Here is a 40591-nt window from a genome sequence, read left to right as displayed (position 1 = left end):
CCTCGGCAGACAGGTTCTGCGCCTCGTCAATGATCAGCACGTTGTTCTGCCCGGCGGCATGGGCCTGCAGCAGGAAGGTGTTGAGCGGATCGAGGTAATCCTTGACCGTGAGCGGCAGCAGCTCTTTTTGCGGCACCGTGACGTGGAACTCGTCGCAGATCGACTGCAGCAGCTCGGTTACCGTGAGCTTGGGATTGAAGATGTAGGCGACATTGCAGTGGGCAGGGATCTGCTCCAGAAAGCAGCGGCACACCGTGGTCTTGCCGGTGCCGATCTCGCCGGTCAGCAGCACAAAGCCACCTCCGCCGCCCAGTCCGTACAGCAGGTGCGCCAGCGCTTCGCGATGCCGGTCGCTCATAAACAGCAGGCGCGGGTCCGGAGCGAGCGAAAACGGCGCCTGTGTCAGGCCGAAAAATGGCATGCACATGGGGGACAAGGGTACCGCACCGCGGTCCAGGTACTCCGTCAGACGAGGTCCGACAACTTCAATGCATCAGGCTTGAGCGACACCACGTCGCTGATATTGATCGGCTGGTTGTGTTTAATGGATTGCACACCGGCAATGCCGATGGCGATGGAAGCCGCCCCCTGTTCATGGCCGGCCGTGCGGCCCCAAACGTCTGGCGCCTGTGCAGACCCATAAAAATGGGCGTTCAGAATTTCGTCTGCACCACCATGGGCCGCCCGAATCTCAGGCATGGGAACCACATAGCTGCTTTTAAAATGGGGGAACACGCGGATCCATTCGCCTTCGGCTTCCGCCCCCGGCTTTTCCTCAATCTTCCAGTTTTTGGGGCTAACGGCCCGGTTCATGTGGGTGCCAATGAACTCATGGTATTCAATGCGGCCACGGTCACCATTGAAGGTCACACGCATGCCCTCACGCGGGCTGTAACAAACCAGCGAATAGGTCAGAATCTGGCCCGTGCGGTACCGAACGTTGAGAGACATCTGGTCCGGGATGGAAATCCCTTCGCGGAAGACGTTTTGATCGCGCAGGTAACCCGAGTCGGCCTCGCCCGCCAGATAGAGTTTGCGAAACGATTCACTTTCCGTGAGATCGAGACAAAACGGGTCGTCTTTGGCTTCCGGCACACCGGTGTAGCGTGCGTAACGCGTCAGTTTTTCGTCGCCGCGGGCAATCGCGTTCTGCTTGCCATAAAAAACCAGATCGCCGTAAGCGAATACCTGTTGCGGGATGGCATCCAGCCACCAGTTCACCAGATCAAAGTGGTGCGTGCTTTTGTGAACCAGCAAGGAGCCGGAGTTTTCGACGTGCGCGTGCCAGCGCCGAAAGTAGTCCGCGCCGTGGTTGGTATCGAGCAGGTACTCCAGATTGACAGAGTGGATTTTTCCAATGGTGCCGCTGGCAATGAGCTCCTTGACCTTGGTGCGGAACGGTGCCCAGCGGTAGTTGAAAGCGACGCGCACCTGGCGTCCGGTCGCTTGGACGGCATCCAGAATCGCACGACATTTCTCCGCGTCCGTGGTCATCGGCTTTTCAGTGATGACATCACAGCCCGCATGCAGGGCGCGCACGATGAAATCGTGGTGCGTGGAGTCTTTCGTACAGACAAAAACTTCGTCGGGTTTTTGCTCACGCAGCATATCTTCAAATCGGTCGGCGGTGTAGGCGGGAACGGCGTGGTAACCCAGGTCCCCCTCCAGCAACTCGTTGTAATACGCCATGCGAGCGGCGCTCAGGTCGCAGAGGCCAACCAGCTCATTCTGGTCGGCATAAGTGGTCACCAGAGGCTCAATGAAACTCAGTGCACGTCCGCCGGTACCGACGAACGCATGACGCTTTTTACTCATAAGGATGGGAGCGTGTTCTGAAACAACGCTGTTTCAATGGGTTGATAAACCCTTCCGGCACTGCAAAACAAGGCGAATCGGAGGGACTTTTTGCGCGTTCAAATCATATCTTATTTCACCAAATAGTGAATAATAGACTCTAGATAGCTCCAACAACGACATTACTTTCAATCCCATGACCACTTCTACAACCACAATTATCGAACCCCGCTCACGTGATGCCGACCGCTCCCAGCTGGCAATCCTGGCCGCCGCCCGGGACGAGTTCGCCCGCTATGGCCTGGCAGGCGCACGAGTAGATCGGATTGCAGAAAATGCCAAGCTCAACAAGCGCTTGATCTACTACTACTTCACCAGCAAGGACGACCTGTTTCTGGCCGTTCTGGAAGGCGCCTATGCAGACATCCGCGAGGCTGAAAAACAGCTGCATCTGACCGATCTGGAGCCAGCCCAGGCGATCCGCCGCCTGACCGAGTTCACCTGGGATTACTACATCGCACACCCTGAATTCATCACCCTGCTCAACAGCGAAAACCTGCACCAGGCCAAGCACCTGACCAAGTCAGAACGCATTCGGGAAATGAACTCACCCTTGATTCAGACGCTCGGCAACATCCTGGAGCGAGGCCGCTCCGAGGGCATCTTCAGGGGCGGTATTGACCCGGTCCAGCTCTATATCTCCATCGCCAGTCTGGCCTACTTTTTTCTCTCGAACAACTACACCCTGTCGGCAGTCTTCGACCGCAACCTCATGACCGCCAAGGCGCACAGCGAGCGGCTCTCGCATACCTGCGACGTCATCCTAGGGTATGTACTGAGAGGTTGAGACCCAACACCTATTTACAAAACAAAAAATGCATTTCTATAATTCACCCATCAGTTAATTAGCGGCGCATCCAAATGTTTTAAAAGGAAATAGCGACCATGAAACTCTTCACTCGTCGTCAATTCGTTACCACGGCCGGTGCAGCCACAGCGACGCTCAGCCTTAGCCCTGCCCTGAGCCTGGCACAGGCTGCAGCGCGTCTGCGCTGCTTCTGGTGGGGCAACCCTGACCGCGATCGACGCACCAAGGCAATGCTGGACGCTTACTCAAAGAAGTCCGGCACGCAGATTGCGGCCGAGTCTTTGGGCTGGGGTGACTACTGGACCAAGCTTGGTACCCAGACTGCCGGCGGCAATGCGCCCGACCTGATCCAGATGGACTACCGCTATTTGTTTGAATATGCCCGCCGCGAAACGCTGCTGCCGCTCGACAAGCTGCTGCCACTGCCGGATTTCAGTCCTCAGGAACGAGACGGTGGCAAGGTGGATGGCAAGCTGTATGGCGTCAGCCTGGGTTCCAATTCCAAAGCCATGGTGTATGACACCGGCATGCTGGAGAAGGTTGGCGTCAAGACGATGGACATGAACTGGACCTGGGACGACTTTGCAAAAATTGCAGGCGATATTTCGAAGATCAATCCCGGCAAGTACTGGGGCGCCAGCGACAACAGCCGCTGGGAGCAAGGCTTTGAACAGTGGCTCAACCAGCGCGGCAAGATGCTCTACACGGCGGATGGCAAGGCGGCCTTTACGCGTGACGACGTGGCGGCCTGGTTTGACTTGTGGGACAAGCTGCGCAAGGCGGGCGCGGTTCCCCCGGCCGAAGTGGGTGCCACCAACAACGGCAAAGTGGAAGAATACGAAATCACGCGCGGGCTGGCCGCCATGAGCTTTGTCAACTCCAACCAGATCGTGGCCTTCCAGGGCCTCAACAAAAACAAACTGGCGATCAGCGTGTTCCCGCGCACAAAAACCGGTACGTCAGGGCATTACATCAAGCCCTCGCAAATGATGAGCATCTCGTCCCGCTGCAAAGCACCGGAAGAAGCGGCCAGGATCATCCAGTTCATGGTCAACGACCCCGAGGGCGTCAGGATCCTGGGTATTGAGCGGGGTGTGCCCTGTTCGGTGGCGGCCCGCGCGGTGCTGACACCAGAACTCGATGCCCTGGGCAAGATGCAGGTGGATTTCATTGCGGCGCTGAGCAAGGTGGCGGTGGCCTTGCCACCGCCCCCGCCCAAAGGTGCCGGTGAGGTCGAAAACCTGTTGCGACGCGTTGCCGATTCGGTCGCTTTTGGCCGCGTCAGCATCAAGGATGCCGCACAACAATTCCACACTGAAGTGCAAGGCATCCTGGCCAGGGCCTGATCAGGCTGATCCCGTGGCAAGGGGTTCGGCGCACGCGCTGCTTACCCCTTGCCTATTCATCCTTGGCGCTACACGCGCCACATTTATTGATCCAGTATCAGGAAGGCGGCCGCGTGTCTGTCGTTGATGATAAGAATTCCCGACAACGGCGAGGCAGGTCCAGTGCAGCCTTTCGCCGTGACCTCGTGGGCTATGCGTTCCTGATGCCCTGGCTCATCGGATTCCTGTGTTTTTCGCTGGGCCCGGTTCTGGTCTCCCTGTATTTGTCCTTCACGAAGTTTGACCTGTTGCGCCCTGCGGTCTGGGTTGGCGCGGACAACTACGTCCGCATGCTCACGGTCGACCAGCGCTTTTACCAGTCCCTCAAGGTGACGTTCAGCTACATGCTGATGGAAGTGCCGCTCAAACTGGCGTTTGCCCTGGCGGTGGCCATGGTGCTGGACAAGGCAATTCGCGGCGGTGCGTTTTACCGGGCACTTTTTTACATCCCGTCATTGCTCGGTGGTTCAGTCGCCATTGCCGTGCTTTGGCGCCAGTTGTTCGAAGGAAACGGCACCTTCAATCAGGTCCTGCTGTGGGCCTTCAACTACAAGGGTCCAAGCTGGATTTCGAACCCGGACACCGCTATCTATACCCTTGTTTTGCTGGCCATCTGGCAATTTGGATCGCCCATGATCATTTTCCTGGCGGGTCTACGGCAAGTGCCGCAGGACTTGTATGAAGCAGCGTCGATGGATGGCGCCGGCGCGTTTCGCAAGTTCCACAAGATCACCCTGCCCATGCTGGCCCCTGTGATTTTCTTCAACATGGTGCTGCAGATCATTGAGGGATTCAAGGCCTTCACGCCGGCTTACGTGGTGTCAGGCGGCACCGGCGGCCCCATTGATTCCACGCTGTTCTACACGCTGTACCTTTACCAGGAAGCCTTCTCCTACTTCCGCATGGGTTACGCCTCGGCACTGGCCTGGGTACTGCTGATCATCATTGGCTTGTTCACCGGCATCAGTTTCCTCACCTCCAAATACTGGGTCTACTATGAAGACGAACCCCGCTAAGGTCACGGGCGCGGCCATCAGCCGCGGCCCCGGTCTTGTCCAGCTGCTCGCCGGCAGCGGGACCCGCCACGGCCTGTTAATCGCAGCCGCCTTTCTGATGCTCTACCCCTTGTTGTGGATGGCGGCCTCGTCGTTCAAGCCCGAGTCCATCATCTTCACGGATTTGTCCATCTGGCCACCGGCATTTGATTTTGGCAACTACGTCAAAGGCTGGACGGCGCTGCAGGAAAGTTTTACCGTTTTCTTCAAGAATTCGGTCATCGTTGCCGTGCTGGTGGTTATCGGCAACACCATTTCCTGCTCCATCACCGCCTACGCTTTTGCCCGGCTGGAGTTCCGCGGTCGGCGCATCTGGTTCGTGGTAATGCTGGGCACACTCATGCTGCCTTACCACGTGACGCTGATTCCCCAGTACGTGCTGTTTCTGAAGCTGGGCTGGATTGACACTTTTCTGCCTTTGATCGTGCCCAAGTTTTTGGCGGCAGATGCATTTTTCATCTTTCTGATGGTGCAGTTCTTCAGAGGCTTGCCGCGTGAGCTCGACGAAGCTGCGGTGCTGGATGGCTGTGGCCCCTGGCGCATTTACTGGAAGATCATCCTGCCGCTGTCGCTGCCGGTGCTGGCCACCACCGCGATTTTTTCATTCCTGTGGACGTGGAATGATTTCCTGGGCCCACTGGTTTACCTCAATGAGGCGGCAAACTACACCGTGCCACTGGCTCTGCGTTCCTTTGTGGACTCCACCGGCCAATCGGCGTGGGGGCAACTGTTCGCCATGTCCGTCCTGGCCATTCTTCCGATTTTCCTGTTTTTTCTTTTCTTTCAGCGTCTGATTATTGAAGGCGTTGCCCACTCTGGAATGAAACGATGACGCTCACACGCCAACCCAAGATCCGCTTTGCGGCCATTGGCCTGAACCATAGCCACATCTATGGCCAAACCCGCGCCATGCTGGATGCCGGCGCCGAACTGGTGTCTGTTTATGCGCAAGAGGACGACCTTGTCGCGGACTACATCAAGGCCTTTCCGCAAGCGCGCCGCGTGCTGGACAAACGCGCCATTCTGGAGGACACCACCCTCCAGCTCGTCGTCAGTGCCACCATCCCCGACGTGCGGGCCGCTACCGCCATGGAAGTCATGCGCCACGGCAAAGACGTCATGGTCGACAAGCCTGGTGTGATTACGCTGGAAGAACTGGCCGCGGTACGCCAGGTCCAGGCAGAAACCGGGCGGATTTTTTCGGTCTGCTTCTCGGAACGCTTCGAGAACCGGGCCACCGAAAAAGCCAGTCAGCTGGTGGCTGCGGGCGCCATCGGCAGAGTCGTGCAGACCATTGGCCTGGGGCCGCACGCCCTGCGCAACAACCCCCGCCCGGACTGGTTTTTCCAGCGCAAGCGATATGGCGGCATTCTGTGCGATATCGCCGCCCATCAGTGCGACCAGTTTCTGCATTTCACGGACTCGACCCGTGCCGAAGTAGTCGCATCCCACGTCGGCAACTTCGGCAATCCCGAAACGCCGGAACTGGAAGACTTCGGCGAAGTGCTGCTGCGGGGCAATGGTGGCACCGGTTTTGTCCGGGTGGACTGGTTCACCCCCAAAGGCCTGGGTACCTGGGGTGATGGCCGCTTGACCATTCTTGGCACGGAAGGCTACATCGAACTGCGCAAATACATTGATATTGGCGGACGCCCTGGTGGCGACCACCTGTTCCTGGTGGATGGAAAAGGCCTGCAACACATGGACTGCAAGGCCGGGGCCCTGCCTTTCGGCCCGCGCTTTGTCCACGACATCCTGAACCGCACCGAGACCGCCATGACTCAGGCGCACTGCTTCCTGGCAACCGAACTCGCCCTGAAAGCCGAAGCCTTGGCAAGCAACGTTGGAGCATTTAAATGACAAAAAAACTTCGTGTCGCAGTCGTCGGATTGGGTGTTGGCAAAGGCCATTTGGAGTCGTATGCCAAGGTCAGGGACCAGTTCGAGGTCAAGGCCGTTTGTGATCTGGACGAGGCCAAGGCGAGTGCCGCTGCCGCTGAATTCGGTGTCGCTTGGCACACCCCGCGCTTCAGTGACCTGCTGGCCAATTCAGAGATCGATATCGTTGACATCTGCACACCGCCGCATACGCACCGCATGCTGATTGAACAGGCACTGGCGACCGGTCTGCATGTGATCTGCGAGAAACCGCTGGTCGGTTCCCTGAATGATGCCGATGCGATTGCCATCGCCCAGAAAGCAGCCAGAGGAATCCTGTTTCCCATCTTTCAGTACCGCTTCGGCCATGGACTGCAAAAGCTCAAACACCTTCAGTCAAAAGGGTTTGCGCACACGCCCTACCTCACCACCATCGAGACCTCATGGCGGCGCGACGCCGACTATTACGAGGTGCAGTGGCGAGGCAAATGGGCGACCGAGCTGGGCGGCTGCTGCCTGACCCAGGCGTCGCACGCCCACGACATCCTCTCCTACGTCAATGGCCCGGTCAAATCCGTCTTTGCCCACCTTGCAACGCGCGTCAACGACATCGAAGTCGAAGACTGCGCGGCCATTTCCATCGGCATGGCCAACGGTTCGGTGGCCACACTGTCGGTCACCCTCGGGGCGGCGGAAGAAATGTCGCGTCTGCGTTTCATGTTCTCCGATCTGACCGTCGAAAGCCGCAGTCCGGAGCCCTACCGTCCTGGCAAGGATCCCTGGAATTTCAAGGGCAAGACGCCCGAAATCGATGCAGCCATCGCGGCGGCGCTGGCAGATTTCAAACCTGCACTGGAATCTTTTGAAGGCCAGTTCGCACTGATTCACGCCGCCATCACCAGCCAGGCGCCGACACCGGTGTCACTGCATGACGCACGGCAGTCGCTCGAGTTGATCACGGCCATCTACCACTCGGGAGAAACGGGCACCGTGGTCACGCTGCCCATTGCACCGGATCATCCGAAATACAAAAGCTGGACCCCATCCACAGGCCATTTTTCAAAGGTTGCAAGACATGGCTAATCTGTCACTTCGCGGTATCGTCAAGCAGTACGGCGCCGTCGAAATCATCCACGGTGTCGATCTGGACATCCAGCACGGTGAATTCGTGGTGTTTGTGGGCCCCTCGGGCTGCGGCAAATCGACCTTGCTGCGCATGATTGCGGGCCTGGAGGAAATCACCGACGGCGAGTTCTGTATTGACGGCGTGCGTGTCAACGAAGTGGCACCGGCCAAACGCGAGATCGCCATGGTCTTCCAGTCCTACGCCCTGTACCCCCACATGAGCGTGTATGACAACCTGGCCTTCGGCTTGCAAACGGCGGGCGAGAAAAAAGAGGTGATTGAGCGGCGCGTGCAGCACGCCGCCAGGATGCTGAAGATTGAAACCTACCTCCAGCGCAAACCCAAAGCCTTGTCCGGCGGACAGCGCCAGCGCGTGGCGATTGGCCGTGCGATTGTGCGCGAGCCCAAGCTCTTTCTGTTTGACGAGCCGCTGTCCAACCTGGATGCTGAACTGCGGGTGCAGATGCGGGTCGAACTGTCCAAGCTGCACGCCGATCTGGGCACCACCATGATTTACGTCACCCATGACCAGGTGGAAGCCATGACCATGGCCGACCGCATCGTGGTGCTGCGCGACGGCGTGATTGCGCAGGCGGGTTCCCCGCTGGAGTTATACAACCGCCCGGCCAACCGGTTCGTGGCGGGTTTCATCGGCAGCCCCAAGATGAATTTCCTGGACGGCGTCGTCGCCGGGCGCACGGCCAACAGCATCCAGGTTCGGCTCAACGGTGGCGAGACCGTCACCGTGCCGGCGGCAGCCCAGCAGCCTGCCGATGGCGCGTCGCTATGCGTGGGTATTCGTCCGGAACATGTGGAGCTGGCCGACGGTGGCCTGCCCATGCAGGTGTCCCTGACTGAGCAACTCGGCGGCAATACCGTGCTGTATGGCGCCTTGAGTGCCCAGCAGTCGATGGTGGTTCAGGTCGTGGGACAAAGCCTGATCAAGCGTGGCGATACCGTCCCTGTGCGATTGCCACAAGCCAGCTGCCATGGGTTCACTGCGGATGGCCTGTGCCTGGCCGCTGCGTCCCGCTGAATTCCACCACAACGCAAAAGGAGTGACATCATGAAATTCGTCCGCTTTGCGGCCATGGCATCCCTGGCATGCCTGGTTGCCCTCCCCCAGCTACCGGCCCATGCCCAGGCAGCCGGGTACCCGAACAAACCGATCCGGGTGATCGTGCCGTTCCCGGCGGGCAGCACCACGGACATCATTGCCCGGGCCATTGCCGACAAAATGGGGGCCAGCCTCGGTCAGGCCCTGGTCATTGACAACCGCGGGGGCGCCAGCGGCACCATTGGCCAAGCCCTGGTGGCCGCCGCCGCACCCGATGGCTACACCATCATGGTTCACTCCTCCTCGCACACGGTCAGCCCCTCCACCTTCGCCAAGCTGCCCTTCGACACACTGAGTGACTTTGCCGGTATCACGCCGATCTCCACCACACCGAACGTGCTGGTGATCTCGCCGTCCAAAAATATCAAAACGCTCAAGGATCTGCTGGCTGCAGCCAGGGCCAAACCGGGCAGCCTGAACTTTGCATCGGCTGGGCAAGGCAGCGCCACCCACTTGAACGCTGAAAAATTCAAAATGGCAGCCGGCATTGATGCCCTCAACATTCCATTCAAGGGATCGGCAGACGCGGTGACAGAGGTCATGGCCGGCCGCGTGGACTATTACTTTTCCCCCATCGCCCCGGTGATAGGCCAGATCAGGGAAGGTCAATTGCTGCCGCTGGCGGTGGGTTCACCCCGGCGCGCCAGCGCCCTGCCCGATGTGCCCACCACGACCGAAGCCGGCGTGCCGGGTTCGGAATTCAATTTCTGGATCGGCATGATGGCCCCGGCCAAAACGCCACGCGACATCATCAATCGCCTGCACGACGAGGTCGTCAAGGCGCTGGCCTCGCCAGAGGTCAAGACCCGGTTTGCCAACCTCGGTGCCGATGCCTGGAGCCTGAAGCCAGAGCAGTTCGACACCTACATCAAGGAAGAAGTCAGCAGCAACGCCCGGCTGGTCAAGGCCGCCGGCCTGGCACCCTGACCGTTAGTCTGACCTGGAGTCCCTTGACATGAACGTCCCCATGAACGCCGTGCCTGTGCGTGTGCGCGCCATCTCGCTCTTGCAGCGCCACGTGACCCTGCGACTGCCTTTTCGTTTTGGCGCTGCCACCGTCACACAATGCCCTCAGGCGTTCGTTCGGGTCAGTGTTGAAAAAGAGGGCAAGACCTTTGACGGCATGAGCGCCGAGTTGATGGTGCCGAAATGGTTTGACAAAACGGCCGGCCTGACGCACGAGCAGAACTTCGAGCAGTTGCGTGAGGCCTTGCGCACGGCCCGCTCCGCTTATCTGGCGGCCGATGCCCCACTCACGCCCTTTGCCCTGTCACAAACGCAGGGCGATGCCGCCATCAGCACGGCGGTGGCGCACGGCCTGCCCCGGCTGGCAGCGCAATTTGGCCCGGCCCTGCTGGACAAAGCCGTCGCTGATGCGGCACTGCGCGCCTGCGGCCTGGACTGGGTGCGCGGTGTCTCCACCGGCATTCTGGGTGACCCGTGGTCGGGCACACTGTCGCTCAAAGCGCCAGACCGTGTCTGGCTGCGCCACACGGTCGGTCTGGCGGATCGCATCCTTGCAGGCGATGCCGGCGCCAGTCCGGGCGACGGTTTACCCGAAACACTGGAAGACGCTCTAGCGCGTTATGGCCTGCGCTATTTCAAGATCAAACTGTGCGGCCAGCTCGACGCTGACCTGGACCGCCTGGCGCGTATCGCCAGCCTGCTGGCCAGTGCAGCGGGTGACTACCGCGTAACGCTCGATGGCAATGAAACCTTCGCGAGCGCCCAGGCGCTGGGTGAATTCTGGCGTGCGTTGCAGGCCACGCCGCAGGTGCAGGACCTGCTCGCCCGTACCCTGCTGCTGGAACAGCCCCTGCCCCGCCACCTGGCACTGAATGAGACCCTGGCCGGGCTGGGCATTGACGTTCCGGTGATTCTGGACGAATCCGACGACCACGCCGACGTGTTCGACAACGGCCTGAAGCTGGGCTACCGGGGCATTTCCTCCAAAGCCTGCAAAGGCATTTACCGGTCGCTGCACAGCGCCTGGCGCGTGGCCCGGGAACCGCAACGCCTGCTGCTGTCGGGCGAAGACCTGACCTGTCAGGCCGGGCTGGCCGTGCAGCAGGACACCTTGCTGGCCGCCAGCCTGGGTGTGACACATATCGAGCGCAACGGCCACCATTACGTGGATGGCTTCGGCGTCGCGCCGCAGGCCGAGGCCAACGCGTTTGCCCAGGCGCATCCAGACCTCTACCAGACCCACCAAGGTCGCCCCAGGCTGTCGGTACGGGATGGCCAGCTCCAGATTTCCTCACTGCACGTACCAGGCTTTGCCAGCGCTGCGGCGCCGTTGTGGGACAGCCTGACCGTGATTCGCTAGGTCCTCTTCTTTTTCTTTTTCTTCTTCACTTGAACCATCACACACCATGACCACACAAAGACTCGGCCTCATCATGCACGGCGTCACCGGACGCATGGGCATGAACCAGCACTTGATCCGCTCCATCGTCGCCATTCGTCAACAAGGCGGCGTCACCCTCTCCAATGGCGACAAAGTCTTGCCCGACCCTATCCTTATCGGCCGCAATGCCGAGAAGATAGAAGCACTGGCCAGGGCCCACGGCATCGAGCGCTGGGGTACTGACCTGGACGCCGCGCTGGCCAACAAGGAAGACACGGTGTTCTTCGACGCCGGCACCACGCAGATGCGCCCCACGCTCTTGGCGAAGGCGATCCGCGCGGGCAAACACGTTTACTGCGAAAAGCCGATTGCCACCAACCTCAACGAAGCGGTGGAGATCGCGCGCCTGGCCGAAAAGTCGGGCCTCAAGCACGGGGCCGTGCAAGACAAACTGTTCCTGCCGGGCCTGCGCAAGCTCGACATGCTGCGGCGCGCAGGTTTTTTCGGCAAGATGCTCAGCGTACGCATCGAGTTCGGTTACTGGGTATTTGAAGGCGACCTGCAGCCGATTCAGCGCCCAAGCTGGAACTACCGCGCCGAAGACGGCGGCGGCATGATCCTGGACATGATGTGTCACTGGCGCTACGTGCTGGACAACATGTTCGGCGAGGTGAGGTCGATCTCCTGCCTGGGCACTACCCACATCCCGCAGCGTTGGGACGAGGCCGGCAAGCCTTACGCGTGCACAGCAGACGACGCCGCCTACGCCACGGCCGAACTGACTGGCCACAATGGCGAGCCCGTGGTCGCCCAGCTCAACATGTCCTGGGCAACCCGCGTGCGACGCGACGACCTCGTGACCTTCCACGTGGACGGCACGCATGGCTCGGCGGTTGCCGGCCTGAGCGATTGCCGCGCGCAAAGCCGCGTGAACACCCCGCGCCCCGTCTGGAACCCGGACGTCAAACAGACGATGCCCTTCTTCGACCAATGGCAGGAAGTGCCAGATACAGAAACCTACGACAACGGCTTCAAGATCCAGTGGGAGCACTTCATCCGCCACGTGGTGGAGAACGAGCCTTACCGCTATACGCTGCCCGACGGCGCCAAAGGCGTGCAGTTGGTCGAAGCAGCGCTGCAATCGTGGCGTGAACGCCGCTGGGTGGATGTTCCGGCGCTTCAAATTTGATAGCTTCTTGCCAATATTCCACAAGGGCTAGAGCACGATTTTGCTCATAAAAAAGAAAGCTTTCATGTCCCAGACTCTTTTACTGCCTGACGCATCAGGCGTATTGCAGACCTACACGCTGCACGGCATGCCGCCGGTCAAACCCGCGCCCAACGCACGAGCGGGTCGCCAAGCGACGGCATTCAACCGAATCGCCTACTCGGCCGCCCATGTGGTGGCCGATCCGCGCGCCGCCATCGACCCCTGGCTGCAATGCGCGGTGGACTGGGATGCCACCATCGCTTACCGCCGCCACCTGTGGTCGCTGGGTCTGGGGGTTGCCGAGGCCATGGACACGGCCCAGCGCGGCATGGGCCTGGACTGGCCGACCTCGCTGGAACTGATCCGCCGCTCGCTAGCCGCGGCCAAAGACGTCCCCGGCGCGCTCGTGGCCTCGGGCTGCGGCACCGACCACCTGGTGCTGGAGAACGTCAAGACCGTCGATGAAGTCATCCGGGGCTATGAAGAACAGATGGCGGCCATCGAGAAACTCGGCGGCAAACTCATCGTGATGGCCAGTCGCGCCCTGGCGCGCGTGGCGCAAAGCCCGGCCGACTACGAACGCGTCTACGACCGCATCCTGAGCCAGGCGAAGCAGCCTGTCGTGCTGCACTGGCTGGGCGACATGTTCGACCCGGCACTCGCAGGCTACTGGGGCACCAAGGATGTGGACGCCGCCATGGACACCGCCCTCGGCATCATTGCGGCGCACTCCGACAAGGTCGATGGCATCAAGATCTCCCTGCTCGACAAGGACAAGGAAATCGCCATGCGCCGCCGCCTGCCCGCGGGGGTGCGCATGTACACCGGGGACGATTTCAATTACGCCGAGCTGATTGCCGGCGACGGCCATGGCAGCGAGCCGACCCATGGCAAGAGCGATGCGCTGCTCGGCATCTTCGACGCCATCGCTCCCGCTGCCAGTGCAGCCCTCGGCGAACTCGCGCAAGGCAATGTCGAGAGGTTCCACGCCATCCTGGGGCCTACGGTGCCGCTGTCACGCCACATCTTTGCCGCGCCCACGCGCTTCTACAAAACCGGCGTGGTCTTCATGGCCTGGCTCAATGGCCACCAAAGCCACTTCACCATGGTGGGTGGTCAGCAGAGCACGCGCTCGCTGGTGCATCTGGCGGAACTGTTCCGGCTCGCCGATGCGGCCAACCTGCTGGAGCACCCGGACCTGGCCGTCAGGCGCATGAAGACGCTGCTGGCTCTGCACGGCATCGAAGGCTGATCACGATGCGTGATTTCTCGCAAGACCACCGCTGGTTGTCCATCAACACCGCCACCGTGCGCAAGCAGCGCGGCGTCGAGCAGCCGTTGCCGGACATCATCGAAGCCTGCGCCCGGCGCGGCATACGCGCCATCTCGCCCTGGCGGGACCAGGTGGCCGCCGCCGGCCTGAGCACCATTTCCCGCCTCGTCAAAACCCACGGCCTGGCCCTCTCAGGCTACTGCCGCGGCGGCATGTTCCCGGCAACCAACGCGGCAGGCCTGCAGGCCGCACGCGATGACAACCGCCGCGCTGTCGATGAAGCCTGTGAGCTCAATGCGGCCTGCCTGGTACTGGTGGTCGGTAGTCTGCCGGGCGCCCTGGCCGGCAAAGCAGTCCACAAGGATATTGCCCTGTCGCGCAGCCAGGTGCATGACGGGATTGCCGAGCTGCTGGAATATGCCACGGTGAACCACATGCCGCTGGCGATTGAACCGCTGCACCCGATGTACGCCGCCGACAGGGCCTGCATCAACACGATGGAGCAGGCGCTTGATGTGTGCGACGCACTGGACTCTTCAAGATCTGGCACCCTCGGCGTGGCCGTAGACGTGTACCACGTCTGGTGGGACCCCAAGCTTGAAGCGCAGATCAAGCGCGCCGGCAAGGAGCGCCTGTTGGCATTTCACGTGTGCGACTGGCTCACCCCCACGACCGATCTGCTGAACGACCGCGGCATGATGGGAGACGGCGTGATCGACATCCCCAAAATCCGCGGCTGGGTTGAAGCGCAGGGTTTTGCGGGCTATAGCGAGGTGGAGATTTTTTCCACCGCCACCTGGTGGCAGCGCGACGGCGGCCCTGTGCTGGACACCTGCATCGCGCGGCACAAAACAGCGGTCTGAAGCCTCTACGACGGGCTATGAGACTTATTTAAAACGGTACGACAGCGCCACTCATCAAGGACAGCGAGGCCAGAACGCGGTTGCCAGAGAAACCAGTGAGCATGTCGTTCATGCATGACTGATGGAAGTCATGCAGGGTAGTACGGGTCCCCGCCCTGGTCAGGCCGTGATCAGGGTCGTGCGCCGCACCCGCCGAACATTGAAAGCACTGGCAATCAGCACCGCCTGCACCAGCGCCAAACCCAGCAGCACGCCACGGTACTGGCCGTGGTCCATCATCACGCCAAAGATCAGCGGCGAAACGGCCTGGCCAATGTCCAGGCCCGCATACACCACGCCGTAGACGCGGCCCGAGGCATTGTCAGGCGTGGAGCGCTTGACCAGCAAATCCCGCGAAGGCGCCGCGATGCCCGATGCAAAACCCATGGCACCAAACAGCACGGGCACCATCCACGCGGCAAAACTGCCCAGGGCCAGCAGCAGTGCAATGACTGCCGCCGCCCCGAAGCCGATGCCGACAATGCGCTCGCACCGGGTGGGATCCGCGGCCAGAAAGCCGCCCAGCACCATGCCGCCGGCGCTGCACACCATGTAAATGGTCAGGCACATCGCCACCAGCGCCAGGGGCACGCCATGCAGATGGCGGGCAGCTTCCGGCGCAAAGGCCTGCACCACGCTGAGCACAATGGCGTACCAGAAGAAGAACGCAAAGCACATCCACACCGCGGGAATCCTGAGAAAACTCAAGGAGCTGTCGGGCGCGGCGCCGCCCTTGCCGGGCGCTGTCACATTCAGCGTCAGCTTGTCGCGATTCAACAGCAGCACCCCCATCACCGCAAAGACCAGCAAACCTGCGGCGACCAGCGCCACGCGCCATGACCAGGCAAAGGTCAGCGTGACCACCAGCGCCGGCGCCAGCGCCCAGCCCAGGCTACCGGTGATGCCATGCACGCTGTAGGCATGGCCCAGGCGCGATGGGCTCACCTTGCGGTTGATCAGCGTGTAGTCCACCGGGTGAAACACGCCGTTGCCCACACCGGCAATCACGGCAAAGCCGGCCATCATCCAATAGCTGGTGCTGACCGAATAGCCAAAGGCCGCAATGCCAAGCAAGGTCAGGCCGGCAAACAGAATGGGGCGCGGGCCGAAACGGTCCACCACAAAGCCCGACAAAGCCTGCACCGCGCAGGAGACGACGAAAAAAATCGTCATCAAAAACCCCAGCTCCGCGTAGCTGACCTTGAACTCGTCCTTGAGCCAGGGAAACAGCGGCGCCAGCAGCAACTGGCTGAAGTGGCTGATCAGGTGAGCCGTGCCGACCAGTCCAATGACACTGGCGTCGTGCCGCAGGGAAACAGCCTCGGCCGTGGGCACATTCACGGTGCTTGAAGTATTCATGGCGCTATCGTAATATCGGGCTCGATTGCTTAAATGCGACAAAAAGCCATATTTCATCGAATTTCAGACAAATACAGCTAACCGCCTTTCGCCCAAGCCCGCCTTTCACCTCACCAGGCTCAACCACTTCATGGCCCGCAACGCCCGACTTCACGTCATGCCGGTAGGCGACACCCACGCCTTCACGCCGAGCCGGCAGCGGCCTGTGCGCGTGCGCACGCGCTCGATGCGGGCCGACTCACACTTCGAGCCACACAGCCACGCCTGGGCCCAACTGGCCTACTGCGCCACCGGCATCCTGCAGGTGAGCGCCGCGCAAGCTGCCGGCCATGCCGACGAGGTCACCTACATCGTGCCGCCTTCGCGCGCCGTGTGGATTGCGCCGGGCGCCAGGCACTCGGTCCACGTGCTGGAAACGGCCGAATTCCGCACGCTGTATATCGATGCCTCGGCCACGCCGGCGGGCTGGCACGGTTGCCGCATGATCGTGGTGTCGGCGCTGCTGCGGGAGTCGATTCATGCACTCGATGATATGGCCCCCCACGCTTCGCTGCCCCCCGGGGGGGCCGTTTTTGCCTTGGGGCGGCCCGGCGGCAAAACTCCTGCCGGCCCGGCCCTGAGTCCGTCGCGCGAACAGTTGCTCAGCGGCCTGGTGCTCGACGAAATCACCCACGCCGACACGCAAGCGCTGGGCGTGCCGCTGCCGCATCCGCAAAGCGGCGACAAGCGCCTGCGCGCGCTGTGCGAAGCGGTGCTGCGCGCGCCATCCGAGCGTGCCACGCTGGCCGAATGGGCCACCGACGTCGGTGCCAGCGAGCGCACCGTGGCGCGCCTGTTTCGCGACGAGCTGGGCACCAGCTACCAGCAATGGCGCCAGCAGGCCATCCTCGCCCACGCCTTGCCCCTGCTGGCGCGCGGCGCGCCGGTCAGCGAGGTAGCAGCGGCCAGCGGCTATGCCAGCGACAGCGCGTTCTCGGCCATGTTCAAGGCGGCCATGGGGCAGTCCCCGAGTCACTTTCAGACTAAAAACAAGCTGCAGCCCTTGTAAAACATGCGAAGACAGCTATCAAATAAATAGCAAATAATGATTGCCGCGGCACCCCGCAGCAGGTGCTGCGTCACCGATGCGCTACAGAACATGCTCGTCTCCCTGGGAATGGGTTGCTGCGGGCGACCCGTCTTTAGACCAGTAGCCGCTGGCCATGAGGCTGGTGCGAACCATGGCGCGAGCGCGGTGCAGCCGACTCTTGACGGCTTCGACGCTCACACCCAGGTGCTGCGCCACCTCAGGCGCCGTGAGTTCATCCACATCCCGCAGGAGGAGCACCTCACGGTACAAGACCGGGAGCGCACCGATGGCCCGGCTCAGGTCCAACCGCAAGTCCAGCGGCACCGGTGGCGCCGCAATCGTTTCAATGTCGGGGCCGTCTTTGGCCTGCCCGCCCGTATGACTGCCGGATAAGCGAAAGAGGCGAAAGCATTCGCGCTCAACGATGCGAAACAGCCAGACCGCAAACGTCGCTGCGGTTCGCAGGGCGCCTATCTTGCGGTACAGCTGCCACAACGCCAGTTGGACCGCATCCTCGGCGTCCTCCGCCGTGGAACAGGTTCGCCGCGCAAAGCGCTTGAGGTCCGGCTGGCAGACCATGAGCAGTTGCGCAATGGCCTGCGTGTTGCCCGTACGGGCAGCCTCGACCAGCTGAAGGGGCGCTTTCACGATTGGGTGTTCCTCACGGGTCGGCGCCCGGCCAGGGCGCAGGCAGGGCAAAAACCGGCGATGCCGGTCAAGCCCATCGTCAGGGCAGACGCGAGCCCTGCCCAGGCCAGCCAGCCGCCGGGCAGCCACAGCACAGAGGCAAAGGCCAGCACCAGGCCACCGCCCAGCCGCAAAGCCCGCTCCCAGGCAGGCAGATTTCGTTGCAGGAAAAACATCAGGCGCTCCTTGTAGGTGATTGATACTGACAAAGAGGCCCGTATCAGGCCAAAAGATTCAGAATTTTGCAAATATCTTGATGCACGCGAGATCTGAAACGATAGCAAAGGATGCCCTCCCTGCTCAGATCAGGCGCAGTCTGTGACGGCTTGCACCCCGCATCAAATAGCGCCACACTGAAGGCTCAAGCATCGGTTGACCCAAGGAGGCAGCTCATGGGAAATGGCGTTCGGGCTTCTGACACCCCCTTTGCCGTTGTTGTGCAGCAGGGCCAGGACTACTGGTGGTGTGCCTGCGGAAAAAGCAAGAACCAGCCGTTTTGCGACGGCTCGCACAAAGCCGAAGGCATTTTCAAGCCCATACGGTACAGCGCCACCGAAAACGCCACGGTGTACTTCTGCGGCTGCAAGGCCAGCGGCCACAAGCCCCTGTGCGACGGGACGCACAAGAAACCCGTTTGAGTTTGAAACAGACCGCAGCCCTTGCCTCCATGGCGCCGGCCACTGTCCGTGCAGCCTGCCTGGCAGCCCGGCGCCTTACTTCACACACTCCGCCACCTTGCCCCATCGGTTCTCGGGCTCGCAGAAGCGGTTTTTCTCCCGGTATTCGCACAAGCCGCGGCTGAAAAAATTGTCCTTGCCCTGGCACCACGCAAGCCCGGCTTTCAAGGCTTCGTGCCACTCGGCGGCAGAGGCCTTCGCCGCTTCTGCGCTCGCAGCCCCGGCCTGCGTGGCCGTTCGGAACTGATCCAGGTCAATGGGCGCTATCTTGGGGACGCCGAGCGTCTTGGTCGCCGGAACAGGCACCTGCTTCTGGTCGGTTTGGCGCGTGGAGGAATTCAGGATATCGCCGCTGCGTGGATCGATGACCTGCTTCTCGATCACGCCGTTTTCGTAGGTTCTTTTGCGAATGACGGCGTCCCCCTGCAGTTGATCGATTTGCTGGTAGCGACCCAGGCCTTTCGGCGGCGGTGGGTCCTGGGCGACGGCGTTTGAAACAAGAGAAAAACCTACCGTCTTCTTTGGGCCGCCATCGTGCGATGGAAACGGGAACCACTGGGTGAAGTTTCCGAACTCAACGAAGACGTCGCCTTTTTCATAAACCTCAAAACGTACTTCCACGGTCCCGTTGTTCTGCTTGATGGGTACGGGAAACGCCGCGACCGGCTGCTTCTTGAAATACTCACGGAACAATCTTTCGTTGATTCGCTCGGCTTCAGTTCTGGGAAGTTTCAGCAGCGAGGAATAGATATCGACGCCTGCGTTGATGAGCGCCGGCAGGACAACGAGAACGCTCGTCAGGCCGACGATCCATCCCTTGGAGCGGACAAGGAATGAGGCAGGTGCATCAGGCTCAGGCATGGCAATCTCCTTGGAAAAAAAGAACCGGGAGCAACAGGAATCGTTAAAAACCCCGCAGGTCATCGACCGGGTTCAGCAGCGGCCCGCCGCGGATGCGCTCCAGCGTCTTGCCGACCACGGCCACATCATTGTCGAAGGCGCCATGGGCGGCGTCAATCTCGCGGTTGGGCAAGGCGGCGGTGACCTTGTCTTGCGTGAGGACCGAGAAGCGTCCGTCCCTGTTCAAGCCGGCGCTGGCCGCGGCCTGGCGCCAGGCCTTCAGGGACTCGCCGGTGCTGGAGGTGCCGTCCCAGCCGCTGTAGTCCTGCTTGAACACGTTTTCCAGGCCCAGGATGGGCGTGCGCAGGTCCACCTCCAGCGCATTGGAGACGAAGTACAGCAAGGATTTGCGGTAGATCGCCACCACGTTGTCGTTGCGCTCGACCCGGTCCGACAGCACCTGCATGTACAGGCGCTTCATCAGCTCGGCGTGCGGCGCGTAGTGCCGGTTGGCGAACTGCACCGTGCAGGCCGGCGCGTACAGGTGAATCGTCTTCACCTTGTCGGACAATCGGCGCGCCGCCAGCGCCGTCAGCAAATGCCCGAGGATGATAGAGCCGGCCGAGTGGCCCACCAAGTGCACTTCCAGCGCGTCGCCCCAGGTGTCCGCCAGCTTTTGCAGGGCGGTGATCAGCAAGTCGCCGCCGCGCCCGGAGCCGAACGCCAGTTCGGCGTTTTCCTTCATCTCGCTCCAGACCGGCCGGGCCAGCGGGCGGCCAATGGTTTTTTCAAGCAGCAAATCGGTCTTTTCCGAGACCCATTCGCCCACGCCGCCGGCCAGCACCGGCTGCTTGCGGAAAGCGTCGCTGATGATGCTGCCGATGGATTCCAGCAGGCCCGTCTTCCAGACCAGGAACAGCGGATAGCAATCGTTGCCCAGGAAGTGCCGGCCCATGGCCCGGGCGCGCTGGATGGCGGCGTCTTCGCTGTTCAGGCCGCCATGGGCATAGATCAGCAACCGCTTCGGGCCAGCGCCGGCCTGCGTGCGAAACCACTGGTCGGGCAGGCCGGCCACCTGGTGCAGCAGCGTGCGGCTGAGCTCGTCTTCGGTCAGGTAGCGCTTCATGCGGCCGTCGTTGCCCAGCACCACGCTGTGCTGGTAGGCCTGGCCTTCGCTCCACCACAGGCTCTTGTTGGCGCCACCGGCCGGCCCGCTGACGCCATCGCTGCGGCTGCTGACGCGGCCGACCACCACGCCGGGCACGCCCATCGCCACCACCCAGGCATCCATGCCATTGGCCAGCCAGTCGGCGTAGGTCAGCACGGCGAAACCACCCGCCCCCCAATCGCGGCCCCAGGAGTTCTGGATGACGAAGCCCCGCGCATTGAAGCCCACCAGCGCAAACGCATGGCCATCGATTTCCGACGGCCGCCCGTCGAAGGGAATGGCCGGCAAAGCCTGGTGCCCCGAAGGCGGCTCGCTGCGCCGAGGCACTTCGTTCCAGCCGCGGTGGGTGAAGGCAGACACATACACCGCCCCCACGCTCTGGATGGCGGCGTGCAGGTCGGTGATCGATTTCAGGTCGATACGGTAGTACACGCCCAGCGTGTTGGCCGACGCGCGCCTGGCATAGCCGTACTTCGGCTGCTGCTGCGCTGCCGCGCTGTAGGGCCAATCGCTCTCGAGGCACACGCCGTGGTTGAACCAGCCCTTGAGCGCGCCGCGGCAACTGGAGCCGTCGTAATCTTCGCCGGCGTATTCGTCATAGCGGCGCGCGAAGTTGTAGAACATGCGCGGGCTGACGGAGTCCATCCGGGCCGGGTAGCCCGCCTTGCTCCAGCGCAGGTAGTTCACCACGCAAGCCAGGCCAAAACCGGTGCAGGCGCCCTCCTGCCCCTGGTCCAGCACCAGGCCGGCCTTGGCATAGGTCGGCAAGAACCGCTGGACGTCAGCATCGGAAGGAAAGGCCTCCTGCAAGCCCACCGGCGGCGGCAGGTAAGGCCGGTCATTCAAATCGCCGGGATCTTTGCGGACGGTCAATGAACGCTTGCCGGCAGCAGCCGCGGGCGCGGCGACTGTGGCAGCGGCCAAAGGCGCAGCCGGCCAGATCTTGTCGGCCAGCGTAAACACTTCCTTGAAGCGGTCCAGCCCATGCGCACCGCCGTTGACCAGCTTGCGTGCCGCGGCGAAGTTTCCTTTGGCCAGGGCTTCGCGCATCGCATCGGCGCGGTCGGCCAGGAATTGGGCCAACAGCAGGGCCGCGACCTCGGGCGCATTGGCCAGGTCGGCATGGCCTGCCAGGTCCAGCCCCAAGGCCAGGCCGTACTTCTCGTAGTTGGCCCGCCCCGTGAGCTGCACGAAGCCGCGTCCCTTGAAACGTGCGCCATCGCCGGGCTGGGTATTGCCCAGCCGCTTCTTCGGATTGTCATAGGCGCTGAAGGGGGGCGCACCGGGCGCCGTGTTGAACTGCGAGGGCAGCTCGGAGATCGGCACGAAACCCTCGCTCTCGGCGCGGATTGTGCCCAGGGCCGCGCAGATCATCGGGCGGTCGGTCAGGCCCATGACCTCCAGTGCGGCAGCCACGTACGGCAGGTAGCGGGCAATGTTGGCGGGCTTGGTGGCCGGGAACAGGCGGCGCACCGAATCGAGGTTCAGCGCGAGGGCCAATCCGCCGGGCTGGCGCAGGCCCAGCACGGCCTGGCAATACGGTCCGATCACGCCATCGGCCACCAGGCCCACGCCCACTTGCCAGCGGCGCACGGCCGCCTCCGCGTCAGCGTCCAGCAGCTCGCCCGTTTCCAGTGTGCCGAACCCCTGGGCGTCGTCGCCCAGCTGTTTCGCCAGTTCCTGCCGAAGCCGATGAACCTCGGCGCCCTGGCTGCCCCTGATCAGAAGATTTGGCATACGGCCTCCTGCGTTGTTGGTTCCGTCGATACCAACTTGGAGTTTGGGCTGAGCGCGGCGGCCAGTCATCCCCCAAATAGAGGAGACGCAGGCTGACTGGCCCGATGCGGGGCGTCAAACCGCTAACAAAGGCGTGCCGCCGCGGAAAAAGCCGGATCGAAGCCGACCTTGGCTAGGGCCTGTTAACGCTATTTTTACAAATGCGAACGGGGTGAAAACAGCGCCAATCAAGGCGCGCGACGACGCCCAGACCGGGCGTCTGGGCTAGGAGTGCAACGCTGAGTGGCGCTGTTTTCACCCCGTTCCCTTCGGGTTGCGATCAAAAAGGCCATGCGCGGCGTTGCAAAGCCTTGTCGGGGGCCTACCCCGACGGCGTTTTGCGCCTTGCTCATGGCCTTTTTGACTCGCAACGCATCTTGTAAAAATAGCGTTAACAGGCCCTAGCTTGGCAATCGCCGCCTCTGACGGTTCAGGTCCATCGTATGGGTGTATAAACAGATCCCCCCGGTCCTGCGCCGCTTCTTTACTTCTTTAAATAGCGCGCATGCCCCATCACCCCGAACAAGCCAGGCGCATGTAAGCGCTACAACACCAAGGAATTTCAAACATGGGCGCGCAGTGGAAAGCAAAAGGCAAGGAACTGGCCGCAAATGCCAGGGGCCGGGTATTTGGAAAATTGGCCAAAGAAATCATGGTCGCGGCGCGCAGCGGAGCCGATCCCGCTTCGAACGCGCGCCTGCGGCTGGTCGTGGAGCAGGCACGCAAAGCCTCCATGCCCAAGGACACGCTTGAGCGCGCCATCAAGAAAGGCGCTGGACTCACCGGTGAGGCGGTTCATTTTGAACACGTGATTTACGAAGGCTTCGCGCCGCACCGCGTCCCCGTCATGGTCGAATGCCTGACCGACAACCTGAATCGCACCGCATCAGAAATACGCGTCTTGTTCCGCAAGGGGCACTTGGGCACCTCCGGCTCGGTCGCCTGGGATTTTGACCATGTCGGCATGATCGAAGCCGAGCCTGTTGCTTCGAGTACAGCAGCAGGCGCCGATCCCGAACTGGCCGCCATTGAAGCGGGCGCCCAGGACTTTGAGCCCGGCGAGGAAGACGGCGTCACGATGTTCCTGACCGATGCCGCGGATCTCGACCTGGTCAGCCGCGCATTGCCAGCCCAGGGCTTCAGCGTCTTGTCCGCCAAGCTGGGCTACAAGGCCAAGAACCCGATTGATCCCGCGAGCTTGAGCGCCACGGATCTGGAAGAGGTAGAGGCTTTCCTGGCCGCCATCGACGCGAATGACGATGTGCAAAATGTGTTTGCGGGCCTGGCGGGGTGACAATGACGGCCATGAACGAAACCACCAACCTCCCGCCCCTGCCCAACCGCCTGTCCACCGACCCGCGCAGCCCCCATCACGTCGCCGCCATCTTTGAACATGCCATCGGCATTCGGCTCAACGACAAGGAGCGTTCGGATGTCGAGGAGTACTGCATCAGCGAGGGCTGGGTGACGGTGCCCGCAGGCAAGACGCTGGATCGCAAGGGCCATCCGCTGATGATCAAGTTGAAGGGCAAGGTCGAAGCGTTTTATAAATAAGCGATTTCTTGCCGCCAGTCAGCAGAATTTATATTAAAAGAGCCCTGTAGCCCAATCAGAACGGGCGCAAGCAGCTATCAAGTCAATAGCACCCGCGCACCACCGGGGAGTTCAATGAACCGCCCGCTCGAACTTGAACACCCCAGGCTCGCGCACCGGGTCCACATCGACCGGAATCACGCTCTTGGGCGGGAAGCGCCCTTCGAGCAACAACCTGGACAGCGGGTTCTCGATGCGCTGCTGGATGGCGCGCTTGAGGGGCCGTGCGCCGAACACCGGGTCGAAGCCGACCTTGGCCAGTTCGGCAATCGCCGGCTCCGAGACCTGCAGTGCCAGGTCCATCTTTTGCAAGCGCGCCTCCAGCACCCTGAGCTGGATGCGGGCAATCGACTCAATGTGCTTCGCGTCGAGCGCGTGGAACACCACGGTCTCGTCAATCCGGTTCAAAAACTCGGGGCGGAAGTAGTTCTTCAGCTCGTCCGTTACGGCGTCCTTGATGTCTTCATACGGCTGGCCCACCATGGACTGGATGAGGGGCGAGCCGATGTTGCTGGTCATGACGATCACCGTGTTCTTGAAGTCCACGGTGCGGCCCTGGCCGTCCGTCAGCCGGCCATCGTCCAGCACCTGCAACAGCACGTTGAACACATCGGGGTGGGCTTTTTCGATCTCGTCAAGCAGCAGCACGCTGTAGGGCTTGCGGCGCACGGCTTCGGTCAGGTGGCCGCCCTCTTCGTAGCCTACATAGCCGGGCGGTGCGCCGATCAACCGCGCGACTGAATGCTTTTCCATGAACTCGCTCATGTCGACGCGGATCAGGTGGTCTTCCGAGTCGAACAGGAAACCAGCCAGCGCCTTGCATAGCTCGGTTTTACCGACGCCCGTGGGGCCAAGGAACAGGAAGGAACCGGTCGGGCGATTCGGATCGCTCAGGCCCGAACGCGAGCGGCGGATGGCGTTGGCCACTGCGGCGATCGCTTCGTTTTGCCCCACCACGCGCTCGTGCAGCCTGCCTTCCATCAGCAGCAGCTTGTCGCGCTCGCCCTGCATCAGTTTGCTGACGGGAATGCCGGTGGAACGCGCCACCACTTCGGCGATTTCTTCCGCGCCCACCTGCGTGCGCAAAAGCTGCGGCGCACTCGACGCACCTTTTTGGGCTTCCGTGTCCTGCGCCTGTTTCAGGCGTTTTTCAAGCTCGGGCAGCCTGCCATACTGCAGTTCGGCCACCTTGTTGAAGTCCCCTTTGCGCGTGAACTCCTCGATCTGGAAGCGCAGCTTGTCGATTTCTTCCTTGTACTGGGCCGAACCCTGGGCCTGCGCTTTCTCGGCTTTCCAGATCTCATCAAGATCGGCAATTTCCTTTTGCAGCTTGGTAATTTCGTCCTCGATCAGGCCAAAGCGCTTTTGGGAGGCCTCGTCTTTTTCGCGGCGCACGGCTTCGCGCTCGATCTGCAACTGGATCAGCCGGCGATCCAGCTTGTCCATCACCTCCGGCTTGGAGTCCATCTCGATCTTGATCTTGGCCGCCGCCTCGTCGATCAGGTCAATCGCCTTGTCGGGCAGAAAACGGTCGGTGATGTAGCGGTGGCTCAGCTCAGCGGCCGCCACGATGGCCGGGTCGGTGATCTGCACGCCATGGTGTACTTCGTATTTCTCCTGCAGGCCGCGCAGGATGGCGATGGTGGCCTCCACCGTGGGTTCGTCCACCAGGATTTTCTGGAAGCGGCGCTCCAGCGCGGCGTCTTTTTCAATGTATTTGCGGTACTCGTCCAGCGTGGTCGCGCCCACGCAGTGCAGCTCGCCGCGGGCCAGCGCGGGCTTGAGCATGTTGCCCGCGTCTATCGCGCCCTCGGCCTTGCCGGCGCCGACCATGGTGTGCAGCTCGTCAATGAAGACGATGGTTTGCCCCTCGTCCTTGGCCAGCTCCTTGAGCACGGTTTTCAGGCGCTCTTCAAACTCGCCGCGAAACTTGGCACCGGCCAGCAGCGCCGCCATGTCGAGCGACAGCACGCGTTTGCCCTTGAGTGACTCCGGCACCTCGCCCGCGACGATGCGCTGGGCCAGTCCTTCGACGATGGCGGTCTTGCCGACGCCGGGCTCGCCGATGAGCACGGGGTTGTTTTTGGTGCGGCGCTGCAGCACCTGGATGGCACGGCGAATTTCGTCGTCGCGGCCAATCACCGGGTCCAGCTTGCCCAGGCGGGCGCGCTCGGTCAGGTCCAGGCAATACTTCTTGAGAGCCTCGCGCTGGCCTTCGGCATCCGCGCTGTCGACGTTCTGCCCGCCGCGCACCGCGTCAATCGCCGCTTCGAGCGACTTGCGGGTCAGCCCATGGTCCAAGGCGAGCTTGCCGATCCCGCTTTTGCTGTCAGTCACCGCCAGCAGAAACAGCTCGCTCGCGATGAACTGGTCATTGCGCTTGATGGCCTCTTTTTCAGTCGCCTGCAGCAGCCTGCCCAGATCGGGGCTGACCTGCACCTGGTCCTGCCCTTGCACCTGCGGCAGTTTTTTGACGGCCGCGTCAGCCGCTGCCTGCAAGCCGGCCACGTTGGCGCCGGCACGCTCCAGCAGCGCCCTGGGGCCGCCTTCCTGCCGCAGCAAGGCCGCCAGCAGGTGCACCGGTTCGATGTAGGCATGGTCGTTGCCCAGCGCCAGCGACTGGGCGTCGCTCAGGGCTTCCTGGAATTTGGTCGTGAGTTTGTCTTGTCGCATGAGAGGGCTCCATAAAGCACTTTAAAGCGCTCCGAAAGAATTGATTGTTGTGGATTTGGGGCGTATCCACCACTTTTCAAGTCAATCATGGGGCCCAAGCCCAACAGGTTTCTGGTGCAGGCCAACGCCGCTCAGGCGTTTTTGACGCTGATGCCCCATTTGGCCAGCGCGGCATCGTCGGCAGATCGCGCGTCCACCCAGCGGGCGCCTTCGGGCGTCTGCTCTTTTTTCCAGAACGGCGCCTGGGTCTTGAGGTAGTCCATCAAAAACTCGCAGGCCTGGAAGCTCTCAAAGCGGTGCGCCGACGTGACGGCCACCATGACCACCTGGTCCAGCGGCTGCAAGAGCCCGACGCGGTGGATCACCCGGGCGCCAAAAATATCAAAGCGCACAAAAGCCTCGTCAATCATGGCTTCAATGGCCTTTTCGGTCATGCCGGGGTAATGCTCCAACTCCATCGAGCTCACGGTGCTGCCATCGTTGCGGTCGCGGACCGTCCCGACAAAACTGCAGACCGCGCCTACCCGCTTGTCGCCCGCGCGCAAGGCGGCAACCTCATCGGCGAGATTGAAGTCTTCCGTGCTGATCAGGACGCGGGGTGAAGTCATTACGCAATTTTGCCACCGGCCGCCGAAAGCCGGGTAAGATTTGCCGCATGACTGGCCACACGACTTTCCCTGCAGCCTGGACGCCAAGCGGCGCCAGCGCGAATGGGGCGTGCGCCAGCAAATCGAAAAAACCGTTGCTCATTTGACCGGGGCTGCGGTTCCGTCGTCGAATGAGCGATGGAGCCGCCGGTTACTTTCAAGTCTTTCGCGGACACACCACCTCTTGTTCTGATGACGGCCTTTCAAGCCGGTCTGTTTTTTTTAAGGATGTGTCTTCATGCAAACAACGCGCCATTTGAACCAGGATTTTTCGGGACTCTGGATTCCACTCATCACCCCCTTCGATCACGGCAACGTTGACCATGCGTCTTTAAAGCACTTGGTCGCGCACTACCGCTCCAGCGGCATTGCGGGCCTGGTCGTCTGCGGCTCCACCGGCGAAGCAGCGGCCTTGAGCGATGAGGAGCAGCTTGCGGTGCTGGAAACCGTCATGAAGGAAGCGCCCGGTTTACCGGTCGTCATGGGCTTGTCGGGCTACCACCTGGGCAAAACGGCGGCTCGCATCAAGGTGCTGGGCACGCTTGGCCTTGCGGCCATCCTGCTGCCGGCGCCCAGTTATATCCGGCCCGCCCAGGCCGGACTGATCGAGTGGTTTACCCAGTTGGCCGACGCCAGCGCCGTGCCGGTGATTCTTTACGACATTCCCTACCGCACCGGTGTGAAGATCGAGCAGGGCACCCTGCTGACGCTGGCCGGCCACCCGCGCATCTGCGCCATCAAGGATTGCGGCGGTGACGCGGCCAAAACCAAGGCGCTGATTGCAGATGGCCGGCTGCAGGTCCTTTGCGGCGAGGACGCGCAAATCTTTTCAACCCTGGTGCAAGGTGGCCGGGGCGCGATCGCCGCCGCGGCCCATCTGCACACCCGGCGTTTCGTCCAGATTTTGCAGCTGATCCAGGCCGGTGAGTTGGCGCAGGCCAACGCGCTATGGGCGCCCATGCAGCCGCTGATCGAGGGGCTGTTTTCAGAGCCCAACCCGGGTCCGTTGAAAGCGCTGCTGGCGCGCCAGGGTTTGATTCGCGACGAATTGCGCAGCCCGATGACCAGGGCTTCGGCCGCGCTGGCTGAACGCCTGCACCGGCTTGATGAATTGATTGTTTAACCTAGAAACCGCAGTTGGACGCGCCCGAGTGGGCCGTCATGGGGTGGGCTGGCAAGGCGTGACGACGCTGCGGGCTGATGCCCGCAAGGAGGAGCAACGCCGCCAGCGCGCGCCAGGGCGGCTCAATCGGGTGCGTAGCGCTGTCACCCAAAAAATGAACTCGTGCGTGAGCGAATAAGGTTGTGTTCATGTGGTCTTGCCAGCGGAATATGAGCGGTCAACTGCGGTTTCTAGGTTTAACTCAGCCGCCGGTGACGGGCGGAAAGAAAGCGACCTCGCAGCCCTCGCTCAAGCGCGCCGACTCGTCGCTCATGACCTGGTTGAGCGCCATGCGAACGGACTTGCCGCGCGCCAGGCTGTCGGCATGCGCGGGGCTGGCCGCCAGCAGTTCATCGCGCAGGGCCGACAGGTTGACGGCGGAGGTTTCCCGCACCTCACTGCCCTGCCCTATGGCTTCGCGGATGGAGGCGAAGTATTTGACCGTGATTTTCATACGATGGTTTTCACGAGAGAAGCGCCGAAAACGGGATGAACTGCACCGTGTCACCCGGCGCGATGGTTTGGCCCGCCGGGTTGTCCACCAGCCCGTCGCCCCAGACGGCCGAGGTCAGCACGCCTGAGCTCTGGTTCGAAAACAGGTCCAGGCCGCCGGCCGCATTGCGCCGCACGCGCAGAAACTCGCGGCGTTTATCGGCTCTAGCCCAGGTGAAATCTGCACGAATAGCTATTGAATTGATAGCAACCTGGTCAACCCCCTGCAGCTTGAGCAGAAAGGGGCGCACCAGCAGCAAAAAGGTCACCAAGCTGGACACCGGATTGCCTGGCAACCCGATGAAGTGCGCGCTGCCCACCTGGCCATAAGCAAACGGTTTGCCGGGTTTCATGGCGATCTGCCACAGGTTCAACTCGCCCAGCGCCTGCACGGCAGGCTTGATGTGGTCTTCCTCGCCGACCGAAACCCCCCCGCTGGTCAAAATCAGGTCGTGGTGCTGGCTTGCGCCTTGCAGGGCGGCTATCGTGGCCTGCCGCTGGTCCGGCACGATGCCCAGATCGGTCACCACACAGCCCAGCCGTTGCAGCAACGCCCGCAGAAAGAAGCGGTTGGAGTTGTAGATCGCACCCGGCTTCATCTGTGAAGGCGGAACTTCACCGGGCATCACCAGCTCGTCGCCGGTGGAAAACAGGGCGACGCGCACGGGGCTGGTCACCACGAGCTTGTCAAACCCAATGCTGGCCGCCAGCCCGAGCTCGGCCGGCGTGAGCCGCTGGCCTTGGCGCAGCACCACGGCGCCACTGGCCACATCTTCGCCACGGCGCCGTATCCACTGGCCGGGCGCCGGCAGCGCCTTGATGCGAACCCCGGCGGCCGAGGCGCCCCCCGCTTCCAGGGTTTCCACGATTTCGCAGTCTTCCTGCATCACCACGGCATCGGCACCGGGCGGAATCGGGGCGCCGGTAAAAATCCGCGCGGCAGACTGCGGCTTTAGCGCATGGCCCGTGCTGCCGGCAGGAATGCGCTGGGTGACTTGCAGCAAGGTACCGGCCGCCAAGTCAGTGCAGCGGACGGCATAACCGTCCATGGCGCTGTTGTCATGCGCCGGCACATCCAGGCTGGAGACCAGGTCCTGGGCCAGTACACGGTGGTCGGCATCAAAAGTGGAAACGGTTTCGACACCCGACAGCGGCGCGGCCTGGGCCAGCAGCTCGGCCAGCGCCGTATCGAGTGGCTTCAGGGCCGGGCGTGAAGAAGCGGCGTGGCTGGACGGGGAGGCGATGCTCATGACGGTTGACTCGAACGGAGATCTGGAAAGAGTTAGGGCCAATTTTCCGACGGGCCGCCCCTAGGAAAATTAGCCCCTTTCCCGGGTGAATGGGGCAGCGCAACGCCGGAGGTACGCGAAGCGACAAGCGTGGGGGCCATAGCTAATCAAACGAGTATTCAAACCGGTCCTGATTGTTGACCAGGTAATCGGCCACGGCATCAGGGTTGTTCAAATCCAGCACCGGCCGCAAGGTTGCTTCGGGCAACTGCTCCGGTGAGTCGGTGGCAATCGCCGCAATGAAATCGTCGTCCGGGTAACGCGCCGGTTTGCCCGCCTCGGCGCGCCAGATCTCGATCTTGAGCAGGTCGCTGTCCTTGAAGCCTTCCACCAGCACCCAGTCAACACCGCTGTAGAGCTCGGCAATGAGCTGATGCACCGACAGCTGGGCCGGCTTTTCAAACTCACGCATCAGGGCCAGCCGGTGCTGCGAGGCCACGACCACCTCAAAGGCCCCGGCTTCACGATGGCGCCAGGTGTCCTTGCCGGGACGGTCAATGTCAAAGCTGTGGTGGGCATGCTTGACAACCGATACGCGCAAGCCGCGCAACTTGAGCGCGGGAATGAGCTTTTCAACCAGCGTCGTTTTGCCAGAACCGGAATAGCCGGCAAATCCAACCACTTTCATGGGCGCGCCTTCCAGCGTTTTTCACTATCAATTCGATAGCTGCTTGCGCAGTTACCATACGGGCTGGATACCGATTTAATGCACATGGTCGGCAATGTAGGCCATGACCTGCGCCACGTCGGCCGGCAGCACCTTGACGCGCTTGGGCAGCGCTTCAATGCCTTCAAACCTGGCAGGCCGCTGCGGGCTCAGTCCCAGCGCCTCTTCAATGGTTGCCGCAAACTTGATGGGCAAGGCGGTTTCCAGTACAACCATGGGCACCCCGGCCGTGAGGTGCTCGCGCGCCACCTTCAGGCCATCGGCGGTGTGCGTGTCTATCATGGTGCCAAAGCGCTGCCAGGTGTCACGAATCGTGTCCAGGCGGTTGGCATGCGTGCTTTTGCCACTGGCAAAGCCGTAGCGCTGGGCTGCATCCTGGAAGGCGGCTTCCGCGCTCAAATCAAACTGTCCTTTCGCGGACAGCTGCGCGCCAAACAACGCCTGGGTCTTGGCCCCATCGCGGCCCAGCAGGTCGAACATAAAGCGCTCGAAGTTCGAGGCTTTGGAGATGTCCATGGACGGGCTCGAGGTCTCGTGCGTGTCGGCGCTGCCGCGCACGCGGTAGACACCGGTGCGGAAGAACTCGTCGAGCACGTCGTTCTCGTTGGTCGCCACCACCAGCTTGTCGATAGGCAGGCCCATCATGCGGGCCACATGGCCGGCGCAGACATTGCCGAAATTGCCCGAAGGCACGGTGAAACTGACCTTCTGAAGCGGGGAGCCCTCACCCCTGCCCTCTCCCAAGGGGAGAGGGAGTAAGCCCGAACCCTCTTTCTTTGCTCCCTCTCCCTCTGGGAGAGGGTTGGGGTGAGGGCTCGTGGCCTGAAAATAGCCGGCGAAGTAGTAAACAACCTGGGCCAGCAAGCGCGCCCAGTTGATGGAGTTGACCGTGCCGATCTTGTACTGGCGCTTGAAGGCCAGGTCGTTGGACACCGCCTTGACGATGTCCTGGCAGTCGTCGAACACGCCTTCCACGGCCAGGTTGTGGATGTTGGCGTCCTGCAGGCTGAACATCTGCGCCTGCTGGAACGGGCTCATGCGCCCGTTCGGGCTCAGCATGAAGACGCGCACGCCCTGCTTGCCGCGCATGGCGTACTCGGCCGCGCTGCCGGTGTCACCGCTGGTGGCGCCCAGAATGTTGAGCACCTCGCCACGCCGCGCCAGCTCGTACTCGAACAGGTTGCCCAGCAACTGCATCGCCATGTCCTTGAAGGCCAGCGTCGGGCCGTTGGACAGGGCTTCGAGGTACAGGCCCTCTTCGAGCGGCTTCAGGGGAACGATCTGCTTCGTGCCGAAGGTTTCCTCTGTGTAGGTCTTGTGGCAGATCGCCCTGAGGTCGGCGGCAGGGATGTCGTCGATGTAGAGCGACAGCACTTCAAACGCGAGGTCGGCGTAACCGGACTGGGCGTAGATGCCGCGCCACTTCGCCAGGGTCGCAGCGTCAACCTGCGGATAGCGCTCGGGCAGGTACAGCCCGCCGTCGGGCGCCAGGCCCTCGAGCAGGATTTCGCAGAAATGTTTGCGGTCGGCGTGGCCGCGGGTGGAGACGTACAGCATCAGTTCAGCTCTTCCTTGCGAATCCGCGTGATGGGGGCCAGCACGGTCGGCAGGGCTTGCATCTGGGCCAACGCTTCGTTCATCGTGCCTTCGCGTGTGTCATGGGTGAGGATGATCAGGTCGGTCTGCGTGGAACCCTCGCCGCCGACTTCGTCGGCTTCGCGCTGCAGTACGGCGTCAATGCTGATGCCCGCGTGCGCCAGGATGCCCGTCACCGTGGCCAGCACGCCCGCCTCGTCGGCCACGCGCAGGCGCAGGTAGTAGCTGGTCACGACCTCGCTCATGGGCAGCACGGGCAGGTCGCTCATGGCCTGATCCATCGTGTGAGGCTGGAACGCCAGGTGCGGCACGCGATGGAGCGGGTCGCTCGTGTGCAGGCGTGTGATGTCCACGAGGTCGGCAATCACGGCGCTGGCGGTCGGCTCGCTGCCCGCGCCCTTGCCGTAGTACAGCGTGGTGCCCACTGCATCGCCGTGCACCACCACGGCATTCATCGCGCCTTCGACATTGGCAATCAGGCGCTTCGAAGGCACCAGGCTGGGATGCACGCGCAGCTCGATGCCTTGGGCCGTGCGTTTGGTGATGCCCAGCAGCTTGATGCGGTAGCCCAACTGCTCGGCGTATTTGATGTCCTGCGCGGCGAGCCTGGTAATGCCTTCCACGTAGGCCTTGTCGAACTGCACCGGAATGCCGAATGCGATGGAACACATGATGGTCACCTTGTGCGCCGCATCCACGCCTTCAATGTCGAAGGTCGGGTCGGCTTCGGCGTAGCCCAGGCGCTGCGCTTCTTTCAGCACCACGTCAAAATCCAGCCCTTTGTCGCGCATCTCGCTCAGGATGAAGTTGGTCGTCCCGTTGATGATGCCGGCAATCCACTCGATGCGATTGGCCGTGAGGCCTTCACGCAGCGCCTTGATGATGGGAATGCCGCCGGCCACCGCCGCCTCGAACGCCACCATCACGCCCTTGCGATGGGCGGCTGCAAAAATCTCGGTGCCATGCACGGCCAGCAGCGCCTTGTTGGCCGTCACCACATGCTTGCCCGCCTCGATCGCCTCCATGACCAGTTGCTTGGCGATGCCGTAGCCGCCAATCAGTTCGATCACGATGTCGATGTCGGGATTGGCGATCACGGCGCGCGCATCGCTGACCACCTGCACGCCCTCGCCCACCGCGGCCCGGGCCCGGGCCGTGTCCAGATCGGCCACCATGGCCACTTCAATGCCGCGACCGGCGCGGCGCAAGATTTCTTCCTGGTTGCGCTTCAACACGTTGAAGACGCCACTGCCCACGGTCCCTATGCCCAGCAGGCCAACTTTGATCGGTTTCATATTTGCTTCGAGTCTTCTTTAAGTCTTTAATGCTTGCCGCCCTTGACGGGCTTTGAAAAAATTGGATCAGGCGCAGCTCTTGCGGTAGGTTTCAAGAAACTTGGCAATACGCCCAATGGCTTCGCGCAAATCGTCTTCATGCGGCAGGAACACGATGCGGAAATGGTCGGTAGCCGACCAGTTGAAGCCCGTGCCCTGCACCAGCATCACCCGGGTTTCCTGCAGCAACTCCATGAAGAACTGCTGGTCGTCCGCAATCGGGTAAACCTTGGGGTCCAGGCGCGGGAACATGTACAGCGCCGCCTGCGGCTTGACGCAGCTGACGCCGGGGATGGCCGTGATGAGTTCGTAGGCCAGATCGCGCTGGCGGCGCAGGCGCCCGCCCTCGCCTGTCAGGTCATTGATGCTCTGGTAGCCGCCCAGCGCGGTCTGGATGGCCCATTGCCCCGGCACGTTGGCGCACAGGCGCATGTTCGACAGCATGTTGAGGCCCTCGATGTAGTCGCGTGCCCGCTTCTTGTCGCCCGACACCACGAGCCAGCCCGCGCGGTAGCCGCAGGAGCGGTAGCTCTTGGACAGCGAGTTGAAGGTCAGCGTGAGCACGTCGTCCGACAGGCTGGCGATGGCCGTGTGTTTCGCGCCGTCGTACAGCACCTTGTCGTACACCTCGTCGGCAAAAATCACCAGGCCATGCTGGCGCGCGAGTTCAACGATGGCCTTGAGCAGTTCGTCCGAATACAGCGCACCGGTCGGGTTGTTGGGGTTGATGACCACGATGCCCTTGGTATTGGGCGTGATCTTGGCGCGAATGTCGTCCAGATTGGGCATCCAGCCGTTGTCTTCATCGCAGTGGTAGTGCACCGGCGAGCCCCCGGAAAGGCTGGCGGCGGCCGTCCACAGCGGGTAATCGGGCGCGGGCAGCAGCAACTCATCGCCATCGTTGAGCAATGCGTTGGTGGCCATGACGATGAGTTCGCTGGCGCCATTGCCCAGGTAAACATCGTCCAGCGTCACGCCCTTGATGCCTTGCTTCTGGGTTTCGTGCATCACCGCCTTGCGTGCCGCAAAAATGCCCTTGCTGTCCGAATAGCCTGACGAAGTGGGCAGGTTGCGGATCATGTCCTGCTGGATCTCTTCGGGCGCGTCAAAACCAAACACCGCCAGATTGCCGATATTGAGCTTGATGATCTTGTGACCCTCGTCCTCCAGCTGCTTGGCGCGGTCCATGATCGGGCCCCGAATGTCATAGCAGACGTTGGCTAATTTGGCAGATTTGGTAATCGGTTTCATGACGACTTCGGTAGTACTTCAGCAAAGGCGGCGCTTGCAACAGCGTAATGCCCTTTCAATTGCAAGGCCATGTTTGGGCGGAATCTATAATTTGACCACATAAAAGCCGGTTTTCGCTGGCAAACACTGGCGGGCAGCCCTTGCCGGCAACCGTTTTAGCCCCACCTGCGCACCATGAAACTCCAACCCGATCGCCTCGACGTTCAATCCATCCTGGGCTACGGACCAGGCTGGATCGGTTTGGGCAGCAACGGAGTGGCTGAAAAAATCGAACGCAGCATCGTGATTGGCTCGCGTGGTGAAAAATTCGACTGGAACTGCCCGCAATTCGAGCAGCTCACCGCGGCCCACTTTGATCGGTTGGCCGAAACCCGGGCTGAACTGGTGATTTTTGGCAGCGGCAGCCGCTTGCGCTTTCCCCCGCCGGCGTTTTTACGCGGCCTGATGGCACAGCGCATCGGCATCGAGACCATGGACACGCTGGCCGCCTGCCGCACCTACAACATCCTTGCCGGTGAAGGGCGTCACGTGATTACGGCCCTGCTGATTGGCCCTACAGCCTGAGCATAGTACTTTCAGGGTAAAATCTAGGGTTGCGCTTGGGTCAATGCCTAGGTTAACCACCCAAGCCTTGCCAGCCCAGGTCACGGCTAATTACAACTACTTTCGTCAGGGTCTACTCAAGTATGGCAGTCGTCGTCAATAAACCACTCCCCGAATTTGAAGCCAACGCCACCAGCGGCGTCAAGGTCTCGAACCAGACCCACGTCGGCCAGGTCGTCGTGTTGTACTTCTACCCGAAGGACAATACGCCCGGTTGCACCACCGAGGCCATGCAATTTCGCGACAAGTACAAGGATTTCGTCAAGGCGGGCGCCACCGTCTTTGGCGTGTCCCGCGACAACATGAAATCGCACGATGAGTTCAAGGCCAAGCTTGAGCTGCCTTTCGAGCTGATTGCCGATACCGAAGAAAAAATGTGCCACATGTTTGGCGTGGTCAAGAACAAGATCATGTACGGCAAAAAAGTCAAAGGCATCGAGCGCAGCACCTTCCTGATCGGCGCCGATGGCCAGCTCAAGGAAGAATGGCGCGGCCTGAAGGTGCCCGGCCACGTCGATGACGTTCTCAAGGCAGTGAAGGCCCTGAAAAAGGCCGCCTGAGCCGGCAGTGAGGCCAGTTGGCAACAAGCCCTTGGCCTGTCAGATGAGTCGTGCATAATGGCCTCATGCTGTTGTTCTCCTCAACTGCGTCCAATGAAAAAGCCGCCCTGGCCTCAAGGCGGCTTTTTTGCTTTTTGGAACCAACACCCTAGAGAGTTTTAAGCACCATGCCCCTGCCCCCCGCCCCGACCAAACGTGCCTCCCTCCTCTCTACCGACGCCTACGATGCGCCGGCCCGCTCGCCCTCCAAGGCCGGGCGAAAGACGGAAAGCACTGAAGTCGACCAGAAACTGCCGGTACTGGACCTGTTTGACAACCGCTCTGCCGGTGGCGCCAGCGACCATGCCGAGGCTTATATAGCGAAAGCGCCATCGCGCCCGGCCAAAACAGGCGCAGTCAGCTATAAAAAGGGTAGCGAATCAGTCGCCCGGCCGGCTGCCAAGCCGAAAAAGCCCAAACACATCGGGCCGGCCAAGCTGTTTGTGCTGGACACCAATGTGCTGATGCACGACCCGATGTGCCTGTTCCGCTTTGAAGAGCACGACATCTTCTTGCCCATGATCGTGCTCGAAGAGCTCGACGGCCATAAAAAAGGCATGACCGAGGTGGCCCGCAATGCGCGCCAGACCAGTCGCTCGCTGGATGCGCTGGCAGGCGCCCAGGGCGCCGACATCGGCAAGGGCCTCAAACTGGACACCACCGGTCACCCGGAAGCTGGCGGCTCCCTGTTTTTCCAGACCAAGCCGCTGGACTACAGCCTGCCGCTAAGCCTGCCGCAGGGCAAGGCTGACAACCAGATCCTCGGCGTGGTCGAGGCCTTGCGCAAGGAATACGCGCCACGCGAAGTGGTGCTGGTCTCCAAAGACATCAATATGCGCGTCAAGGCGCGCGCCCTGGGCCTGGCCACCGACGACTACCAGAACGACAAGACCCTGGAAGACGGCGACCTGCTGTATGCCGGCTCGCTGCCCCTGCCGGCTGACTTCTGGACGCGCCAGAGCAAAACCATCGAAAGCTGGCAGCAAGGCAGCCACACCTTTTACTGCATCACGGGGCCGATTGTGGCCAGCCTGCTCATCAACCAGTTTGTGTTTTTTGAAGCACCTGGCGAGCCGCCGCTGTATGCCCGCGTGACCGAGATCCGGGCCAAAACCGCCGTCCTGAAAACGCTCAAGGATTACAACCACCTGAAAAACGCCGTCTGGGGCGTGACCACCCGCAACCGTGAGCAGAATTTCGCGATGAACCTGCTGATGGACCCGGAGGTCGATTTCGTCACGCTGGCCGGCACGGCAGGCACCGGCAAGACGCTGATGGCCCTGGCCAGCGGCCTGACCCAGGTGCTCGACGACCGGCGCTACACCGAAATCATCATGACCCGCGCCACCGTGTCGGTGGGTGAAGACATCGGTTTTCTGCCCGGCACCGAAGAGGAAAAAATGGGCCCCTGGATGGGCGCGCTCGACGACAACCTGGAAGTACTGGGCAAAACCGACAGCGGCTCCGGCGAATGGGGCCGCGCCGCCACCAACGAGCTGATCCGCTCGCGCATCAAGGTCAAGAGCATGAACTTCATGCGCGGCCGCACCTTCCTGAACAAGTACGTGATCATCGATGAAGCGCAAAACCTGACGCCCAAACAGATGAAAACGTTGATCACCCGCGCCGGCCCCGGCACCAAGATCATCTGCATGGGCAACCTGGCCCAAATCGACACGCCCTACCTGACCGAAGGCTCATCGGGCATGACCTACGCAGTCGATCGCTTCAAAGGCTGGCCGCACGGCGGGCACATCACGCTGGCGCGTGGCGAGCGTTCGCGGCTGGCTGATTTTGCGAGCGAGGTGCTCTAAGGTCATGTAGTCCCGCGCTTCGTTTTTCAGTCCAGCGCAAAAGGCCAGGTCAAAAGACCTGGCCTTTTGTGTTTTGGTGGTGCTGAAGGTTTTCAGCTTGGAAATTAGCCTGGTCGAAAATTGCTATCGATTAAATAGCTACTCACGCAATATTGGCCTAGGCTACCCACTGTTTTAACTTAATACCCATCGCCAGAACCACCCGCCAAACTCTCAAACTTGGTAATGCGGTTGATGAACGCCAGCTTCACGGTACCGGTCGGGCCGTTACGCTGCTTGCTGATGATGACCTCGGCCACGCCGGGTTCCTTGCAGGCGTCTTTGGTGTAGTACTCGTCGCGGTAGATGAACATGATCACGTCCGCGTCCTGCTCGATCGCGCCCGACTCGCGCAGGTCGCTCATCATGGGGCGCTTGTCGGTGCGGGCCTCCACCCCGCGGCTGAGCTGCGACAGGGCGATGACGGGGCACTGCAGCTCTTTGGCCAGCATCTTGAGGCCGCGTGAAATCTCGCCCACGGCGGTGGCGCGGTTTTCCTCGCTCATGCTTGACGAGACGCTCATCAGCTGCAAGTAGTCAACCACGATCAGGCCCAGCTTGCCGCACTGGCGGGCCAGGCGCCGCGCGTTGGCGCGCAGCTCGCTCACCGTCAGGCCTGGTGTTTCGTCGATGTGCAGCGAGATGTTGCGCAGCTTCTCGATCGCCTCGGTCAGGCGTGGCCACTCTTCATCGGTCAGCTTGCCGGTGCGCAAGTGGCCCTGGTCGATGCGGCCAATGGAGCCGACGATACGCACCGCCAGCTGGGAGGCGCCCATCTCCATCGAGAAGACCGCGACGGGCAAGCCCTCGTTCAAGGCCACATGCTCGGCAATGTTGATGGCCAGCGCGGTTTTTCCCATCGACGGTCGTGCCGCCAGAATGATCAGGTCGCCGGCCTGAAAGCCCGAGGTTTGCCGGTCCAGATCGTAAAACCCGGTGGGCACGCCGGTGATGTCGTTCGGGTTTTCCGACATCTCGGTCACGCGGTCCAGCAGGCTCACCACCAGGGTGTCCATGCTCTGGAAACCCTCTTTCATGCGCGAACCTTGCTCGCCAATCTTGAAGATCTTCTGCTCGGCTTCGTCGAGAATGGTGGCTACGTCTTTGCCCTGGGGGCTGAAGGCGTTGGTCGCGATTTCGTCACTGGCGGCCACCAGCTTGCGCAGGATGGAGCGCTCGCGCACGATCTCGGCGTAGCGGCGGATGTTGCTGGCGCTGGGCACGTACTGCGCCAGCGAATTGAGGTAGCTGAGCCCCCCGACCTCGTCGGCCTTGCCCAGGTTTTGCAGGTGTTCGTAAACCGTGATCACGTCAGCCGGCTTGGTGGCGTTGATCAGGGCGCCCACCGCGGCATAGATCAGCTGGTGCTCGTGCCGGTAAAAGTCCTGGTCGGTCAGCAGATCGCCCACCCGGTCCCAGGCGCCGTTGTCCAGCAACAGTCCGCCGAGCACGCTGGACTCCCCTTCGATCGAATGCGGTGGAACACGCAGCTGGGCGATCTGGCGATCAGAGCTGTAACCGGGTTCATCGAAGGTGGAGAGGACGGCAGACATGGGTTTCCTTGGCAACCTTAAATGCTATCGCCGTGGCATGCCGGCGTCATCGCATAAAGCTGTTTATAAGTCGTGAATAACAGGGGCACAACCCTGTAAAAGATGTGAATTGCCGCACCATTGAAAAAGCCGCTCAGTGAGCGGCTTTTTCGGGAGCAGCGAGGCAGCTTAAGCCGTTTCGCCGTACACGGTGACCGTGATGTCCACCGTCACATCGGTGTGCAGTGCAACGCTGACATCGTGGTCGCCCACGGTTTTCAGCGGACCGTTGGGCATGCGGATTTGCGCTTTGGCAACCGGGAAGCCCTGCTTGGTCAGCTCTTGCGCGATGTCGAAGTTGGTCACGGAACCAAACAGGCGGCCATCCACGCCGGCTTTTTGCGTCAGCTTGATGGTGGTGCCACCGAGCTTTTCGCCTTGAGCCTGTGATTCAGCCAGCTTGGCGGCGGCAAATTTTTCAAGTTCAGCGCGCTTGACTTCGAATTCCTTGATCGCCACGGCGGTCGCGCGGCGGGCGCGGCCGGAAGGAATCAGGAAGTTGCGTGCGTAACCGTCTTTGACCTTGACGACTTCACCCAGGTTGCCCAGGTTGACGACTTTGTCGAGCAGAATGATTTGCATGGTCGCGCTCCTTACAGGCTACGGTGCTGGTCGCTGTAAGGCAGCATCGCGAGGAAGCGAGCGCGCTTGACGGCGGTGTTGATCTGGCGCTGGAAAATCGCGCGCGTGCCGGTCAGGCGTGCGGGGATG

At 61.7% G+C, this 40591-nt stretch carries 38 protein-coding genes; 20 read left to right on the top strand and 18 right to left on the bottom strand.

Going from position 1 to position 40591, the window contains the following annotated elements:
- On the bottom strand, positions 1-427 hold a 427-nt coding region (locus V6M61_RS01810), incomplete at its 3' end, for an ExeA family protein (RefSeq protein ID WP_332774845.1).
- Positions 428-465: 38 nt separating this feature from the next.
- Entirely contained in the window at positions 466-1815 is a 1350-nt protein-coding gene (locus V6M61_RS01805; RefSeq protein WP_332774844.1) for a Gfo/Idh/MocA family oxidoreductase, read from the bottom strand.
- A gap of 175 nt (positions 1816-1990) precedes the next feature.
- Here V6M61_RS01805 and V6M61_RS01800 point away from each other — a divergent pair, with 175 nt between their 5' ends.
- The 12 genes from V6M61_RS01800 (at position 1991) to V6M61_RS01745 (ending at position 14914) form a co-directional block, all read left to right on the top strand.
- A complete protein-coding gene (locus V6M61_RS01800; RefSeq protein ID WP_332774843.1) occupies positions 1991-2641 on the top strand; it encodes a TetR/AcrR family transcriptional regulator in 651 nt (216 codons plus the stop codon).
- A gap of 98 nt (positions 2642-2739) precedes the next feature.
- Positions 2740-4008, top strand: coding sequence for an ABC transporter substrate-binding protein (locus V6M61_RS01795; RefSeq protein WP_332774842.1), 1269 nt, complete (start codon positions 2740-2742; stop codon positions 4006-4008).
- 203 nt (positions 4009-4211) lie between these two features.
- On the top strand, positions 4212-5063 hold the full coding sequence (locus V6M61_RS01790; protein ID WP_332774841.1) for a carbohydrate ABC transporter permease: 852 nt from the start codon (positions 4212-4214) through the stop codon (positions 5061-5063).
- The gene (locus tag V6M61_RS01785) at positions 5044-5934 is read left to right on the top strand and encodes a carbohydrate ABC transporter permease (protein ID WP_332774840.1); all 891 of its coding nucleotides are present in this window, start codon (positions 5044-5046) and stop codon (positions 5932-5934) included. The genes V6M61_RS01790 and V6M61_RS01785 overlap by 20 nt, the downstream gene beginning before the upstream one ends.
- On the top strand, positions 5931-6962 hold the full coding sequence (locus V6M61_RS01780; protein WP_332774839.1) for a Gfo/Idh/MocA family protein: 1032 nt from the start codon (positions 5931-5933) through the stop codon (positions 6960-6962). Before V6M61_RS01785 ends, V6M61_RS01780 begins: the two co-directional genes overlap by 4 nt.
- Positions 6959-8062 carry a Gfo/Idh/MocA family protein gene (locus V6M61_RS01775; RefSeq protein WP_332774838.1) on the top strand — a complete coding sequence of 368 codons (1104 nt, stop codon included), beginning with the start codon at positions 6959-6961 and terminating at the stop codon, positions 8060-8062. The genes V6M61_RS01780 and V6M61_RS01775 overlap by 4 nt, the downstream gene beginning before the upstream one ends.
- Positions 8055-9140 carry an ABC transporter ATP-binding protein gene (locus tag V6M61_RS01770; protein ID WP_332774837.1) on the top strand — a complete coding sequence of 362 codons (1086 nt, stop codon included), beginning with the start codon at positions 8055-8057 and terminating at the stop codon, positions 9138-9140. Before V6M61_RS01775 ends, V6M61_RS01770 begins: the two co-directional genes overlap by 8 nt.
- 30 nt (positions 9141-9170) lie before the next feature.
- Positions 9171-10148 (top strand): tripartite tricarboxylate transporter substrate binding protein, encoded by a 978-nt coding sequence (locus V6M61_RS01765; protein WP_332774836.1) that lies wholly within the window; start codon positions 9171-9173, stop codon positions 10146-10148.
- A 28-nt stretch (positions 10149-10176) separates the two neighbouring features.
- On the top strand, positions 10177-11547 hold the full coding sequence (locus V6M61_RS01760) for a hypothetical protein (RefSeq protein ID WP_332774835.1): 1371 nt from the start codon (positions 10177-10179) through the stop codon (positions 11545-11547).
- A 46-nt stretch (positions 11548-11593) separates the two neighbouring features.
- Positions 11594-12757, top strand: a complete 1164-nt coding sequence (locus V6M61_RS01755) for a Gfo/Idh/MocA family protein (protein ID WP_332774834.1) — start codon at positions 11594-11596, stop codon at positions 12755-12757.
- 64 nt (positions 12758-12821) lie between these two features.
- The gene (locus V6M61_RS01750; RefSeq protein ID WP_332774833.1) at positions 12822-14030 is read left to right on the top strand and encodes a dihydrodipicolinate synthase family protein; all 1209 of its coding nucleotides are present in this window, start codon (positions 12822-12824) and stop codon (positions 14028-14030) included.
- A 5-nt stretch (positions 14031-14035) separates the two neighbouring features.
- The gene (locus V6M61_RS01745; RefSeq protein WP_332774832.1) at positions 14036-14914 is read left to right on the top strand and encodes a sugar phosphate isomerase/epimerase family protein; all 879 of its coding nucleotides are present in this window, start codon (positions 14036-14038) and stop codon (positions 14912-14914) included.
- 159 nt (positions 14915-15073) lie between these two features.
- Here V6M61_RS01745 and V6M61_RS01740 read toward each other — a convergent pair whose 3' ends face one another.
- Positions 15074-16312: an MFS transporter gene (locus V6M61_RS01740; protein ID WP_332774831.1), complete on the bottom strand. Its 1239-nt coding sequence runs from the start codon at positions 16310-16312 to the stop codon at positions 15074-15076.
- A 130-nt stretch (positions 16313-16442) separates the two neighbouring features.
- Between V6M61_RS01740 and V6M61_RS01735 the strand changes: the two genes are divergently transcribed.
- Complete coding sequence (locus V6M61_RS01735; protein ID WP_332774830.1) at positions 16443-17360, top strand: AraC family transcriptional regulator; 918 nt, start codon at positions 16443-16445, stop codon at positions 17358-17360.
- A gap of 81 nt (positions 17361-17441) precedes the next feature.
- Here the strand turns inward: V6M61_RS01735 and V6M61_RS01730 are convergent, their stop codons facing one another.
- Both V6M61_RS01730 and V6M61_RS01725 read right to left on the bottom strand, forming a co-directional pair.
- Positions 17442-18029, bottom strand: a complete 588-nt coding sequence (locus V6M61_RS01730) for an RNA polymerase sigma factor (RefSeq protein ID WP_332774829.1) — start codon at positions 18027-18029, stop codon at positions 17442-17444.
- Positions 18026-18244 (bottom strand): YgaP family membrane protein, encoded by a 219-nt coding sequence (locus tag V6M61_RS01725; RefSeq protein ID WP_332774828.1) that lies wholly within the window; start codon positions 18242-18244, stop codon positions 18026-18028. Before V6M61_RS01725 ends, V6M61_RS01730 begins: the two co-directional genes overlap by 4 nt.
- A gap of 216 nt (positions 18245-18460) precedes the next feature.
- On the opposite strand from V6M61_RS01725, the gene V6M61_RS01720 reads away from it, so the two are divergent.
- Entirely contained in the window at positions 18461-18706 is a 246-nt protein-coding gene (locus V6M61_RS01720; RefSeq protein WP_332774827.1) for a CDGSH iron-sulfur domain-containing protein, read from the top strand.
- Positions 18707-18781: 75 nt separating this feature from the next.
- On the opposite strand, the gene V6M61_RS01715 is transcribed toward V6M61_RS01720, so the two are convergent.
- Positions 18782-19606 carry a hypothetical protein gene (locus V6M61_RS01715; protein WP_332774826.1) on the bottom strand — a complete coding sequence of 275 codons (825 nt, stop codon included), beginning with the start codon at positions 19604-19606 and terminating at the stop codon, positions 18782-18784.
- A 43-nt stretch (positions 19607-19649) separates the two neighbouring features.
- Positions 19650-22490 carry a C1 family peptidase gene (locus V6M61_RS01710; protein ID WP_332774825.1) on the bottom strand — a complete coding sequence of 947 codons (2841 nt, stop codon included), beginning with the start codon at positions 22488-22490 and terminating at the stop codon, positions 19650-19652.
- A 607-nt stretch (positions 22491-23097) separates the two neighbouring features.
- Between V6M61_RS01710 and V6M61_RS01705 the strand changes: the two genes are divergently transcribed.
- Entirely contained in the window at positions 23098-23823 is a 726-nt protein-coding gene (locus V6M61_RS01705; RefSeq protein WP_332774824.1) for a YebC/PmpR family DNA-binding transcriptional regulator, read from the top strand.
- Positions 23824-23834: 11 nt separating this feature from the next.
- Positions 23835-24083, top strand: coding sequence for a DUF3297 family protein (locus tag V6M61_RS01700; RefSeq protein ID WP_332774823.1), 249 nt, complete (start codon positions 23835-23837; stop codon positions 24081-24083).
- Positions 24084-24194: 111 nt separating this feature from the next.
- Here V6M61_RS01700 and clpB read toward each other — a convergent pair whose 3' ends face one another.
- Together clpB and V6M61_RS01690 are read right to left on the bottom strand one after the other, a co-directional pair.
- Positions 24195-26795, bottom strand: coding sequence for an ATP-dependent chaperone ClpB (gene clpB / locus V6M61_RS01695; RefSeq protein WP_332774822.1), 2601 nt, complete (start codon positions 26793-26795; stop codon positions 24195-24197).
- A 131-nt stretch (positions 26796-26926) separates the two neighbouring features.
- Positions 26927-27403, bottom strand: a complete 477-nt coding sequence (locus V6M61_RS01690; protein WP_332774821.1) for a molybdenum cofactor biosynthesis protein MoaE — start codon at positions 27401-27403, stop codon at positions 26927-26929.
- A gap of 277 nt (positions 27404-27680) precedes the next feature.
- Here V6M61_RS01690 and dapA point away from each other — a divergent pair, with 277 nt between their 5' ends.
- Positions 27681-28565 (top strand): 4-hydroxy-tetrahydrodipicolinate synthase, encoded by an 885-nt coding sequence (gene dapA, locus V6M61_RS01685; RefSeq protein WP_332774820.1) that lies wholly within the window; start codon positions 27681-27683, stop codon positions 28563-28565.
- 241 nt (positions 28566-28806) lie between these two features.
- On the opposite strand, the gene V6M61_RS01680 is transcribed toward dapA, so the two are convergent.
- The 6 genes from V6M61_RS01680 to V6M61_RS01655 form a co-directional block, all read right to left on the bottom strand.
- On the bottom strand, positions 28807-29058 hold the full coding sequence (locus V6M61_RS01680; RefSeq protein ID WP_332774819.1) for a MoaD/ThiS family protein: 252 nt from the start codon (positions 29056-29058) through the stop codon (positions 28807-28809).
- Between the two features lie 10 nt (positions 29059-29068).
- Positions 29069-30346: a molybdopterin molybdotransferase MoeA gene (locus V6M61_RS01675; protein ID WP_332774818.1), complete on the bottom strand. Its 1278-nt coding sequence runs from the start codon at positions 30344-30346 to the stop codon at positions 29069-29071.
- Positions 30347-30488: 142 nt separating this feature from the next.
- Positions 30489-31013, bottom strand: coding sequence for a molybdopterin-guanine dinucleotide biosynthesis protein B (gene mobB / locus V6M61_RS01670; RefSeq protein WP_332774817.1), 525 nt, complete (start codon positions 31011-31013; stop codon positions 30489-30491).
- A gap of 75 nt (positions 31014-31088) precedes the next feature.
- The gene (locus V6M61_RS01665; RefSeq protein ID WP_332774816.1) at positions 31089-32609 is read right to left on the bottom strand and encodes a threonine synthase; all 1521 of its coding nucleotides are present in this window, start codon (positions 32607-32609) and stop codon (positions 31089-31091) included.
- Positions 32609-33943, bottom strand: a complete 1335-nt coding sequence (locus V6M61_RS01660) for a homoserine dehydrogenase (RefSeq protein ID WP_332774815.1) — start codon at positions 33941-33943, stop codon at positions 32609-32611. The genes V6M61_RS01665 and V6M61_RS01660 overlap by 1 nt, the downstream gene beginning before the upstream one ends.
- Before the next feature lie 66 nt (positions 33944-34009).
- The gene (locus V6M61_RS01655) at positions 34010-35233 is read right to left on the bottom strand and encodes a pyridoxal phosphate-dependent aminotransferase (RefSeq protein WP_332774814.1); all 1224 of its coding nucleotides are present in this window, start codon (positions 35231-35233) and stop codon (positions 34010-34012) included.
- Positions 35234-35407: 174 nt separating this feature from the next.
- Here V6M61_RS01655 and V6M61_RS01650 point away from each other — a divergent pair, with 174 nt between their 5' ends.
- The 3 genes from V6M61_RS01650 (at position 35408) to V6M61_RS01640 (ending at position 38249) form a co-directional block, all read left to right on the top strand.
- The gene (locus tag V6M61_RS01650) at positions 35408-35797 is read left to right on the top strand and encodes an Mth938-like domain-containing protein (RefSeq protein WP_332774813.1); all 390 of its coding nucleotides are present in this window, start codon (positions 35408-35410) and stop codon (positions 35795-35797) included.
- A gap of 122 nt (positions 35798-35919) precedes the next feature.
- Positions 35920-36396 (top strand): peroxiredoxin, encoded by a 477-nt coding sequence (locus tag V6M61_RS01645; RefSeq protein WP_332774812.1) that lies wholly within the window; start codon positions 35920-35922, stop codon positions 36394-36396.
- Between the two features lie 167 nt (positions 36397-36563).
- Positions 36564-38249, top strand: a complete 1686-nt coding sequence (locus V6M61_RS01640; protein ID WP_332774811.1) for a PhoH family protein — start codon at positions 36564-36566, stop codon at positions 38247-38249.
- A gap of 179 nt (positions 38250-38428) precedes the next feature.
- Here V6M61_RS01640 and dnaB read toward each other — a convergent pair whose 3' ends face one another.
- The 3 genes from dnaB to rpsR all read right to left on the bottom strand — a co-directional run.
- Positions 38429-39841, bottom strand: coding sequence for a replicative DNA helicase (gene dnaB, locus V6M61_RS01635; protein WP_332774810.1), 1413 nt, complete (start codon positions 39839-39841; stop codon positions 38429-38431).
- 168 nt (positions 39842-40009) lie between these two features.
- Positions 40010-40462 carry a 50S ribosomal protein L9 gene (gene rplI / locus V6M61_RS01630; protein ID WP_332774809.1) on the bottom strand — a complete coding sequence of 151 codons (453 nt, stop codon included), beginning with the start codon at positions 40460-40462 and terminating at the stop codon, positions 40010-40012.
- An 11-nt stretch (positions 40463-40473) separates the two neighbouring features.
- Positions 40474-40591 (bottom strand): 30S ribosomal protein S18 (gene rpsR / locus V6M61_RS01625; protein ID WP_332774846.1); only part of this gene is annotated, 118 nt, incomplete at its 5' end.

Origin of the sequence: Polaromonas sp. (genome assembly GCF_036676035.1) — a bacterium.
Classification (GTDB): Bacteria; Pseudomonadota; Gammaproteobacteria; order Burkholderiales; family Burkholderiaceae_C; genus Polaromonas.
This window is presented reverse-complemented; position numbering and strand designations above follow the sequence as displayed.

Excerpts from the sequence above, each read along its gene's own strand:
- V6M61_RS01805 (WP_332774844.1), bottom strand. The coding sequence starts at position 1,815 with ATGAGTAAAAAGCGTCATGCGTTCGTCGGTACCGGCGGACGTGCACTG.
- V6M61_RS01800 (WP_332774843.1), top strand. The coding sequence starts at position 1,991 with ATGACCACTTCTACAACCACAATTATCGAACCCCGCTCACGTGATGCC.
- V6M61_RS01795 (WP_332774842.1), top strand. The coding sequence starts at position 2,740 with ATGAAACTCTTCACTCGTCGTCAATTCGTTACCACGGCCGGTGCAGCC.
- V6M61_RS01790 (WP_332774841.1), top strand. The coding sequence starts at position 4,212 with ATGCCCTGGCTCATCGGATTCCTGTGTTTTTCGCTGGGCCCGGTTCTG.
- V6M61_RS01785 (WP_332774840.1), top strand. The coding sequence starts at position 5,044 with ATGAAGACGAACCCCGCTAAGGTCACGGGCGCGGCCATCAGCCGCGGC.
- V6M61_RS01780 (WP_332774839.1), top strand. The coding sequence starts at position 5,931 with ATGACGCTCACACGCCAACCCAAGATCCGCTTTGCGGCCATTGGCCTG.
- V6M61_RS01775 (WP_332774838.1), top strand. The coding sequence starts at position 6,959 with ATGACAAAAAAACTTCGTGTCGCAGTCGTCGGATTGGGTGTTGGCAAA.
- V6M61_RS01770 (WP_332774837.1), top strand. The coding sequence starts at position 8,055 with ATGGCTAATCTGTCACTTCGCGGTATCGTCAAGCAGTACGGCGCCGTC.
- V6M61_RS01765 (WP_332774836.1), top strand. The coding sequence starts at position 9,171 with ATGAAATTCGTCCGCTTTGCGGCCATGGCATCCCTGGCATGCCTGGTT.
- V6M61_RS01760 (WP_332774835.1), top strand. The coding sequence starts at position 10,177 with ATGAACGTCCCCATGAACGCCGTGCCTGTGCGTGTGCGCGCCATCTCG.
- V6M61_RS01755 (WP_332774834.1), top strand. The coding sequence starts at position 11,594 with ATGACCACACAAAGACTCGGCCTCATCATGCACGGCGTCACCGGACGC.
- V6M61_RS01750 (WP_332774833.1), top strand. The coding sequence starts at position 12,822 with ATGTCCCAGACTCTTTTACTGCCTGACGCATCAGGCGTATTGCAGACC.
- V6M61_RS01745 (WP_332774832.1), top strand. The coding sequence starts at position 14,036 with ATGCGTGATTTCTCGCAAGACCACCGCTGGTTGTCCATCAACACCGCC.
- V6M61_RS01740 (WP_332774831.1), bottom strand. The coding sequence starts at position 16,312 with ATGAATACTTCAAGCACCGTGAATGTGCCCACGGCCGAGGCTGTTTCC.
- V6M61_RS01735 (WP_332774830.1), top strand. The coding sequence starts at position 16,443 with ATGGCCCGCAACGCCCGACTTCACGTCATGCCGGTAGGCGACACCCAC.
- V6M61_RS01725 (WP_332774828.1), bottom strand. The coding sequence starts at position 18,244 with ATGTTTTTCCTGCAACGAAATCTGCCTGCCTGGGAGCGGGCTTTGCGG.
- V6M61_RS01720 (WP_332774827.1), top strand. The coding sequence starts at position 18,461 with ATGGGAAATGGCGTTCGGGCTTCTGACACCCCCTTTGCCGTTGTTGTG.
- V6M61_RS01715 (WP_332774826.1), bottom strand. The coding sequence starts at position 19,606 with ATGCCTGAGCCTGATGCACCTGCCTCATTCCTTGTCCGCTCCAAGGGA.
- V6M61_RS01710 (WP_332774825.1), bottom strand. The coding sequence starts at position 22,490 with ATGCCAAATCTTCTGATCAGGGGCAGCCAGGGCGCCGAGGTTCATCGG.
- V6M61_RS01705 (WP_332774824.1), top strand. The coding sequence starts at position 23,098 with ATGGGCGCGCAGTGGAAAGCAAAAGGCAAGGAACTGGCCGCAAATGCC.
- V6M61_RS01700 (WP_332774823.1), top strand. The coding sequence starts at position 23,835 with ATGAACGAAACCACCAACCTCCCGCCCCTGCCCAACCGCCTGTCCACC.
- clpB (WP_332774822.1), bottom strand. The coding sequence starts at position 26,795 with ATGCGACAAGACAAACTCACGACCAAATTCCAGGAAGCCCTGAGCGAC.
- V6M61_RS01690 (WP_332774821.1), bottom strand. The coding sequence starts at position 27,403 with ATGACTTCACCCCGCGTCCTGATCAGCACGGAAGACTTCAATCTCGCC.
- dapA (WP_332774820.1), top strand. The coding sequence starts at position 27,681 with ATGCAAACAACGCGCCATTTGAACCAGGATTTTTCGGGACTCTGGATT.
- V6M61_RS01680 (WP_332774819.1), bottom strand. The coding sequence starts at position 29,058 with ATGAAAATCACGGTCAAATACTTCGCCTCCATCCGCGAAGCCATAGGG.
- V6M61_RS01675 (WP_332774818.1), bottom strand. The coding sequence starts at position 30,346 with ATGAGCATCGCCTCCCCGTCCAGCCACGCCGCTTCTTCACGCCCGGCC.
- mobB (WP_332774817.1), bottom strand. The coding sequence starts at position 31,013 with ATGAAAGTGGTTGGATTTGCCGGCTATTCCGGTTCTGGCAAAACGACG.
- V6M61_RS01665 (WP_332774816.1), bottom strand. The coding sequence starts at position 32,609 with ATGCTGTACGTCTCCACCCGCGGCCACGCCGACCGCAAACATTTCTGC.
- V6M61_RS01660 (WP_332774815.1), bottom strand. The coding sequence starts at position 33,943 with ATGAAACCGATCAAAGTTGGCCTGCTGGGCATAGGGACCGTGGGCAGT.
- V6M61_RS01655 (WP_332774814.1), bottom strand. The coding sequence starts at position 35,233 with ATGAAACCGATTACCAAATCTGCCAAATTAGCCAACGTCTGCTATGAC.
- V6M61_RS01650 (WP_332774813.1), top strand. The coding sequence starts at position 35,408 with ATGAAACTCCAACCCGATCGCCTCGACGTTCAATCCATCCTGGGCTAC.
- V6M61_RS01645 (WP_332774812.1), top strand. The coding sequence starts at position 35,920 with ATGGCAGTCGTCGTCAATAAACCACTCCCCGAATTTGAAGCCAACGCC.
- V6M61_RS01640 (WP_332774811.1), top strand. The coding sequence starts at position 36,564 with ATGCCCCTGCCCCCCGCCCCGACCAAACGTGCCTCCCTCCTCTCTACC.
- dnaB (WP_332774810.1), bottom strand. The coding sequence starts at position 39,841 with ATGTCTGCCGTCCTCTCCACCTTCGATGAACCCGGTTACAGCTCTGAT.
- rplI (WP_332774809.1), bottom strand. The coding sequence starts at position 40,462 with ATGCAAATCATTCTGCTCGACAAAGTCGTCAACCTGGGCAACCTGGGT.